We start from the raw sequence: 54,682 nt of genomic DNA on the forward strand, positions 1-54,682 counted from the left end.
CCATATTTTGCGCAGCGGTATGCCGGGATAACCGGCTTCGGACCTGCAGTGGGTTCTGTCTCAATATTGTTATTTTAGAATCCGCTGTTGATGATCTTCCAGTCGTCGGACTTGGATTTTCTTGCGATGCTGATGTAGCGGAAGGGGTTGCCGTCGCGGCGGTCGAGGTTGGTCAGGACCCGGTAGATGATGATATTTCCGGGGCCGTAATCGTCTTCGATTCCGCTGTTGTGATACTGTGGGTCGGAGGAATCGGCAGGGTAGATCTGGTCAACGCCTTCAAAAGAAGTTACTTCTTCTGTAAAATAATACTGGGCAAGTGCTTCGGTAGCATCCAGTTCCTCCTGGGTAAGAGCCTCCAGATAAGAGGTTCCGGAGACAGCGGTTTCATTGACAGATGCACTGCCGCTTGGAATCTGTCCGGCAAATTCGGAAGGAATCATGGAAAGAGCGTTGCGATCTGACTCGGAAAGGCTGTAATAGAAGTTCAGCCATTTTAACGTGTCATCGGAAAGCTCTTTTTTCTTTTTGAACACGCCCTGGAACTCTACGGTGTCATCAGACAGGAACAGTTCATAGGCACCAGATGCTTCATTGGTCAGGACAGCAGCCGCGCCATCAGCCAGAATGCAGTAAGGAGCGCCCAGGCAGTCAAAACTGGCTTCTTCATTCCGGGCAGGTTTTTGTCCGGCTGCCGCTATGGACTGAATGGTGCCGTCGGTGTGATCCGGCTGAATGAACACAGTGCGTCCTGCGTCATAATACATGGTATTGTTTAAAAAAATCATATCAGAGGGTTCCTGGTCTGCCTGCACGCTGGCAGCGGAGGTATCTGCGGTTTTTTCGGCAGTGTTTTTGGCTGCGCCGCAGCCGGTAACAGCCAGAGCTGTGGCCGACAGAGCCAGAAGAACTAGAAATTTGTGGTATTTTTGCATAATAATTCTCCCAAATTAATCGTTCTGTCATTATAGCAAGTATGGATCAAAAAAGCTTTAAGATATTTTTAATTTTGGATTACTTCTTAAAAAATGGTTCCTGCACATGCCAGGAATTGACGGGAAGTCCCAAATACGTTATTATGAAAAGATAATCATTCGGAGATATTGTGTTTTTGGGAGGTTTTTGGGTATGACAAAAGAAAAGACAAAGGGAAATCAGATCACGGAAGGAATCATCTGGCAGCAGCTGCTGTTCTTTTTCTTCCCGATTTTGTTTGGTACCTTTTTTCAGCAGCTCTATAATGCGGCCGATGCCATGATCGTGGGGCGGTTTGTGGGAAAAGAGGCACTTTCAGCGGTGGGAGGTTCCACCAGCATGCTGACGCAGCTGATTGTGGGCTTTTTCGTGGGTCTCTCATCCGGCGCGTCCGTGATCGTGTCCCAGTATTACGGGGCAAAACGGCCGGAGATGGTGGGCTATGCGGTCCACACGGCACTGATGTTCAGTATCATTTCCGGCGTCGTGATCATGTTTGCCGGTATCGGGCTGGCACCGTTTATGCTGGAGGCCATGGGAACGCCAGAGGATGTACTGGGGCTTTCCGTGATCTATCTGCGCATCTATTTTGCCGGTATCATTGCCAACCTGGTCTATAACGTAGGGGCGGCGATTTTGCGGGCAGTGGGAGATTCTAAGCGGCCGCTGTATTTTCTGGCGGCGAGCTGTCTGGTCAATATCGCGCTGGATATCCTGCTGGTCGTGTTCTGCCGTCTTGGGGTGGTGGGAGCAGCCCTTGCCACAATCCTTTCCCAGCTGTTTAGTGCGTTTCTGGTGGTGGCCTGCCTGATGCAGACAAAAGACATGCACCGCCTGGTTATCAAAGAACTCTGTCTGGACGGGCGGATGTTAAAGCGCATCATCCGCATTGGACTTCCGGCGGGGATGCAGTCGGTGATGTACGGCCTGTCCAATGTCATCATCCAGTCGGGAATCAATTCCCTTGGAACCAACACGGTAGCGGCCTGGGCTGCCTACAGCAAACTGGATTCCGTATTCTGGATGATGATCAATGCCTTTGGTATTTCCGTGACTACCTTTGTGGGACAGAATTACGGAGCGGGGAAGATGGTCCGCGTGCATCGCGGCGTGCGGACCTGCATGGTTATGACGATTCTGGCATCTCTTGGCATGTCGTTTCTCATTTACCGCTATGGAGTTTATGGGTATGAGCTGTTTACCACAGATCAGGATGTCATCACGATCGGCATTGCCATGATGCGTTATCTGGCACCTCTGTATGTGGAATATGTTGCCATCGAGATTCTGTCCGGTGCCCTGCGGGGCGTGGGAGACTGCTGGCGCCCTATGATCATCAGTCTGCTTGGTGTCTGCGTGCTGCGTGTGGGCTGGATTCTGATCGCGGTGCCGCTTAAACGGGATATTTACACGATCATGTTCAGCTATCCCCTGACCTGGGTTACTACAACAATGCTGTTTGTTATTTATTATCTGTTTTTTGGAAAACTGAAAATAGAAAAGGCGGGTAAAAAAGAAGCTGCAGGTGAGTAAAATCATCTGCAGCTTTTAAATTGGTCAGAACTTCTGCCTGTTCCTGCTTACATTTCCGGAACCGGGGTCGGTCTGGATTTGTCAAAGATATCCTCGGCACGGAACAGATCGTCTAATTTGCGGGGCCGGCCTTCTGCCTCCGCGGTGATATCTTTCCACATCCGGTAACCGTCGAGATTTCTGCGGCCCTGACGGAGATAGTCGTCGCCAAGCTGTACCCAGTACTGGCTGGAATCTACATTGCAGAAGTAGCGGAAACCGGCATTATAAAGATAACGGAACCGCTCGTTTTCCATGGTGTATGGATGCCAGTCACCTACGTCCGCGCCGAAGGGGAAGAGAATGATGTCGGTGGGACCGATCAGGGATTCTACTTCAGATTCCCATTTGTCCGTGTCGGACTGGAAACGGTCCCATTCCACGGTACCGAGATCCAGATGGCCCCAGCTGTGGGAGGCAAGTTCCCAGCCATTGTCACGCAGACACTGGGCTACCTCTGCGGCGGCCTGGCGGTCCTGCTCGTAGGTTTCGGAGCCGGTGTAGGCAGAAGAAGTGCGGTAGCCGAGAATGCCCTCGTAGCCGGTAAAGGCCAGAACCGCCCGTGCTCCCTTATAGGAAAAATCCGGATGATGTTCACAGAATTTTTCCAGGATCGGAACCAGGTCATAGTCTCCGGTAGTGACCGTGCCGTCGTCCAGAGTGATCTGGCAGGTGGGCTTGCCGTCCTCACCGATCACGAGGCGGTTTGCGAAGCCGTCTCCATCCATATAAGGATAATAGCAGAGATCATCCTGGGACATGACAAAAGGAATCTTGTCCGGCGGGAGCATGATATCTCCGGCTTTCATGACGGTGTTTCCGTTCTCGTCTGTGGTTTCGTAAGCCATATCGTGAAGCTTTACCAGGACATATCCCTTTTCATACATGGCTTCCAGGATCTTGTTGAATTCATCGATAGTGGTCATAACCTGATTGTAGCCGTTCTGGTCTGCGTCGCCGTCGAAAGCTTTGGATGGATCTGCAATCAGCGTGTGAAAGAATACGTGTGTGATCTTACTGATGGGGGTGCGGACCAGTGTGGCTTCTGCGGATTCATATTCGGCAATAGCGGAGATGACTTCCGGATCGGAGGCAAACTCTTCGGAACCCTTCAGCAGTTCTATGGCCGCGTCGTAATCATAGCCAGCAGCCAGCAGGTAGGCCTGGTGGAGCAGGTCCGCAGCCGGGGTGTCCGGCATGACGAAGCCGTCTCCCTCAGTGGGGGCTTCTGCTTCAGAACCATCTGCATCTGTGGAGATGACAATGCCGCCGGAGGTATCCGGAGTTTTGCCGTGATGCTGCTTCCTCAGAAAAAAAAGGCCGGTGCCAAGCGCGCCGATCAGTGCGATGCAGGCTGCGGCAGCCAGAAAACGGGGGAGCCTGGATGGGCGCCGCCTGCGGCTGTAGGACCTGCCGGAATAGTATTCATGCATATGTAAAACTCCCTTGATTTTTCGTTCCTGTTCTGGAATCCGCTATGGATTCCTCTAATCTCATCATAGCATAGAACCAGAAAAATAGCCATAGATTATAAGGAAAAGGTTGCGGTTTGCAGGCGGGGATCCTATGAAAAAAACGGTAATAGCTCTATGTGCCAGCTTACTGGTAAATCTGATAAACCCGGCGGGATTGAAAGCATGGGGCTGGACAGAGCTTGTGGTCAGTAATGGGAAAAAACAGGCGGAAATGATCCAGGCGGAGCAGACCGGGGAGAGGGACAGTCTGTCCGTGCAGGTGCAGGCTCCCTGCGCGGTTTTGATGGAGGCTTCTACCGGGCAGACCATTTATGAAAAGAATGCGGATGAGCGGCGAAGTCCGGCCAGCATCACCAAAATCATGACGCTGATTCTTATCTTTGATGCCATTGACGCGGGAAAAATCCGTTTGAGTGACGAGGTTGTGACCAGCGCCCATGCCAAATCCATGGGTGGATCCCAGGTGTTTCTGGAGGAAGGGGAGGTTCAGACGGTGGAGACTCTGATTAAGTGCATTGTCATTGCGTCTGGCAATGACGCGTCGGTAGCCATGGCAGAGTATATAGCCGGTTCGGAAGATGCCTTTGTCCAGATCATGAATGAGCGGGCGAAGGGACTGGGCATGACGGGAACACACTTTGTGGACTGCTGCGGCCTGACGGAATCACCGGAGCATCTTACCACAGCGCGGGATATTGCCATCATGTCCCGGGAACTGATTACAAAATATCCGCAGATCCATGCGTATTCCACAATCTGGATGGAGAACATTACCCATGTGACAAAACAGGGAACGAAGGAATTCGGGCTTTCCAATACCAATAAGCTTTTAAAAATGGCCACAAACTTTAAAGTGACCGGATTAAAAACCGGTTCCACCTCTCTGGCGAAGTACTGTCTGTCCGCAACAGCAGAGAAGGACGGTGTACGGCTGATTGCCGTGATTATGGCGGCGCCGGATTACAAGGCACGCTTTGCGGACGCCCAGACACTGTTAAATTATGGATACGCCAGCTGCCGTCTGTACGAAGACCAGGAAATGCCGGTGCTGCCGGAACTGGATGTGGCAGATGGTGTGGAGCCTTCTGTCACGCTTCAGTATGCGGGCGGATTTTCCTATCTGGGGCTTGGAGGGGAAGATTTTTCTTCCATAGAAAAGAAACTGCTGCTCCCGGAAACGATGCAGGCACCGGTGACAGAAGGAGAGAAGGCCGGGGTACTGCGTTATGAACTGAATGGCAAGGCGCTGGGCGAGGTAGATATTCTGACGGCAGACAGTGTGGAAAAGGCAGGCTTTTCTGATTATCTTTGTATGCTGTTTCGTGTCTGGAGCCTGGGAGTGCTGGAATAAAGATTATGGAAGGGGAAACGTCACGGAAGTATTTTCATACAATATAGGGATTAAGACAATTGCGGGAGGCTTTTAAAATGATGAAAAAACGATGGCGGATTCTGATTGCGGGCTGCCTTGCGTGCGCAGCGCTGTGTGGCTGTGCAAAGGAAAACTCCGGAGGGACACCTGTGACGATGTATGAGGTGGCCCATTCTATTTTTTACGCGCCACAGTATGCGGCAATTGAACTTGGCTATTTTAAAGAAGAGGGCATTGATCTGACTCTGGTAAACGGGGCCGGAGCGGATAAGGTCATGACGGCTATGCTGGCCGGAGACGCGGATATCGGCTTTATGGGATCGGAGGCCAGCATCTATACTTACGCCCAGGGCGCGGAGGATTATGCGGTCAACTTTGCGCAGCTGACTCAGCGCGCTGGAAACTTTCTGGTGGCACGGCAGCCGGATCTGGACTTTTCCTGGCAGAAATTAAGGGGGAGCCGGGTGCTTGGCGGTCGTGCCGGAGGTATGCCGCAGATGGTTTTTGAGTATATTTTAAAGAAGAATGGCATGGATCCAAAAACAGATCTGACCATTGACCAGAGCATTCAGTTTGGTCTGACCGCAGCAGCCTTTACCAGTGACCAGTCGGATTATACGGTGGAGTTTGAACCATTTGCCACCGGGCTGGAACTGGAGGGAAACGGATATGTGGTGGCATCTTTGGGGACGGACTCCGGATATGTACCTTATACTGCGTACTGCGCGAAACGGAGTTATCTGGCCATGCATCCGGATCTCATTCAGAAATTTACAAATGCGCTCCAAAAGGGCATGGATTATGTGAATTCCCATACGGCAGAGGAAATCGCAAAGACCATCCAGCCGCAATTTGCGGAAACTCCGCTGGAAAATATTACAAAGATTGTGAAACGGTATCAGGAACAGGATACCTGGAAAGAGAATCTTGTGTTTGAAAAATCCAGCTTTGAGCTTCTGGAAAACATTCTGGAGGAAGCCGGAGAGCTGCCGGAGCGGGTTCCTTATGAGGATCTGGTAACAACGGAATTCGCAGAGCAGGCAGGAAAGTAAAAAATACGCTGCAGTTTCATACGCTGAATCACGAAAATGTCCGTGACAAACGGACATTTTCGTGGTATGATGAGCAGAGATGATTCGGCTGCTGACGGCACAACGGGCAAATAGCAGCGCAATTTGTACGGGAGTAAAAAGCATGAACTATAATATGATCGTTCTGGATCTGGACGGAACTCTCACAAACAGGGATAAAGTAATCACGCCAAGAACAAAGCAGAGTCTGATGGAGGCTCAGAAGCGTGGAATCAAAGTAGTTCTGGCATCCGGCAGGCCAACCTATGGTGTTATGCCGCTGGCAGAAGAACTGGAACTGGAAAAATACGAGGGGTATATTTTATCTTTTAATGGCGGCATCATCATGGACTGCCGAACCCGGGAGGTTATTTTCAAAAAAGAGCTTCCGGTTGAGGCAAACAGAAAAATCCTGGATCTGGCAGAGAAAGAGCAGGTGGATATCCTCACCTACCAGGGTGCGCGCATTCTTACCAACAATCAGGACAATCCCTATGCGAAAATCGAGTCTGGAATCAATCACCTGAAATTAAAGCAGATAGAAGATTTAAAAGCATATCTGGATTTCCCGGTACCCAAGTTCCTCATGCTGGACGATGGAGACTATCTGGCCCTGGTGGAGGCACGGGTCAAAGCGGCGTTGGGAAAGAATTTCAGCGTCTACCGCTCAGAACCCTTCTTTCTGGAAATTTTACCGCGGGGCATTGACAAGGCCCAGTGTCTGGCACAGCTGTTAAAGCTTCTTGGCATGGAGCGTGAAGAGATGATTGCCTGCGGGGATGGATTCAATGACCTGTCCATGATTGAGTTCGCGGGACTCGGAGTAGCCATGGAAAACGCAGTACGCCCGGTGAGGAATGCGGCTGATTACGTAACTCTTTCCAATAACGATGACGGTGTGGCACATGTGGTGGAGAAATTTTGTCTTAACTATGGACTTTAAAAATTTAGTGTGGTAAACTGTTAAAAGTAAAAACCGCAGAACTTTGTATTTCAGGAAGGAATCATATAGAATGAATAAGAAGATTAAGACAGAGGCTGTAGACCATCTGTTCGAGGCCATTTTAACATTAAGAACTCCGGAAGAATGCTACATTTTTTTTGAGGATGTGTGCACGGTCAACGAGCTGTTATCCCTGTCCCAGCGCTATGAGGTAGCTAAAATGCTGCGTGAAAAGAGAACTTATCTGGAAATCGCGGACAAGACCGGCGCGTCCACCGCAACTATCAGCCGCGTGAACCGTTCCTTAAACTACGGCAATGATGGCTACGATATGGTTTTTGCAAGAATTGCGGAAAAGCAGGCGGCAGAATCTGATGCACAGAGTGATGAGGCGGAAGAAACACCGACAGAAGAATAGCACAAAAAAAGTGATGCCGTCCTGGCATCACTTTTTTGCTTTTCTGGTTTTCGGGTCAGGCGTGTTTTCCTCCCGGAGTTCATCAATGAGCATCTCGATCATGTGCTTTTTTAAATAGACATCAAAGGAAAGCTCACTGATAAAGGCAAACAGCTGTAAATATTCTTTGTCCTCACTGTCCGTGTCAGCGAAGGTCAGACGGCTGTCTTCAAACTTGGCACGGATGTCTTCTTTTAAGTTTTCCATCTGCAGAGCTTCCCGGGAGAACACTTCCTCGTAGATGCCGCTGAGATTCAGACCGTCTTCCGCATTAAAATGCGCCTCAGTGACCGGGCGGAACAGCTGCTCAATGTCGCCGATGGACAGCAGGTTTTTGTAGTAGTAAATAAACAGCAGCAGCAGGATGTGCTCCTTGCTGTATTTTTTGCGGACAGGAGCTGGGAGCAGACGGTTCTTGGCGTAGTTGTTGATCATGGTCTTGGTAAGAGCCTTGTCCTCCGGGCTGCGCTTGGTCTTTTTTAAATGCTCATCCACAAAGGAAGTCACCTGGTCCATATATAAATCCACTTCCGGGATCTTTTCGGTTTTGATATAAGAGATGGAGTCTAACCAGCTCAGGATATCGGATAGTCTTTCAGAATTGTTTTTCATGATGTCACCTCTTACACCTTATTATATAGTATTGAAAACCAGATGGCAAGAGGGAAAGGCTTAACCATGCGAAATAGTCCATATGGCTAAGCCTTTCTGATACTAAAATGATACTAAAAATTTAATTTTTCCAATTGGTCGGCCACTTCCCGGTGCTTGCTGGGATATAGGTGGCCGTAAATTTTGTTGACCATTTCCACGGTGTCCCCGATGCGCTCCGCAATCAGCAGGGGCGGAAATCCCATGTTGATCAGCAGGGAAACGTGACTGTGACGAAGATCATGCACCCTGATGCGCTTGATTCCGGCGGCAGCAGAACCCTTCTCAATGGCAGTGTAGAGCCGGGAGGGTGTGACCGTCTGAAAAATCCGTTCATCTGGATCCGGTTCGTAGATCTTTGCAAGCACGCCCTGGATTTCCTCCACCAGAAAGCCTGGAATTGGAATAGAGCGCTTGCTGTTTTCTGATTTCGGCGTTGTGATCGTGTCCACCTTATTGAATCGGTGGAAGGTGCCGCAAATGGTAATGGCTTTGCCTGCTGCATCAAAGTCTTTTACCGTCAAGGCCAGCAGCTCCCCGCACCGGATACCGGAATAGAAGAGCGTAAGGAATGCAGCACGCAGAATTGCGTCTTCCACGGTAGGAAGAAACGCTTTGAACTCGTCCAGGGTCCAGAAGTTTAAACCTCTGTGAACCTTTCCAACTGCTTTAACCAACCGGCAGGGGTTGGAATTCAAATTGTAGTAGCGCATGGCAAAGTTGAACATAGCGGACAAGTGGCAGTTCACCATATACTGGCTGTATTCGCCTAAGGCGGATGCCTTTAGTTCGCCCTGCCAGCTCCGGACGTCTGCCGGGGTGATCTCGCACAGCTTCCGGTCCTTCCAGAACGGAAGAATATGGTTGCGGATCATGGACAGGCGGCTCCTGCAGGTGGATTCCTTCGCGTGGGCTTTCAGATCGGCGGCATAGAGGTCGTATAAGGTCTGAAAGGTCATGTCTGGCTGGCCCTGCTGCCGCTCCAGAAACTGCCGTTCCCACTCCTTCGCCTCACGCTGCAGCTTGAAGCCGCGTTTCAGCTTCTGCTTTCTGGTTCCGGTGTAGTCGGTATAATACAGCTTCACGAACCAGGTCTTCGTTGTCTTGTCTTGATATACAGGCATGTGTTGCCCCTCCTTTGTTCCTGGCCGGGCTGGGGCGTCTGGGACAAACAGAGGATAATTGACAAATAAAAATGAATGACTTATAATACACTTAACAAGAGAGTCGAAAGCTAGAATACACCTAGCCGCCGGCAAAGCATAACTTCAAAAAATGGCGCCTTACTTTACCAGAGCGAGGGCGCTATTTTTTGTGTGTAAAATAAGCGACAAGAGTGATTACAGCACAAAGCATAATTACAAATTGAAATAAATCAGAGTATGTAACCATTGGCACCGGTCTCCTTCCGTATAACGTCCGGCGGCTGACATAATCGCCCCTTCGGCTCCCTGGGTAAGTGTATTATAATTTTCAATGTGCAGCAGGGGCGCTTTGGGCGCTCTGCACCTGGTGTAGGTATTTGACAAATAAAACGGAATGACTTATAATACACTTAACAGGAAAGCCGGAAGGGAGCCCTACCTCCCCGCCCCGGCGAAAAATCTAGTTATTAAAAAATAGCCGTCAGACTCGCCAAAGTTCAGGACGGCTATTTTTTATGCGTATATGTAAGAATTGCCACAATCAGCGATACAACAGATATTACAAGTTGTAATTTCTCATATGTGCTCATTGGCACCACCTCCGACAGGCTCGGAACGGGTGCAGCGCGTCCCCCGGCTCCCCGGTTAAGTGTATTATGTTGTCATGGTGCTATTTATTCTTTAGTGCTTTCATCTGGATCTATGTATTTCTTTATTTCTGTGAGTTCAGCAATTCGCTTGATGGCTTCTGAACGACCTTTGGCGTTCAGCTTTAGAAAATGGCTTATTAAGGTTTGAATTACTATAGGCCAGTTAAATCCCTCATTTTTCCATATTATCTTTCTCCAATCATCAAGCAGTTTGATTGATTCCTCGATTTTAGGGGCATTGTCTGCATTATATTTAACAAGATAAGCATCGTCGATATTGTTATTGATATTATATATAACTGTGTCAAGGTTTTTAGCAGTTTCTGAATCTAGTTCACCATACAACAATTTTGAGGGGGAAACATGAAATGCTTTAGCAATCTTTTCAACCGTTTTTAAATTCGGTTCACGTTTCCCATTTTCCCAGTTATAAATGGCATTTTGCGAAACGCCTATTGCATCAGCGAGTTCTTGTTGCGTCATAGCTGATTCAATTCGCAAATGTTTTATTCGGTCAGATAAGCCTGTCATAATAAGCCCTCCTTTAAATAGATAATAGCAGAATGGTGTTTTTGAGTCAACAAAAACATTGACAATATAGCAAGATGGTGTTAACATGTTAATAGTAAACACCAAAATGGTGTATAAACGGAGGTGATGGAAGTGAAAGTATCGAAAAATAAAATTGACCTTGCAAGAGCAAATCGTTGCATGACGGTTTCTGGTCTTGCGGAAGCCTACGGAGTAAGTCGCACACGTATGAACATGATCCTGAATCAGCGCGAAGTGACTGTCGTATGTGCTGGACGCCTTGCCCATGCACTTGGAGTAGATGTAACTGAAATTATCGAAGATTAAAAGACGGGCCGGGCTGGGGCGTCTGGGATGCACAGAGGGCATTAGAAAGGAGAATACCATGAAGCAGTATTTAACCGCTGCGGAAGTGGCGGAGACGGTTGGCGTATCTACTGCGAAGGCTTACGGCCTTATTCGTGAAATGAATGCGGAACTGAAAGCAGCAGGGTACATAACCATAGCCGGTAAAATCCCGGAGGGCTTTTTCGGAAAGAAATATTACGGCTATCAGCCGGGAGGCAGTGAGTGAGAAAAATAGAAGGAGGCTATGGTATTGTATCAAGAAGCGTTTTAACAAGCCCGGAAATTCCAGTGGAGTGTAAAGCCATATATGCGTTGTTGAGTGCATATGCAGGGGATGAGGTGGAGTGTTACCCAACTATTGAAACTATGCGGAAAGCATTAGGTATTACTGTAGAACGCCTGTATAAGTATTTGAATATCTTGATTTCAACGGGGATTGTCAAGCGCGTTGGAAGAAAAGGTGGAGTAAGGGGACCCGTAATTTACAAGATATGCGATGCAGAAAATCAACATTGTGGAAATTCTGTATTACAGGATTCCGGTATTACAGAAAATCCGTATTACAGAAAATCAACATTACGGGATTCCAGTATTACAGAAAATGGCGATTCCCGTATTACGGAAAACCAGCAAACAAATAATAACAATATTAATAATAACAACAATATAAATACTTCTGAGCAGACACCGAAGAACGGAACCGGAATTTTCATAATTTTGGAAGATGGAACCTTTTATGATGTGTTACCGGACAAGTTGACAATGTGGCAGCAGGCATATCCGGAACTTGATGTAGAACGTGAACTTTACCGTATGGCTTCCTGGTGTGATGCGAACCCCACGAAGCGAAAGACCCGTAGGGGGATAGAAAAGTTTATTAATGGCTGGCTGAACCGCAGCCAGAAGGACGGACAGCAGAACAGCAAGAAAGAGGAGGTGAGAAACGATGCAGGCGAAGCAGAAGAGAAGCAGCAATATCGTGTATCAAGTGGGAATGAGATTTATGAACGGCTCAAACGTGAAGGCGTTGTGTAATATATGCCACGGTACTGGATATGCAGTAGACAATATTATTGTATCTGATTATGATCCAGATACACCGGTTCAAATAGGAACTCCATGTCCAAAATGCAGAGGACGCGCAGATTTGGGAAATCCAGTTTTTCCGAGTATTTACAGCGAAGCGGATATGAGCAAGTTTGATTTTAATGAGTATGGTTGTAATGTGGATTCTGTAAGAGATATCGTAACAGGATTCTGGGAAAAATATCCGGAAATGGAAGAAAATAGAATTGGGTTGTACATATGGAGCAAGATAAAAGGGAGCGGTAAAACCTTCCTGGCCTGCTGCCTGGCGGGATCCATTCAAGCGAAATTCAGAAAGACAGTTAAGTTTGTATCGGCAGTAGAGTATCTGCAGGCGGTAAAGGAAAGTTTCAAACAAGGGCCGGAGGTGCCGAATCGGGTTTTCGGTTATATGAACTGTGACTTACTTGTGCTGGATGATCTTGGGAGCGAAAAACAGAGTGAATGGGCCGATCAGGAACTTTTCCGTTTGATTGATCACCGTGCAAATGAAGGAAAGCCTGTTATCATTACATCAAATGTTCCGATGGAGGCGTTGAAATGTGATGGTCGTATTTCAAGTCGGCTTGGAGATATGTGTGTTTCCGTAGCTATGCCGGAAATAAGCATACGGCAGAAAAAGGCTGAGGAAAAACACGAAAAAATTCTGCGAAAAATTTTAAGAGCCTAACAGCGGAAAGGAGAGACAGGTGGATAAAAAGTATAAGGGCAGCAGTTGCGAACTGGTAGACGCATATGTCATTCTGACCCGTCAGGGCGTTGTACTGGCCTCAGATGATGCGAAACTCACACCAGGCGAAGATAGAGAGTTGCGGGAGATGAATCTGAGATTGATTGACCGGTCAAAGAAAACGGATGTGGACGGAAACTTCCGTTCCTGGCTGCGTGCGCAGTCCGAAATGATCGTAACGGCCATTCAGGAAGGTTACACACAGGAGGAAGCATTAGAGATGCTGAAAATTTACCAGTTGGCCGAGATTAACAAGGGAAAATCTGGAAATGTATAAAGAAAAGCCCTATAGGATGTTGACGCATCTTATAGGGCGGGCATAGCCGGAGCTACTCAAAACCATTTACATAGTAGCACAGAACCGGCAGAAAGGGCAAGAATAATGGGAAAAATTTTAAATGAAAAACATCGTATCGCTACCACTGAGATGCCTGGAGAAGCAAATAACTTTCAGATTTGCTACAGCTCTGCCGATATTATTATCGTTAACAGCACTATGCCTTGTCAGGAGGAAATTGTAAGGCTGATGGTTACGTATCTGGAGCAGGAGGACGATGAAGTCCGGAAAGAACTGTATGAGGTTGTGACGAGTGAAATCTTGCTGGGGATTTTTCACGCACTTGCGCGTGTGGCGAGAGTTCGCCGCAAGCTGAACCGGTCTAAGTGTGCGTAAAATGATAAGATGCTGCCGATTGGGAAACGATCGGCAGCATGTGAAATAGATAATTTGCAAAAGTGAGGCGATTGGATTATAATATGTCTGTAAAGATTAGAATATCCTATGAGAAGCCACAGGAGCTTGATACAGTGCTCAAATTGCTCCGACCGATAGTTAAGGCGTATAAGGCAGAAAAGGGCAAGGACGGGCAATACAGACGGGCCTACGTGGATATAAAAACGGAGTGAATCACAGCATCTGCGGCGGTACATATGAATTTGCAGAAAACTGCGGATTTATGATTAATTTAGGCAAATTTCGCCTAATAGAAAAATAAAGATGGGATTTTATTTAGAAATTGGCATAGTGAAAGCAAGCAAAAAGAATATGTAGTACCCTGGGCATATGAACATGTTCGGAAGTCCTTTAAGGGCGTGGGAATGACAGAGAGCGAAGATATTCGTTGTCATTTCTTCGCCCTTTTTTGTTTTTCAATAAATTTTTTGGAGTAATAGCATTTGGTGGAAAATAGTAGGTAGAATTGTGGACAGTTGGAAAACGGACATAGGGAGGAAAATCATGCGCACACGCGATGCAAAACTATCTGATTATGATGTACCGAAAGAGGATGAAGCGAGGCTTGATGAATATTGCAAAAAGCTGGATTCAGATATTCGGTTCATTCTTTTTAGTTGTGCAATATCAAAAGCGCCAGGCATGGAATTAGTTATTTATGAAAGTCTGACGGCCAAGGATCCGAAAGAAGCCGGGTACTATAGCTTGCTTCGCCGCGGGCGTGATATTCCGGCTAAGACCGATGATTTTTACGGCTACCGCCGGAAGGTCAAAGCAGAGTTTTACCACAGGTTGAAATTGTATGATTTATGGTGAAAATCATAGAGGAGGAGCAACTTGCAATGAGAAAAATCACGCTTAAGCCCAAAGCATATTATACGCGGACAACCTTGAAAGTAAGTTTTATTTCTGTAAGATGGGACGAAAAAAATAAAGTTTTGGAGACTTTATTATCATTGGCTCATTATGAGCATGATAACACAAAGACCGCGGGTATGAAGCTTTTTTCTCGTAATGTAGAAACAATGGAGAGAATGCTACTGGATCATATAAGGCTGTATCCGGTTAAATGGGAAATGGAAGTTTTGATTCCAGATCCCGGCGAGCCGGGTATATTTCCGTGTTTGATAAAGGAGTGAGAATAGTATGGGCGGTTTTGGGAGCGGCGGCCACAATAAAAAGCATGAGCAGGTTGAAGAAAAAACAAGTGTTCGTGTAGATAGTTTCGCGGTATATAATTTTCTGCAGTATGACAAGTATATTCATTACAAAGAGAAAGTGGATATTCGCAGCGGCGGTACGGTTATTCGATATTATCCACAAAGCAGAGAAATGGAGATTCTGGAGAACCGTGCATTTTATCCGCTGGAGGTTTCAAGGGTAAAGAATATTGATGGAGTATCACAGCGCCTGTATTTTTATTGTCCATGCTGTGAGCGGCGTGTCCGGTATCTGTATCGTGACAGCCGGAAAGGTACATATCAGTGTAGGTTATGCTCGGGATTAAATTACAGGTCCCAACAGGTCAGCGGTCAAGAACAACTTCGCATGAAGATGGAGAATATTGTGGAGAAAAAAATGGGCTATTATGGATGGCATTATATCTGCGATTACATTGCGGACCTTTCTATTCCACCCAAGCCCGCGTATATGCGATATGAAAAGTATGAAAAGCTGGTGTCGGAATTAAAAAAGATGCAGAGAGATTATCGTACCGCTTGCATAAAAACTTTTACTGGATTTTGCAGTAAATATGGGTTTTGATTTATGAACTGTGTATTGTTGCTTATGTGAGAGAAAACCATAGAAATTTATATTACGCCCATTTTTTTAATAAACGAGGATAGCCGCATTGAATGCGGATGATATAGTATGATTATGATGATGGTGGTGGTGATGTGGATGCATGAATAATGTAACAATACGGAAAACCTTGAAAGAATGTAAGATACCACAATGGCGCCTGGCAGATGCATTAGGTATATCGGAAAATACTCTGGTACGGCGTATGCGGTATGAACTGGATAAACCTGCTGCCGCGCAGATTTTAAAAGTTATACATGATATCAAAAGAAGTGAAGAAAGCGTAGTGAAAATTGAATAATGGTATAAAGAAGGTGAACTGAATGTTTGGTGTGATAATAATCAGCGGATTCTTATTTTTGATAGTCTGTGAACTTGCGGCTATTTATGATGATATGACAACAAAAAAAGGAGATCATGCAGATGAAAAATAAAAACGAGACGGAAAATGCTTTACAGGCACTTCGCAGAGCGGGCGCGTTGATTAAGAATTTGGGAGAAGGGTGTGAACAGGGAGTCAAGCAGGAAATTTTTCTGAGGCAGCAGGTTTTGGCGGAGGAAACAGAGAATGAAAAGCATTAGATTTGAGACCGGTTATAAGACTTTTTCCATTAATGATGATCCGGACAGGACAATCAGCTTTAACCCAACGGACGCAGACATTGTTCAGCGTTTCGCAAAGGCAATAAAAGAACTGCAGTCCGAAAAAGAAACTATGGCGGACATACAACTGAATCCAGATGGAACTGCGGCCATTAATGATATGAGCTCATTGGAAGAAGCAAGCGCAACACTAGAGAAATTTAATGATCTCATTAAGCAGAAACTGAATTATATTTTCAATTCAGATGTATACGATGTAGTATTTGCCGGACAATCTCCATTTTCCATTGTGGGAAAAGATCATAAGCTGTTGTTTGAGGCATTTCTTGAGGCAGCTTTTGAGATGGTGAATGAAGAGGTTGGCGCAGCGACTCAAAGCCGTATTGGAAAATACACAGATAAATATAAAAAGTAGACTGGAGACGAACTATCGATACAGAAATATTACGTGTTATTGAAGAAATTCAGGGGCGAGGCAATACAGCAGAGGTTAAAAAGAGAAAGGAGGATGTAGTAGTACTTGAAGTAATAAGAAAAATTGCATACAGCTCAGGCAGATAGAATGGTATCTGTTAATGGCAAAATGGTGCCGGTGACTTTCAGAAATGAGAATCATCGGCTTTTTGTATTATATAAGGCGGTGATTTATGATGCAGCAGAGTGATGGATCAATTATTATTGATACCCAGATCAATACGGATGGCGCTGGTGTAGGTGGGAGAAAACTACAAAAGGAACTGGGCCGGGTAATAGATAATGCGGAGAAAGCAGCGGATAAGGTAAAAAAGGCTTTTGCTAAAGCTGGGGCTTTCACTTATGATCCTCAAGCTATGGAGAAGGTGTTTGGAAAGACTGCTGCCCAAAATATTAAAAATTATGTAGATGCGATAGAACTGTATGGGAAACAAGCCGGACAGGTATTAAATAAACTAGATTCGTCATTACAGGATCAGACAAATGATTATAAGCGGGAAATTGAAAGCCTGTCAAAGGCCTTAAAGGACATGGAGCAAGATGGTATGTATTTTGGTGATGAAGATTATGACAATACATACATTAAGCTTCAGAAGGTTACTCAGGCATTAAAAGATTATAAAAAAGAACTTGTCAGTCCTGCGGCAACTCCAAAGGTTGTTGATGTATCCACAATGTCTGGAAAGATAGGTCAGCTCTCAAAAGAGCTTTTGCATCTGGAGGATAAAGGAAAAGGCTTTGGAGATTCTGAATATGATGCAACCGCGGTAGCTCTTAAGCGTGCCCAGGAAGCCCTTGCAGCATACAAATCAGAGCTTTTCAAGACTGATGAACAGCGTCAAAAAGAAGCGAAATCAGTCAGGAAGCAGCAGGAAGCCCAGGAAAAGCTTAACCAAAAGCTGCAAGAAGCAAAAGAAAAAGAAGCCGCTGCTGCCGCTGAATCCGAAAGGCTTAGGGAGATTGGCGAAAATGCCAAGGTGTCAAATGCTCATATCGTCAAGCTCCGGCAGGAACTGGAAGCTCTTGAAAACCGACAAAAGGATCTGCAAAAGGCTGGAGTTGGTGTAGGATACAAAGAATATAACCGCAATGCGGCGAAAATCCGCAATTTGCGTGCTCAGATTAATGCCTATGCGTCAGATACGAAAAAGGCAAGCAAATCCACAAAGCAGATGAAGACAAGCGTGGATCAGGGCGGAAAATCCGCTAAGAAATTTGGATCCAATATGGCCGGACTCTTGAAAAGGCTTATTCTTTTTCGGATTCTTCGCACTGCTATATTCACAGCTTTTCGTTCGGCACGCGAGGGAATGGAGAATATTGCTCAGTATTCGCCTGAGACGAATAAGGCCATATCAAATGTGCTTTCGTCTCTTACGCAGCTGAAAAATTCATTTGCTACTTCATTTTCTCCTATTGCAGAATATGCTTCTCCTGCATTGGTAGAGTTCATCTCATTGCTTTCAGAAGCAGTTACGTGGACTTCTCAGTTTTTTGCGGCTCTTACCGGAAAAGATACATATACCAAAGCAACGAAGGTAGAGGAAGACTACGGCGCTGCCTTAAAAGAGAGTAACAAGCAGATAAAGGCACAGGAAAAGGCGAATAAAAAGCTGACGTATTCGTTTGATGAGCTTATCCAGGCCGGGAACAAATCAGATCAGGACAAGACCGGATATGTCGGACCTACACCAGATCAGATGTTTACCACGGAAGAGGTATCAAACGACATAAAGGCCCGTGCCGATGCAGTGAAAGAGATATTCTCCGGCCTGTTTGCTCCGCTGAAAGAATCCTGGCTTGATAATGGCCCGGAAGTGATGCAGTCTCTCACAAACCTGTTTACATCCGCAAAACAGCTTGCACAGGACGTAGGTGCATCATTCATGCAGGTTTGGAATGTTGAAGGGTACGGAAAGACCATAACGGACAATCTGCTTATAACATTTGCCAATCTGGCGCAAACTGTTGCGAATCTTATAACGCAGTTTGATAAAGCTTGGGTCTCAGGCGATACCGGGACAAAGATATTACGCCATCTGGGGGATATTTTGGTTACGTTATCAGGATTTTTCCGCTCAGCATCAGAAAGTATCAAGAATTGGGCTGCAAACTTGGACTTTTCTCCGCTACTGAAATCCTTTGATAAGGTGCTTACATCCGTAAATCCAGTTGTAAGGGCTATTGGAAATTTGCTGCTATGGCTTTTAAATAATGTTTTGCTGCCTATCACAAAATGGGGTTTAGAACAGGCTCTGCCCGGTGTGTTTGAACTTATAGCAGCGGCACTTGATACCCTTTGCGCAGTAATAGAAGCTTTGGAACCGGTTGGAGAATGGTTATGGAATAGCTTTTTGCAGCCTATTGGGGAATGGACAGGGGAAATTATAATTAACGCCCTGAAATTGCTTACAGATGTTTTGAAAAAGTTCTCTGACTGGATTAGTGAAAATAAAGAACTTGTAAGAACTATAACATATGCAATACTTGGCTTTTTTGCGGCTTGGACAATAATAAAGTTGGTATCTGATATTGGAAAGTTGTTTGTCGCATTAAAAGGCTTTATTAGTGTAATGGGCAAAGTCCTGGATTCTATAACACCGGTTAAACTGGCTTTATGGGCAATAATAACACTTGCAGCCATTTTATACGATAGCTGGGACAAAATGACTCCGACAGAAAGAATGATAAGCTTTCTGTTGGCAGCAGCTTCTGCGGCTGGAATTCTTGCAGTTGCCCTTGGTGCGATTTCTGGTGCTGCAGGTGCGTTGGCTATGGGAGCATCTATTGCGGCAGGAATAGGAGCGGCAATGATTGCGATTAATGCAGGCAAACGGCAGACGCAGTCTACTTACAGCAATGCAGGCGGCGGAAGATATGCAAAGTACGCTTCCGCAGCGGCAACGTACAATATGCCACGTCTTGCGACCGGAACCGTGGTACCGCCACGCGCTGGTGAGTTTGCGGCTATCCTTGGTGATAACAAGCGCGAGACAGAAGTTGTTTCCCCGTTAAGCACGATAAAACAGGCATTGAAGGAAGCTCTGGCAGAAAGCGGAGGTAGTCGGGACATAACGGTTATCATGGAAGTGGACGGTCGGCGTTTTGGACAGGCAGTGTACAAGGCAAACAATGAAGAAAAACAGCGTGTAGGTGTAAGGATGGTGACAGTGTGATGTTATTTGAAATTTTGGTTGCAGTTCCAGGCGTGGTCAGAATGGAAAACCACCGTTACCTTTATACGGATATTTCCTACAATAGCATCAATGGTGTAGGATAAGGTATCATAGATCCAAGATGACGGCATTATCCAAAGTTTTTTATTTTTTGAAAGCATCTGTCATGTGGGACGGATGCTTTTCTTTTGCGTAAACTTGTGATAATATGTGATTAAAAGTATGCATATTTGAAAAATGAGGTTTTCAATGAATACCACGGTAAAGGGAATCCGGCAGGAACTTTTATACTCTGATAAGAGTTTTTTATTATCTGAGTTTTTTATGCCATCACAAGCACATTCTTTTAGAAAAATAAAAGAAATAACGTATTGCTATGGGGATCATGGAAGTTTTGGATATTTAAGGTTCCACGGAAAAAACGGTTCGGTTGAGACATTTTTGTTTCGGAAAAAGAAAAATGAACAGGTATCAGAATTTTTGGATACCATACAAATAGGATATCCAGATGTGAAACTGAATGAACAGTATGAAAGAATTGATTGCCGATCTGCATATAATTACATGCCAGGAAGAAAAAAGGCATTATGCTGGATATCTGCATTCATTATTCTGCTGGGTTCATTCTTTTTCTACATGAATAATATGTCTTCCATTATGCACGACAAAAAAATTACGTTGGAAGCGTTTAATCAGTGTGAAATTGGAATGACATATGAGCAATGTGAGAAAATAATTGGATCTGCGGGAACTCCGCTTGCTGAGTCTGAAATTATAGATACAAGCATGACAGCATATATGTGGTACGCCGATGAATACAGCGGAGCAAATGCAGAGTTATACTTTGTGGACGGAAAATTATATCAAAAAGCCCAAATCGGCTTAGAATAGTTACTAAAAATGAAAAATATACCAATGTATGTAGCGGATTCTTCATTTATACAAGATCCGAGGAAAAGTGTAGTAGAAAATGGCAAGTATTGCACACAAAAATATTCCACGCATGAGGTGGAAGCCATCTATCATGCTTTGAAGGTAACACGAAATAAATATCCTATGGATTTAAGAGGGATCGGCCTTGCAAACGAAAGCTGGATTGTGAAGTATAAGGCTAGATATGTTTTGTTTGAAATGATAATCCAACTCTTAGAGTTGTCGGATAATCCGCTTGACGAATTTTCAAAATCTATTGCTTATGTAACGAAAGGAGCCTTTTTTAGAAAATATGCGATAAATTTTTTTGAAAAATCAAAACCTTTTGTATCAGATGAAACGCTAATGAAATTTTCATCTTTTCAGCCACTCAATATACATTTAACTTATGCTAAAGTTTACGAATCAGAACACGAATATGAAAAAGCAATTTCATGCATGGAAGCAGCTCAAAAGTATGGAGGATCAGAAAATTTGTATTTTAAGCAAAAAATTAACGAGTTAGAATGCAAGTTGGTGAAAAATAGTCCCAAAAGAAGTAGGACAATGTCAGAGGATGATGTCCAATTTGAAAAAGACATACGTTTTGCGGCACGATATTTAATTGATTATTTTAATGTGAATTATATTTAAAAATCGTCTAGTGCTATAAATACTGGAAGTTTTACGGATTGAGATATTAGCATAAACAGACACCTGTATGATGTTACATTTTACAGCAGTCATGTGATGAAAAAATGTTTTGTCTTTTAAGTGCTTATGTAGTTATTTAGACAATCCGCGGAACGAGGGCATTTGTAAGTATATCCAAGTGCAGTTTCCAGAATAGATCTGGAAGGTGAAGGAATTCTAGTCGGATTATCTAAAGAAGTATGGTCGTGAGCCCTCAGCGGTCGAAATAGCCTGGTTTATGGGATAGTCAGGGCGATACAGGAAAATGCCTGTATGGTGATCCTGAGAAGCCTGGACGCACCTGTTACGGGAATTGATGGCACAGAAGATACCACGGTGGGGGAGTTGGTGGCAGTAGCAGGCAACCAGGAAGAGGATATTCTGGACCGGATGGAGAAAGAAAGCCTCTGCCGTACCCTGTGGGGCTGTGTGGATAGTCTGCCGGAGATCCAGGCGGAAGTGATTCGCAGCAGGTACCAGGGAAAGTTCACGCTGAGAGAGTGTGCTGCTTCCTGTGGCCTCACTGTGGCCGCGGCAAGGCAGCAGCACGATAAGGCATTGTGGAGCTTAAGAAACGGCGAGAACGGCAAGCTGCTGCGTGTGTTTCTTCCAGCGGATTCCTGGATCTATAACAACGCTCTGATCGGCGGCGGTGTGGGACATTTTGCTCGCACCTGGACAAGTTCAACGGAGCGGGTGGCTCTGGAACTGTAGCTGTTGCGATGTCGTAATAAATGCAGTATAATATGAACTGTACAATATTGCAGGAAAGCGTATATTTAAAAAGCACCCGAATCCACGACCATAGGATTTTCGGGTGCTTTTGTTTCGTGATACTAAAATGATACTAAAATCTGAATCAAACACAAAAAACAGGGTCTAAAATCGGTAAAATGTACCCTGTAACAACAGGAAAACAAGCAAAAAAGATATAAAATGTTCCAGTTGGTTATAGTATTGAAAACCAGATGGCAAGAGGAAAAGCACTGATTGAGATAAAACGAAAAGTCATAAAGCTAACAAAAAGTTATAATCATTGTGAAAAGGGATTGAATTTTTTATCCGAAGTGTTTATAATAAGAAATTACAAAGATTAAACAAAGGAGAACGATTTCTTATGAAAAAAGTATTAGCAACGAACAATGCTCCGGCCGCAATCGGACCATATTCCCAGGCAATCCACGCAGACAAATTTGTATTTGTTTCCGGTCAGCTCCCAATCGACCCGGCTACCGGCGAGTTTGCTGGCGCAGACATCGCAGCACAGACCAAGCAGTCCTTAACCAACATCAAGAACATTCTTGAGAGCGACGGACTGAGCATGGCTAATGTAGTAAAGACCACCGTTCTGTTAAACAACATCGCTGATTTCGGTGCTATGAACGAGGTTTACGCTACTTTCTTCGAGGGCGCTTGCCCGGCAAGAGCAGCTTTTGAGGTTGCAGCACTTCCGAAGGGCGCACTGGTAGAGATCGAGGCTATTGCATACGCTGAGTAATTTTTTACTACAGTCAGAAAATTAAGACAGGCATCGCAAACAAAGGTTTGCGGTGCCTGTTTTTTTGTGATAAGATGTAACGAGCGTTTATGAATGTTTTTGAAAGGATAATAGCGTAATGGCAGTTTATGATACTTTAAATGACAGACAGAAGGAGGCTGTATTTTGCACGGATGGCCCTCTTTTAGTCCTGGCCGGAGCCGGTTCCGGAAAAACCCGGGTACTGACTCACCGTATTGCATACCTGATTGAGGAGAAAGATGTGAATCCATGGAACATCATGGCCATCACCTTTACCAATAAGGCCGCCGGGGAGATGCGGGAGCGTGTGCATAAGCTGGTGGGCTTTGGCTCTGAGAGCATATGGGTTTCCACCTTCCATTCCTCCTGTGTGAGGATTCTGCGCCGTTTTATTGACCATCTGGGCTACAATACAAACTTTTCTATTTACGATACCGATGACCAGAAAACGCTGATGCGGCAGATTTTAAAGAAGATGGAACTGGATCCGAAAACCTTCCGTGACCGGGCCATGCTTTCCGCTATTTCCAGTGCCAAGAATGAGCTGATGAGTCCGGAGGAGTTCCGTATCAACGCGGAAGGGGACTGGCGCGCAAAAAAAATCGCTGAGGTCTACCAGAAGTATCAGGAAGAGTTAAAGAAGAACAACGCACTGGATTTCGATGATTTGATCTTTAAGACCGTGGATTTGTTCCGTACCAATGCTGATGTGCTGGAGTATTATCAGGAGCGTTTCAAATACATCATGGTGGATGAGTACCAGGATACCAACACGGCCCAGTTCCGTCTCATTGAGCTGTTAGCCGGAAAATATAAGAATCTCTGCGTGGTGGGCGATGATGATCAGTCCATCTACAAGTTCCGGGGTGCCAATATCAGCAATATCCTGGACTTTGAGAGTGCCTTCCCGGGCGCAAAGGTCATCAAGCTGGAGCAGAACTACCGCTCCACCAGTCACATTCTGGATGCGGCCAACGCGGTGATCCGCAATAACCAGGGCCGGAAGAATAAGACTCTTTGGACGGCCAATGGCGAAGGTGTGCCGGTGGTGTTCCACCAGTATGAGCAGGCCTACGAGGAGGCTGATGGCATTGTGCGGGATATCTTAAAGGATGGCCGGGATTATCAGGACTATGCCGTACTTTACCGCACCAATGCCCAGTCCCGTCTGCTGGAGGAAAAATGCATTGAGCACAATGTGCCGTACCGTCTGGTGGGGGGTGTGAATTTCTATCAGCGAAAAGAAATCAAGGATGTACTGTCCTATTTAAAAACCATTGCCAACGGACAGGATGACCTGGCTGTACAGCGTATCATCAATGTGCCGAAGCGCGGCATTGGCGCAGCCTCCATTGGAAAAATCACGGCCTGGGCATCGGAACAGGGAATGAGCTTTTACGATGCCTGTGCCAGAGCGGCGGCCGTACCGGGACTGGGAAAGGCCGTCGGCAAGGTGGCTGTGTTTACCAGTCAGATTGAGGATTTTCGGGATGCTTTAAATGGCGGCGCTACCATTCGTGAGGTGATGGAGCAGATTCTTGTGGAAACCGGTTATAAGGAAGAACTGGAGGCTGAGGGCGAGGTTGAGTTCCAGACCCGCATGGAGAACATTGAGGAGCTCATGAACAAGGCAGTCAGCTACAGCGAAGAAGTGGAGCATCCGTCCCTGGATGAATTTTTAGAGCAGGTGGCGCTGGTGGCCGATGTGGACCGGATGGATGACTCCGAAAACCGGGTTACTCTGATGACCCTGCACAGCGCCAAGGGACTGGAGTTCCCGGTGGTGTATTTAAGCGGCCTGGAGGATGGCCTGTTCCCAAGCCGCATGTCTATCATGTCGGATGACCGGACGGAGATTGAGGAGGAACGCCGTCTGTGTTACGTGGGCATCACCCGGGCAAAGGAGCGGCTGGTCATCACGGCTTCCCGCATGCGCATGATCAACGGAGAGACCCATTATTCCAAGGTGAGCCGCTTTGTGGATGAGATTCCGGAAGAGTTGATCCAGATGGAGAAGCTGGAGCCGAGAGTGGGCCGCAGAGTAAGCAGTGATGAATTCGATGACGATACACTGCCTTGGAACAAGAATCAGAGCCGCCTGGGCGTCAGCAAGTTTGGAATGAAATCCAATTCCTACGCGTCCCAGACCGCATCCTATGTATCTGGAACCGGAAACGGCGCGTATTCCAGCTTTGGCGGGGCAGCAGGACGGGATTTAAGTGGCATTTTCGACCGGAAACCGGCGAACAGCTCATCAGCAGGACCGAGTGCAAAGCCATCCAATCCGGGATTTGGCAAGGCCTTTACCGTGCAGAAACCGGCATCCCTGGATTACGGCGTGGGAGATCGGGTACGTCACATAAAATTTGGCGAGGGAACTGTGCTCGGTGTGAAGGACGGTGCAAAGGATTTTGAGGTATCCGTGAACTTTGATACGGCCGGAGTCAAGAAGATGTTCGCGTCCTTCGCAAAGCTGCAGAAGGTATAAACTGCTTCCGTGGCTGATTGCAGATAAATGGAATCACGCGAAGCCGCGCATAGAAAATGCAAATTTGAATAAAATGGGATAGTAAAAACAGAAAATTAATGTTATAATCCTAGTAATGGTATGGCTTTGCACACAAAGCCAGGAATATGGTAGAAAGGACGTGGCAGTATGAATCGTTTTGATAACATGAGCAAAGACGCAATGGCACGTGTGGAGGAGATCATGAATTCCACCAAGTTAAATGAGTTCTTACACAGAAAAGAGGAAGAGGAGAAAAAGAAAACCTGTATTCTCTGGATCCTTGCCATCATCGGCGTGGTAGCAGCAGTTGCAGCCATCGCATACGGCGTATACCGTTTCTTCACCCCGGATTATCTGGAAGATTTCGAGGATGATTTCGATGACGATTTCGACGATGACTTCTTCGAGGATGAGGATGACGAGAAATAATCAGCAGGATGCTTGAGCCGGCAAGGCCGGAAACCAAATCAGAAAATAATCAGAATCAGGCGTGTCTCGCAGACCGGGATACGCCTTTCTTGTGTCACCGGGAAAGTATCCCGTGAATCTTTTTAACATTTTTGTACAGGAGTGAAAACGTGAAAAAGGGAGATATGTTTGAAGCGGTCGTAGAGACCATTGATTTCCCCAATAAGGGAATGTTATATGTAGATGGCGAGCGGGTCATCGTCAAGAATGCCATTCCGGGGCAGAAGATCCGGTTTGTGGTAAATAAAAAGAGAAAAGGCAAATGTGAGGCACGTCTCTTAGAGGTACTGGAAAAGTCACCGCTGGAGAGAACAGAAGATGCCTGCCCGCATTTTGGTGTTTGCGGAGGCTGCCTGTATCAGAGCCTTCCGTATGAGGAGCAGTTAAAAATCAAGGAAAGCCAGATCAAAGCCCTGTTGGATGAAGTCTGTGATTCCTACGAGTTTGAGGGCATCAAGGCCAGCCCGATATCCGAAGGCTACCGCAATAAGATGGAGTTCTCCTTCGGGGATGAGTATAAGGACGGTCCGCTGGCTCTTGGCATGCACCGCCGCGGTAGCTTTTATGATATCGTGAATACGCCGCAGTGCCAGATCGTGCATGAGGATTTCTGCAAGATTTTAACAGCCACCCTGAACTACTTTACAGAAAAGCATATCAGCTATCATAAGAAGATGCAGCATATCGGTTATCTGCGCCATCTGCTGGTGCGCCGGGCGGTGAAGACCGGGGAAATCCTGGTGGCACTGGTTACTTCCGGACAGACGGAAAATCTGGGCGTGACAGAGGAGTGCAGCACGCCGGTATCCGAGCAGGAACTGTTAGCCGGATGGCTGTCCTGCATGCAGGCGCTGGAACTGGAAGGAACCTTTGCAGGCATCCTGCATATCCGCAATGACAGCCTGGCCGATGTAGTACAGAGTGACGAGACTACCATTCTCTATGGACAGGATTTCTTTTACGAGGAGCTGCTAGGATTAAAATTCCGCATCACTCCGTTCTCCTTCTTCCAGACCAATTCCCTGGGAGCAGAGGTGCTTTACGAGACCGCCCGCAGCTACGTGGGTGAGACGAAGGATAAAGTCGTGTTCGACTTATACAGCGGAACCGGAACCATCGCCCAGATCATTGCGCCGGTGGCCGACAAGGTTGTGGGCGTGGAAATCGTGGAGGAGGCTGTGGAGGCAGCGAAAGAGAATGCGGCCGGAAACGGGCTGAAAAACTGCGAGTTCATTGCCGGAGATGTGCTGAAGGTCATCGGAGAGCTGAAAGACAAGCCGGACCTGATCATCCTGGACCCGCCGCGTGACGGTATCCACCCGAAGGCTCTGGATAAGATCATCGACTTTGGTGTAGACCGCATGGTCTATATTTCCTGTAAGCCGACCAGCCTGACCAGAGACCTGGTGGTATTACAGGAACGGGGATATAAACTGGAGAAGGCCTGCGCTGTGGACATGTTTCCGTCAACGGCAAACTGTGAAACGATTGCGTTACTTACCCGCATAAAATAAGGATTTGCGGGCTTTCTGGACGACCACGAAAGCCCGTTTGACTACGATTTGACAACGCTTTTTTGAGATGTTGTCAAAGACTGGCAGCTTTTTCAAAGATTTCTACGCTGCGTTCCGCCATTTTTTCGGTGGCATGAGTGTAGATCTGTAAAGTGGTGTTGATATCAGCATGTCCCAGACGCATCTGGACATCCTTGATGTCAGCACCATTTTCTATTAAGAGAGTAGCGTGAGTATGGCGAAGGGAATGATAGTCGAATGCCATATTCAGCTCGTGGTGGATTACCCTGGCGCAGTATTTGAAGGAGTCAGGACTGACAAATTCTCCGTTTTCCCGGACGCACAGGAAGTCCACGCGCTGCATGGCACAGTCAATGCCGCGCTCAACCGGGATGATCCGGTAAATGGTATTTCCTTTTTCATCTTTCTCGGGTTTCAGATAATGATCTGTGTAATATTCACCATAGAGCAGTCGGTTTTTCTTTTGGGTCAGCTGTGCGTGTTTCAATGCTTTATAGAGAGCATCCCCGAATTTGATGGTACGGATGGAATTGACTGTTTTCGGTGTTCCGAAATACCATGCAGATTTTTCTTCTTTCTTTCCCTTCTGTTCCAACACCTTACGTACATCTACCCCATAATTTCGTTTTACAACCGTCTTTCTGACGGACAGAGTGCGGTTTTCCATGTCGATATCATCCCAGCATAACGCAAAGGTCTCACTGAGACGCAAACCGGTATAATAGCCAATCATGAGCGGCAGATAAAAATTGCTGTCTTCCGGAAAACGTTTCAGGATTTTTTTAAATTCATCCGGCCGGATCACGTAGCGCTGTTTTGGAGCTTTCTCGAATTTTGGCAGTTTTATCCTGGCACAAGGGTTTTCTCTGACATATTGCAGCGGTTCTATAGCATATTCGTAGGCAGCCGATAATACCCGTAAGATTCCGAGGACGGAAGATTTTGCAAGACCGTCGATCTTTAACTGATTCACATATTCCTGTATGACAGCAGTGTTCAGTGATTTCAGCCGGTACTGTCCGAAACGCGGTTTTAACCGGTTCTCTACGATATAGAGATAACCAAGCTGCGTGTTGTATTTCAGATTCATTTTGCAGTAATTCTCAAACCAGTAATCCAGATAATCAGATACACTGACCTCTGTGGGGGTAAAGGTCTGGCCGGATGAGTTATACTCATTCATTGCGGTAGTACCGGCTGCCAGGGCTTCGGCTTTTGTCCGGAATCCGCCCTTTGAGATTGATTTCCGTTTTCCATTCACTGGTGCGGTTTCAAAGCTGTACTGCCAGGTTGATCCGCGCTTTCTTGTTCTTAACTGTCCCATATATCATTCTCCTTCCTGTTGCGATGTCGCAACGGTAAAATGGGTATAAAAAATACGCCCCTTGCCAGAGCGCTTCGGAGATGATATAATTCATTTGTTTAGGATGATTATATCTTTCCGGGCATCCGGCAAGAGAAAATCTATGTAAAGCCGTTCGGTACGCCAATACCGGGCGGTTTTGCATTTTATTTAACAGGCATTCCGTTTAGAATACCATCGATAATATCTTTAATACGAAACGAATCTGCCGTTATTAAATCGAAAGACTGATTCCCAAATAAGAATGCCATATGTCCTTGATTTGGAACATAGGCAGAAAGTGAATTGATGGGTTTTTCAAAGGCATTTTTTGGTGCAATGAAAACAATTCTCTTGTTTGTTATATAAAGAATGCCGTTTGATTTCTCGGTTAATGTTTCACGGACAGCTTGTCGTTCGGTTCCACCGGTATGTACACTTAATCCCTTAGCAATTCTTACGCTGCCGCCCGCATGTTGAGAAGTGTAACCAGCAATGCGAGAAGAGTTCTTTTCGGTATATGCAGCGCCTTGATAATGACAAAGTTCGTCTTCTTTTAAAACAATTCCGTTAGGCGTGAGGACTGGAAGGCTTTTTAGTCGAAGGTGAAAAGAAGTTCCTCCGTCTGAATTTGCGAAAGCTTTTACTGTATCAATAATCCAGCCAATGCAGAAAATTCCGGATGTACATGTGTAAAGAATTCCCATTCCTATTTCACCGGCCATGTATCTGTGTAAGCCAAACCAGCCACCGAATAAGGCAGCCCATTTATTATAGTTCTTTTTCATACAAGTTCCCTCTCAATGTAGCCTAAGCTGAATTAGTTCTTTTTGATATCCTAGTAGATGGGATATCTGGTCAATCGTATATTCCTCACATTCAGCAAGGATGTCATCTCCAATCAGCAGTTCCATCGCAAAAGTGTTCGCTTCCACTTCGTAGCGGTGAGTATTGAATTGAGTCCGAGTGTCCATGAAAATGGCATTCGCATTTTTATGTAAGAACATATGTCCCAACTCATGCGCACAGACAAAGCTTTGTTCATGCTTGGGAAGATTCTCATCTATATAGATAATATTGTTCCGTTGGAAATACTGATAAAAGCCGCGAACGCCGACCAGTGGAGCATAAATAACGATGACATTCAGTCCGCGGATGATTGTAAAGGGATCTCTGCTTTGGTGCTTTCGCACTAGCGCGTTAACCCTTTTCTTTATATCCATAGGCTAGTCCTTTTTATATTTTTTAGGAGTATATTTTTCCTTATTCTTTTTCTTTGCCATTTCCATGCCGATTTGCATAGCGGCTAAAATGGACTCTACCGCTTCTGGACTGGCAGGATCACCGTCAAACATTAACCCTTCCTGGGAAAGCAACTGTTCTTTTGTTTGATTAATAATTTTTTCAATATCCCGCTCATCTTTAGTTGTAAGTGGGAGTGAGTCTTTATTTTCCCCATTCAATAGATAATCCATAGTAACACCGAAATATTTTGCAACGGCATTTAACTTGTCGGCGTTTGGCGTTGATTTATCCCATTTTACGATGGTGCTGTTACCGAAACCGAGTTCTGATTCAAGTGCTGGCAAGCTGATACCGCGTTCTTGCGCAAGTGTTTTTACGCGGTCTTTTAGAGTCATAATAATCTCCCTTCTAATACGAGAAAAAAATCTCGAAAAAGTATTGACAAAAAGAAAATATTCTCGTATAGTAGGGTGTGTAAAGAGAAAACATTCTCGTAACACAAAGGACAGTCAATAAACGCCAATTTAAAAGACTGGATTTAAGAGAATATATTCATATCGCCTATTTGTATAATAGAATATTTTCTCATAAAAGTCAATATAAGAATGAGAATATTTTCTCTAATTGTGACAGGAGGTGAGATGGTGTTATTCGACAATATCAAAGAGCTTTGCGAGAAAAAAGGAGTATCTGTTTGGAAACTTGAAAAGGATTTAGGTTTTTCAAACAGAAGTATCAGCAAGTGGAACGAGACAGATCCAGGCATTCGCAAGGTTCAGAAAGTGGCCGATTATTTTGGTGTTGCAATCGAAGATCTGTTGGAATAGGAGGTGGTCAGCGTGCCCAAAAAGGATAAGTATCCATTGATGTATCGGTATCCTAAACTGCCACTCTATTTATCTGGAGTTTCTGTTTCGGTTAGTGCAATAGCGCTGACCATATCGATACTGTTATTGCTATTGCGCTGAGAATCAAAGCAATGGATGAAAGAACATTAGGAAGCCAAAATCGAAAGCGTTCAGTTTCGTAACTGGCTAATTCTGCTTTGCCGGTTTCGGTGATGATAAACTTGAGAACTTTATGATCAGGAGAACGGGTTTTGCGAATGAAATTTTTCCCAGCAAGATACCAAAAGAGCTGTTCGTTTTTATGAAAATCGCGTTCTGTTGCATAGCCCTTTCGATTTATGGATTTTAATTTATGATATTGCTGTTTGGTTAGCATGGGGTGTTCTCTTTCTATCGTACTCGGCTCTGGCAAGAGCCTGTAAGTACAGTATAGGACGGGAATGAAAGAAAAGCAACGGGAGGTGCAAGAAGATGATAAGAGCATATGAACCATTGTACACAGTAAAAGAAGCCGCGAAACTTCTGCGGGTCAATCCTCAGGCGGTATACCGGCTGATTAATGGCAAGCAGCTTGTGGCTCTGCGCCTTGGACTGATTAAGATCCGGGGCAGTGACCTGGAGCGTTTTATTGAGCAGTACCCGGCATACGAGCCGGAGGAGGGAGGTGATCAGAGTGGCGAAGCTTAACTTTGTAGAGTCCCAGCACCCGCGGATGCTGAGCTACATGGAGTGCCGGAGCGATCCGGTGTTTTACCTGGTCGAGGATGTATTAAAGCCGGAACCGGCGATTGACCTGGATGATCTGGCGGGCAAGGTGATGTTTGGCATCTGCGCGGTGTTTGCGGGATGCGTGGCCAGCGCACTATTGGCGGGAATGTGAAAGGAAGTGAGAAGTATGGTAAAGGTTACATTTGAACAGAATGGCCATGTTGAGGATGTGACGTCCGGCGAGTTTGTGTTGGCTGTTATTAATACGCCACAGAAACAGTCAGACGGCAGGGTTTGCATTCTGGGCCAGGCAACTGATAAAGATATCACGTTGGCACTTAAAAAGCTGGTTGAGAAAACTGTGAGCAACGCAGTCAGCCCAGAGGCAAGAGCAACGTCCTATAGCTTTCTGTTGGCAATGATCAACGTAGAATTAGGTCACTTGTATCGAAAAGAAGAAACCCCAGAAGCGGCAACTTCCGGGGAATCAAGTAAATAAAAAATCAATTTACAGTCTCATTATAGGTGAGGCGCGGAGGAAAATCAAGATGAAACTTTATGAGTTAACAGAGCAGTTTTTAGCGCTGCAGGAACTTGTTTACGATCCGGAAGTGGACGATCAGACCCTTCAGGATACCATGGACGGTCTCTGGGGCGAGATTGAGGAGAAGGCCGACGGCTATGCCAAGATTATTACCGGCATGAAAGCCGATATCGAGGCGCTGAAAGCAGAAGAAAATCGTCTGGCTGCCAGAAGAAAGGCTTTGGAGAACCGCCAGCAGGCATTAAAGAACAATCTGGAGGCCAATATGCGTGAGATGGGCAAGACCAAGTTTAAGACGGCCCTGTTCAGCTTTAACATTCAGAAGAACGGAGGACTGCAGCCGCTGGTTATTGATGGCCTTCTGGAAGATATTCCGGGAAGATTCCTGATCCCGCAGCCACCGGTTCCGAACAACGAAGCCATCCGGAAACTTCTGGATGAGAAACAGGTTGACTGGGCACATCTGGAGCCGCGGGGCGAAAGCCTGCGGATTCGCTGATGGACCGGGAGGGAATTGGACCGTTTCGCATGCAGCTGCTCATGGAAGTAGCTGCGAAAGCGGTCAAGATCATGACAACAGGTGTATGGCATCTGTCATTCGATGAAATGGATGTAGTGCTGGATTACATCCGGTGCGGCATTGATGCCTACAAGCGAAAGTATGAGGAGGGAAAAGACGATGTTTCTGAAAATCAGTGAATTCAAGAAGGCCATGAAGTCAGCACTGAAGACAACTGGCGGCTTATACGTCGGGAATTTGGATGACCACTATCTGGTTTACACCAGCTTCTGGGGCATCTATGTGGAAAGCACGTATGCAACTAATAAGTTCAAGGCAGCCATCATGGAGCTGATCGGCGATATGCCGGATGAAGAAACCTGTTATAAGTACTACATCGAAGACAAGAAACTTAATATGGAGCGCGAACTTGAACCGCATGATCCATATGCGGCATGGAAAGCAGCAAAGGATTTTGCCTGCAGCGTCCCGGTGGTACTGACGAACAACTATCATGAGCTGTCCGTATATCAGCGCCATAGTGACAAGGGTTATCTGACAGCAATCAGAGAGTGGACCGATGGAATGATTTCGCCTGCAGAATTGGAGCCGATGGGGGAGCATATGCCGGGAAGACCCAGTGTATCACCTTCCGGACATACGCTCTATTTTAAAAGTGAGACGATGCTGTACTGGGTTTTCGGCATGAATGTATCGGAAAAGACACGGGACACGATATTTGCCCGCATGAAAGACCTGGATTTCTTCGAAGATGATTGGCTGAGCAAAGCAGTGAAAGAGACCGATGAGGCAGAGCCGCTGCCGTATTAAGGAGGATGTTATGGGATTACCCGTTTTGATTTATGGAAAGTCCGGCAGCGGAAAGAGCCGGAGCTTAAAGTTTTTTGACGAGCATGAGGTGGTGCTGCTTAACACAGAGCGGAAGGAATTGCCTTTCCGCAAACGTTTCCGGAAGACCGGTTCCAGCGATGATATCAACCAGATCATTGCCACGATCAACAAAAATCCGGAAAAGGTTTATGTGATTGATGATGCCGGGTATATTATGACCCATCTCTTTATGTCACAGCACCGGAACAAGAAGGGAAATGCGTCATTTGAGATGTATGACGATATCGCGGATGCTATGTATGGCCTGGTGAAGCGGATTAAGACCGATGTAACGGATCCGGACAAGATCGTGTACATCATGTTTCACGAGGATACCGATGATTTTGGCATTTCGCGGCTCAGAACCATCGGTAAGCAGTTGGATCGCAAGGTGTGCCTGGAAGGCATGGTCACAATCTGCATCCGGTGCATGAGCGAGAATGGAAATCATTTCTTCCGGACCGTTACGGATGGGTCAGACATTACAAAGACCCCGGAAGATATGTTTGAATCACCCGAAATTGAAAACAACCTGAAACTGGTTGATGATACCATCCGGGATTTCTACGGATGGGAGAAATATAAGCCCAAGGAGGACAAGCAGTCATGATTAAGAAACCGGCAGGATATGATGAGGCAGCAGCTTACACAGGAGAGTTCCAGCAGCTGCCGAAAGGAAAATATGTGTGCGTCATTAAGCAGGTAACCACTCAGGAATCAAAGAACGGAAATCAGCAGTTTGTGATTCTGTATGATATCGCAAAGGGCGAGTACAAGGACTTTTACAAGAAGATGTTCGACGGCGACAAGGCCCAGAATCCGATGGGCGCAAAATGGCGCGGCGTATTCAAACAGAACATGGAGGGCAAGGGGCTTTCCTGGTTCAAGGGCATCATCACTTCGATTGAGCGTTCCAATAACTTCACCTTCCAGTGGGATGTGAGTGACAATGAGAAGCAGATGATTGGTAAGGAATTTGGTGGTATTTTCCGCCGCCGTCAGTATGAGGCATCCAATGGAAACCGCCCGTTCGTAACGGAGCTGTTCCAGATTCGCAGCGTGGCCGGCCTGGCGGAAGCGGAGGTGCCGGAAGATGAACTGTTGCAGGATCCGCCGGTGGGCCAGACTACTCCGGTGAACCATGGAACGCCGTCTGCAGTGGGTGATGGATTCGTAAATATTCCGGAGGGAGCTGGCGATGAAGGCATCCCGTTCATGTGATCCGGAGCTTTACAGCAAAGTTAAAGATGCAGTGAGTATGCAGCAGGCCGTGGAATACTGCGGCCTGCATATTTTAAACGGAAAATGCCTTTGCCCGTTCCATCACGATACCCGGCCATCCATGAAGATCTACCCAAATGGAAAAGGGTATTACTGCTTTTCCTGCGGAGCTGGCGGTGACCAGATTAAGTTTGTGGCCGGTTATTATGGCATCGGAAATTATGAGGCAGCGAAGCAGCTCGCAGCAGCGTTCCAGGTTCCAATCCAGGAGCCGACGACCTACAGGGACAAGCGGGAAGCGGATAAGAGAAACCGTTTAAAACGCGAATTGCGGGATTTTGTGTCTTATGCGAGGAAATGGCTGGTTGTGTATCGCGGACTGCTCTGTGAGGCAATCAGAGAACGTAGCGGGCATTTCTATGAGGCACTTGGCAATATCACATACGTGGAATATCTGATTGACTGTCTGGATCAGTGCCCGAAAGAATTATACGCAGACAAGAAGGCGGTGAGTGAAATTGGAAAAGTCGAACGAAGAGTTATTGACTGGTATAGCTAAGCTGGAGCGCCAGAATCCCTTTCCGGATGAAATCTTTTACCGGATCTTTGAGATCGAGGACAATGTGGAGCGGCAGAAGTATATTGAGGCATTGCGGAACGAGGCCAAGATCTTAAAGCGCAGCACGGAGTTTAATAACCTGCTGAAGCAGTTCCAGCTTGACTACATCCAGCGGATGCGCCAGACCGGCAACAAAACGGCTTTTACCGATCAGCCGTTGGAACTGATCTGCGCGGAGTGGAGTGCTACCGATATGGGCGTGAAGACGATCCGTTATGATAAGAACATGCAGGCGATTCCGGTGATTGCCTGCAGTCATCCGATCATGCCGATAGAAATTTTGAAAAACGTGGATACATCGGAGGAGCGGATCACGCTGGCTTATTTTAAGTCAGCATCCTGGCAGCATATCACGGTAGACCGGTCAGTATGTGCCAATACCAACAAGATTGTAGATGTTCTGTCTCAGTATGGCATTGAGGTTACTTCTGATAATGCAAAGAGCCTGGTGCGCTATATCAGTGACTGCGTAGGATATAATCCCGTGGCGTTGGAGCCAAAGAAGTCCATTAATCGTCTGGGATGGGTCGGCGCAGCCTTTACCCCATATGAGAAAGATATCCGGTACGAGGGCGGTCTGGATTACGAGGCAATCTTTAAAAATGTGTCTGAGAAGGGCGATTTTGACGCCTGGAAGGCTCTTTGTGGTGATCTGCGGAAGAATATACCCCTGCGCATGATGATGGCTGCAAGCTTCGCTTCTGTGCTTCTGGAGCCGCTTAAGGTGCTACCGTTTGTGCTGCATTTATGGGGCACGACCGGAACCGGCAAGACCGTGGCGCTTATGGTGGCTATGTCTATCTGGGGGAATCCACGGATGGGCGGCCTGGTAAAGACCATGAACATGACCAAGAATGCCATCATGCGTAACGCGGCCTTTCTCTGCAGCATCCCTTTTGCGGGGGATGAGTTGCAGACCATCAAAGATAAATGGCAGGGAAATTTTGACCAGCTGATCTATCAGATCACGGAGGGTGTGGACCGCGGCAGAGCAAAAGCATACGGCGGCGTAGAGGATACCAAGACCTGGAAAAACAGCTTTATCTTTACCGGTGAGGAGCCAATCACGAAGGTAAACTCCGGTGGTGGATCCAAAAACCGCGTTATCGAGATTGCAATTGATGGGCCGCTGGTAGCGGACGGTCATTATGTGAGCAGCATGGTGCAGGAGAATTACGGCTTTGCTGGGAGGCAGTTTGTCGAGTACATACAGGAGACAGAATCCTGCAAAATCATGGACCGGTATCGGGAAATCTTTGAGGAGCTTTGCCGGCTGGATACAACAGATAAACAGGCTATGGCAATGGCCTGCATGTTGTTGGCAGATGAGATTGCCGTGAAGCTCTTTTTTACAGCGGAGCAGCCGCTGCAGATTGTTCAGGTGAAACAATATCTGCAGAGTACGCGTGATGTAGATATTGCAGAACGCGCGTATCAGCAGGTGTTAAACTGGGTGGCAAAGTACCAGGTCCGTTTCGAGGATCCGAAAGAAGAAAATTCGCTGAATAAGGGTGAGGTCTGGGGGAAAATTGATAACGGGAAGCTGATCGTGAACCGTGATGTACTTTTAAGCTTTCTGGATCAGAACGGCTTTGATTATACAGCTGTAAGCCGGAAATGGGCAGAAAAGGGCTATCTGGTGCGTAATTCGCAAGGGAAAATGGTACATCAGACGAAGGTATATGGAATCAAATCAAGCTATATCAAATTCAATCTGCCCGAGGATGACGATACAACGGATAAGGATGGATTTGTGCAGGTCGAAAAATATGAGCAGGAGACATTACCTTTTGATTAAAAGGTCTTACCTACTTCCTAAAAGGTAAGACCTTGGTAAGACCCTGGAAGCCGCATAAATACTGGCTTTTTTAATAAGGTCTTACCTGTCTTACCAGTCTTACCTGTTATATAGTCTCGTGACGCGAGGAAAAAACGTCATTATTCTTTCTCTTATAAAAATATAGACTTATTATCCGGGTTTTTAGGTAAGACAGTAAGACCCTAAGTAAAATAAGGGCTTGCGGGCGTTTTTTAGGTAAGATTCGGGAAAGACATTTCTGGAAAATGGTAAGACCGCAGCAATGAGGAGATAAAAACAATGAGAATGAGCAATAAATCAGCCGGTACGAAATTCGAGAGAGAATTTGCCAACCGGCTGGCAGCAGAAGGCTTTTGGGTGCATCGCTTTCAGGACAATAAAAACGGTCAGCCGTGTGATGTGATCGCAGCCAGAAACGGAGAGGCGTATCTGTTTGACTGCAAAGACTGCCAGAAAGAAGTGTTTGACTTAAGGCGCATGGAAGAAAATCAGTACAATGCAATGCAGTTCTTCTATGTGACCGGAAACAGCCGCGGGATGTTTGCGGTGCGGTATCCGGATGAAATGATTTTTCTGGTGGACTTCCAGCTTCTTGACAGCCTGAAGCATGACGGAAAGAAAAGCATTTCCAGAGCTGACATGACTACATATGGACGGACACTGGAAAGTTGGCTGGAAGAACTTAAAGTAACAAGGACGGGTGATAGAGATGGTTGTGGAGATTGGATCTGAGATCCGGATTAAGAATGCCTCAAAAGAATTGAATGTTTGGGCTCAGGAAAATCTGATTATTCCGAATCCGCAGTACCGGGAGCGAGAGCGCCGGGGGCTTTGGGTCGGAAATACACCGAAGTACCTGTGGCTCTACCGGGTGGACAGTTCCGATCTGATTGTTCCGACAGGCGTAGGAAAGCAGGTGCGGCAGTTCCTTTCTGAAAGAGATCAGATAAGCGTCCAGCTGGCCGATAATGACATTTTAGAGTATAAAGGCAACATTCCCCTGTATGACTATCAAAAAACCGCTGTAGAGGCAATGCGGCGCACCAGCTGCGGAATCCTGCAGAGCCCTTGCGGATCTGGAAAGACGCAGATGGGTATTGCGCTAGCGGCGGTGCTGAAGCGTAAGGTTTTGTGGGTTACCCACACGCAGGATTTGCTGACACAGTCCTTTGCCAGGGCAGAGCAATATTTTCCGGCGGAGACTCTGGGAACAATCACAGACGGAAAGGTCCGGCTTGGCAGCCACATGACTTTTGCGACTGTGCAGACACTAAGCAAGCTGGATCTGACGCAGTACCGGGATGCCTGGGATGTAGTGATCGTAGATGAGTGCCACCGTCTGGCAGGATCTCCGACACAGGTGACCATGTTTTACAAGGTCATGAACAGCCTGGCAGCCAGATACAAATACGGTCTGTCTGCGACGGTGCACCGGTCTGATGGCATGATCAAGAGTACCTTCGCAGTACTTGGGCCTGTAGTCTACCAGGTGCCGGATGAGGCTGTAGCGGATAAGATCATGAAGGTCCGGATTTGCCGGCGGGATACCGGGTTAGCAATTAATCGAAGTTGCCTGGATACAGATGGCACACTGGTTTATAATGAGCTGCTTTCCTACCTGGGAGAAAGCCGGGAGCGGAATGAGCTGATTGTGAAAGATCTGATCAGTCAGGCCGGTCATTCCTGCTTGGTGCTGGCAAGTCGCTTAGAACAGTTGCGAAACATCAGAAACATGCTTCCGGAAGAGCTGCGGGAGGTATCGGCCATGATTGATGGCAGCATGACCAGCAAGCGCGGAAAGGCAGAGAGAGAAGCTGCCATCGAGGATATGCGGACCGGTCGGAAGCGTATCCTGTTTGCATCCTTCGGCCTGGCAAAAGAAGGCCTGGACATTCCGAGACTGGACAGGCTGTATCTGGTATCACCGCAAAAGGATTATGCAGTGGTTACCCAGTCCATTGGACGGATTGCCCGTAAGGCAGATGGAAAGACGGATGCAGTGTGCTACGACTATGTGGATGATATCCAGTTCTGCGAAAATCAGTTTAAGCGGCGGAAGACCCATTACAGGAAGGCGGGATGTATTTTATGACAAGAAGTGAAGAACAGGCCGCACTTGCAAAGGGTGTCTGGTGCGACTCTTACAACTTTTATCTGAAATACCATGGGCGCCCCGCTGATCAGCAGTTCTGGAGTGAGGCTACAGAAGATTTTCGGGAGATTATGAAAAAATACGAAGGTGCTGCAGCTTGTGGACGGATTATGCTGGCGGCGTTCAGTTTGTTGGAGGAGGAAAATAGATGAATAGATTAACTCAGAAACGGGTAAATGGAATCAAAACCGGTTACTGGTCTGCCAGCAAGAAGGATGAGCTGGTGGCACGGTTGGCGGAGTATGAGGATACCGGTCTGGAGCCGGAAGAGGTGCTGCGGCTTAAGAAAGATATGCCTGGCTTGATTCCGGTAACGGAAAAGTTGCCCAAAGAAGATGCGTGGGTGCTGGTAGCAGTAAAAAGACATCACTGGATCAGTGATTTTGGTGAGGAAAATATGCCGGATGATGAAAAAACTGACCATCCAGAGCGGATTTATTACGCATTGGGAAGATGTCTGATGCGTGATTCATGGGAGTATTTAGATCTTGAATCGGATGATGAGAGTCCCTGTGTGAGTGCCACGGATGATTGCAGCGTAGAAGACTTAAGCTACCCGTTTGCGGAGGTGATTGCCTGGATGCCGCTGCCGGAACCGTACAGAGAGGTGATGTGGTAGACATGGCAAGAAATCGTTATGCAGGGTATTGCTACTGCTGCGGGCAGTATGTCCCAGTGGGGTACGGCCATTTCGAGCGGATACATAATAATACATCCGGCCCGAAATGGCGGATCAAATGCGTAAAGTGCGCATCTGGTCGAACGGTCCGGGACACGGATCGGGAAGTACAGAGAGTGAGGAGGATGAATGATGTCAGATGAGATTATTAAGGTTCTGGATGATTTAAGTCAGCGGTTCGGCATTGCGGTAGATTGGACAAGTGCCAATATGCTGCCGTACCTGCAGATGCTTACCCGGAAATATGTGAATTACAGACTGGCGATGAGTGTTATGGAACTGATAGTTGGAATTCTGCTCTTTGCAGCAGCCGCAAAACTGATAAAGGCAGCCAAGGTCCAGTATCGCAAAGTGGCGAAAGGTGAGGTGGACTATTCCAGTGAAGATTTTTGCGTGTTTACTGGAATAGCTTGTTGTGTTGGTGCTGCTTTTGCAATTTTTATTGGTTTCATTTTAGTGGTAAGCGCCTCAGGGGATATCATTACCTGCATAACATTCCCGGAGAAATTAATACTGGACGAGTTGCTGCAGGTACTAAAAAATCATTAATGCAGCTTAAACTGAAATTAAGATTTAGGAAAGGAGTAAGAGATTTGCTGGCCAGCGATAAAGGATCCTTTGCTCCAAGGAAAAATGAAAGAAGAATATAGAAGCAGGGTTTATACAGATAGACCGGATTATGCTGATTTTGATTCACCAGCGAAATTTACAGCCATTCAGAGCATTATTGCCAAAAGATTAAAAGAGCATCCGAATGCAATTTGTTCATATTCCGGAGGTTCTGACAGTGATATTATGATCGACATTATCGAGAGAACGAGAAAAGCGTTCAATCTTCCGGCTGTCAAGTATGTGTTTTTTAATACGGGTCTGGAAATGAAAGCAACAAGAGATCATGTTAAAAGAATTTCTGAAAAATACGGGGTAGAGATACAGGAGTGCCGCCCCAAAATTAATATCGTACAGGCTTCCAGAAAATATGGAATCCCATTCGTGTCAAAAATTATGTCAGGAGGATTGTCTGACTGGCAGAAAAAAGGAATTCCATTATCTATTGCGGATGAATACGATCAGGCAGAGAATAAGGCGGTGAAGCGTCAGGAGCTGAGGGAACGCTATCCGAAATGTGAAAGTGTAATCAATTTCCTTTGCTGCTGCAATGCAGCAGGTGAGCCAAGACCAAATATCCAACTTGTGATTAATTCTTCAAAGTATATGCGTGATTTTATTGGAGAGTATCCACCGGATTTCGAAATAAGTGCGAAATGCTGTGATTACTGCAAAAAGCAAGTTGCGCATAATATTCAGAAAAATTATGAAATGATAATTACCGGTGAGCGTAGAGACGAAGGTGGTATGAGATCAGTCCCAAGAAAGGATAACACGGCATTGTGCTTTACCGAGACAGCTTCAGGCCAATTTCGGCTAAGACCATTGTATTATGTCTCTGATAAGGATAAGGCGTGGTACAAAGAACGCTATGGCATCAGATACTCGGATGCTTATGAAGTCTATGGGCTGACCAGAACAGGGTGTTGCGGATGTCCAATATCTTATAAGGCGGTAGATGATTTGGAAAAAATCAAGCCATTTGAGCCGAATGTCGTAAAAGCTGCATGGAATATTTTTGGAAAGAGCTATACATATAGAAAAAAATATAACGAATATAAAAAAGGCAGGATGGAAAAAGAAAAACAGAGAACGAATGATGCAATACCAGGGCAAATGAGTATAAAGGATTTTATGCTGTAAAACAGAAATCAGGAGGTGCCGATGTACAAAAACAATGAGGGCTATCCGGATCCGACCGCAGGCCGGGCCATCCGGAAGGCTGATAAGCCGCCGGAGGAGGTAATTAACTTCCGGCGGGCCATGAAACTGATGAGCGTGATCTGCCATGTGCGGATCCTGGGTAAGGTGACTGTGGTTGATGATAAGGGGAGGCGGTGGTAGTGGCCGTAACCAAAAGATATGCGGTTTACTGTCGCGGTGAGCTGATCGGGGAGTATACGGCAGTGGAAGCGGCTGCCATACTTAAGTGTACACCCGGGACTGTCCGGGTATATGCCAGCGGCGGTAATAAACTCTATGGCGAGTATACGTTTGAGCCAGTTGTAACGGAGCCGATCAGCAAGGCGGACAAGCCATGGACGATGACCAAGGCGCAGGCTAAGGACTGGGAAGAGACGCGGCAGCGGCTTTTGAGTAGTGGAGCGGATCTGAGCCGGTATGTGCTTAAGCCGGAGCCAGGATGGAGGTGATAGCAAAGTGATGAAAAACTTATTAAAACAGCTTGGCACGATTCTGAGTTATGCTGCAGCGTTGATCTTCATAGGCATGTGCCTGGGGATTGGTTTTATGGATGGTACACTGCTTGCCGTGAAGATGCTGAGTAACATGTAAGAGATGCTGATGAGTTGGAGGAGGTGAATCCATTGGACAAAGATATACTGGTCCAGTATTGCGAGATGGAGGAGGAGATAAAAGATTTACGACAGAGAATCATGAAGCTGGATAAGTTCCTTCAGGACCCGCCAATCGTAGCAGACACGGTGACCGGATCTCGTAAGGACTTGACGATCGGGCCAATCAAGGTGACCGGGATTCCGGATCCGATCTACCGCCGGAAGCAGGCAGCCAGGGAACGCTATAAAAAACTCCTGGAACTCAAAGAAGCGGAGCTGCTGGAACTTACCACGCAGGCAGAGGAGTACATAGACAGCATTCCGAAGTCGGAATTGCGGATCATGTTTCGGTTGTATTTTATTGATGGTCTGAGTGATGCGAAGGTAGCTGATCGGATGAATTGGATATTTCCGAATCGGAACAAGAAGTATACGGATGAGAACGTAAAGAAGCGGCGGCAAAGATTTTTCGAAAAAATTGAAAATGTCCCCCCTTGTCCCGATGAAAGATGATAATATGTAGCATGAAGCCAAAGGTGTACAGCTTGCGGCTTCGTCATTTTGATTACCGTTTTGCTTTCATGCGCCGGACAGTGGCAGTCTACTTCATGGTTAAGTTACTGCCTTAACAAAATTCCTCCCACACACGGATCAGGGAGATGAAACCATCATGTGATTGGTGCGAACGGCGCCGCATGGATTACGCATACCTTCTCCCAAAGGTATTCCCCGCCGAGTGTTACAGCCTGGCGGGGGATTTCCCGCGTAACAGATTGGATGGCCTGCATAGTGCACCATGGCACTGGCCATGTAGGAGGTGGTTCGAGCCCACCTGCGCGGATTTGGTTGGCAGCTACCGTAAAAGGCTGCAGCGCAGTTCCCCGACTGCGCACAATATCGCGAGGTAGAGCAGTCTGGCAAGCTCGTCGGGTTCATACCCCGAAGGTCGCAGGTTCAAATCCTGCCTTCGCTATTTACCTGGTTTAGGGATCTCCACCCAGACATTCCAGGTGCATGAGAGGCATCCTTGAGAGAGGGTGTCTTTTTTGAAATTCTTAAGATTCTATAAATTAGCACTCGCTGATTGACAGTGCTAATAATAAATGGTATTGTAATGGAACTAAGACAGCAGGGCGAACAGAAAAATAAAAAATGTCAAAAGGAGAAAAGTGATATGATTGAATGCGAGATGTGCAAGAAATGGTTTCCGGCTGATGAAATCGAGACCTGTCCAGAGTGTGGATTAGAGTTATGTCCATCATGTTATGATGAGCATGTAACGGGATGTACGCTTCAAATGGAAAAAGATGTTGATGATGTAATCGAAACAAGTATCCCTACGATTTGTCCAGAATGTGGAAGCCCGTTGACTTTAGATCCTGATCCAGACGGCTCTGCTAGAGTTTACTGTGAGAATTGCGATTTTTGCCAAGAACTTGATGAAGAACAGATCGCTGAGTTAGATAATGGTGAGACTGAAGAAGACAGCGATTATGACGAATTTGGAAACTATCTTGGTGATGACGCGTTTACATGTCCTGATTGCGGAAGAACTTTTGCGCCGGACGATTATAGAAATGGTGACGCAGGAAACGGTTTTTGTCGTGTATGCGCTCCAAAACACTAATATTTAAAATTTATAGCATAAAGGGCCACTCCGTGTGGCTCTTTTATTATGCCAATTTTCATACGGCGCACACGGCACCAGCTAGCAACACCTCCGAGAGGTAGCACCAGGCTGTCTCCTATGGTGCCGGTGGGACCATATTTCAGAAAACGAGGTGAGTCCGGATGACCGAAAAACAGAAAATTTTTGCAGATGAATATCTGATCGACCTGAATGCCACCCGGGCTTACAAGGTCGCATATCCGCGGGCCAAAAACGATGAAGTGGCTGCGGCTGCAGCTGCCAGATTGTTAAGAAATGTTAAGGTTGCAGCCTACATCTCTGAGCGCATGCAGGAGCGGCAGAAACGAACCGAGGTTACCCAGGACAGGGTGATTGAGGAACTGGCTGCCATTGCATTTGCCAAGGCCACGGATTTCGCCCAGATTGTAAATGGTAATGTGGTCCTGACGGATACAGCAGATCTGGCCGAGAGCCAGGTCAAGGCTATTGCTGGAATTAAGATGGGCAAGAATGGCATCGAGCTGAAGCTGAATGACAAGGAGAAGGCTCTGGAACTTCTGGGGCGCCATCTTGGCATGTTTAAGGACAAGCTGGAGGTCTCCGGCCTGGATGAGGAGAAGAATAAGCTGGATGACATCCTGCAGCAGATGCGAGGTGGTGGATAGTGAGCACGGAGCGTTTACTTCTGTCGGAGAAATACAAAGCCTTCCTTCGATGCGACGCTCCGGTGGAGTTTTTAGAGGGTACAACTGCTGCCGGAAAGACTACGGTGGGGCTTTTTAAATTCATGCTTAAAGTGGCAGAGTCACCGAAGAAGTTGCATATCATTGCAGCTAAGGATACCGGAACTGCCGAGAAGAATATCATCAACAAGGACCTTGGTATCGTGGATGATTTCGGTGTACTGGTTGAGTATAACGGTAACGGCACCAAAGATGATAAAATCCCTCACATCCTGTTCCATACGTCCGGTGGGGACAAGGTCATTTATGTGATGGGTTACGGAGACAAGAAGAAGTGGCAGAAAGCCCTTGGTGGTCAGTATGGCTGCCTATATATCGATGAGATTAACACCGCGGACATTGACTTTGTCCGTGAGGCTGCCATGAGATGCGACTACCTGATGGCTACGTTGAATCCAGATGATCCGTTGCTGGATGTGTACAAAGAGTACATCAACTGCAGCAGACCGCTTCCAGAGTGGGAAGCAGAGACACCACAGGAAATTAAAGATGAACTGAGAGAGGAACCAAAGCCCGGCTGGGTGCATTGGTTCTTTTCTTTTGTGCATAACCTGGGACTTCCGAAAGAGAAACTGGATAAGATCCTGGCAAACACTCCGAAAGGAACAAAGATCTGGAAGAACAAGATCCTGGGGCTGCGTGGTAAGGCAACCAGCCTGGTGTTTCCAAACTTTGACCGGAAAAAGCATGTTGTTACTGCGGCATGGGTGAGATCAGAAGTGAAAGCGGGACGGATCCAGTGGAAGAAGTTTACCTGCGGAATGGATACGGCATATTCCAGTAAGTCTCCGGATACGATCGCGATGCTTTTCCAGGGAATCACAACGGACCGGCGCCTGATTACGCTGGCTGAAAGGGTTTATAACAATGCAGACCTGGAAAATCCGATCGCGCCCAGTGACACGGTGGTAAAACTAATCGAGTTCCTGGAGCAGTGCCGGAAGAAGTGGGGCTTTGCCAAGGATGTCTATGTAGACAATGCCGACCAGGCAACTATGACGGAGCTGAAAAAGTATAAGCGGCTGCATAGCTGTCTTTACAATTTCTGGGATGCGTATAAGAAATTGACTATTCTGGACCGAATCAAGCTGCAGCTTGGCTGGATCCAGCAGGGCTGCTATCTGGTGGTTGATGAGTGCCCGGAGCATCTGGCTGAGCTTGACAAGTACAGTTGGAAGGAAGATAAGGACGAGCCGGAAGACCGGAACGACCATACGATAAACGCAAATCAGTATGCATGGATCCCGTACCGGTCCACGATAGGTTTTGAGGAGGATAAGCAGAAATGAGGTGGCTGGAAAAGATGGGTGACAATATTCGCCGAGGCGTAAAAAGCTGGCTGCAGATAGATTCAGCGGCGCCGTACAGCATCCAGATCAGGGAGATGATGGACTTTGAGACCAATGCCATCCGCAACCGGATCTGGTATCGTGGTGACGGCAATGAACTGGAACAGCTTTACGGAACTCTGAAGGATTATGCTGATAAATACAAATTCTGGGCCAGCAAGAGCACGCCTGGCATTGAGATGCGCAAGATTCACACAGGCTTGCCCCAGTTAATCGTTAAGGTGCTGGTTGCTATTGTGCTGTCAGACATGAATGACTTCGATTTCGACAGTGGTAAGCAGGGTAAGATATGGGAAGCCATCGAGGAGCAGAACGGATTCAGAAAAAAGATGGAAAAGGCGCTGAAAGAAATCCTGTACATTGGGGATGGAGCTTTCAAAGTGACGATCGACACGATGGTGAGCGAGTATCCAATCCTGGAATGGTATCCGGGAGACCGGGTTGAAATGGTCTATCGGCGCGACCGGCTGCGCGAAGTGATTTTCAAGACGCCGTACAGTGCCAAGGGTCGGCGGTATGTGCTCAATGAGCGCTACGGGTACGGCTATATTATCAACGAACTGTATCTGGATGAGAAGCTGGTAGATCTGAAGGTTCTGGATCAGACTAAAGACCTGCAGGACTGGCGGTTTGATGAGAAGACCATCCTAGCTGTACCGATTCATGTGTATGAGTCCGCGAAGTATGAGGGCCGCGGCGGATCCATCTATGACGGTAAGCTAGATAACTTTGATGCCTTTGATGAAGTGTGGTCCCAGTGGATGGATGCGGTTCGGGCAGGCAGGGCAAAAACGTATGTGCCGGACTGCCTGGTACCCAAAGACCCGATGACTGGTGAGCCAATGAGACCGAATCCATTTGATAACCGTTTCTTCGCCGGAGATAACAACATGGATGAAAAGGGAGAAAATAAAGTACAGACCGATCAACCGGTTATCCCACATGACAGTTACCTGGCATCTTATGTGACGGCGCTGGATCTGTGCCTGCAGGGCATCATCAGTCCAAGCACTCTTGGCATCGACACCAAGAAACTGGATAATGCAGAGGCGCAGAGAGAAAAGGAAAAGACCACGCTGTATACCAGAAACGCGATTGTGGAAGCTTTGCAGGAAACACTTCCGAAGGTGGTTAGTGCTGCTGTGAATGCTTACAATATCCTGATCAGACAGCCGGTAGAAGCTGTGAAGGTGGATATCCCATTCGGCGAGTACGCAAACCCGTCGTTTGAGAGCCAGGTGGAGACCCTGGCAAAGGCACGTCCAGGAGTGCCGCTGATGAGTGTGGAAGCTCAGGTGGAAGAACTGTATGGTGATTCCAGGGATGATGAGTGGAAGCAGGAAGAAATTGCCCGCCTGAAGGCAGAGCAGGGTATTACAGAGGTAGAAGAACCGGGAGTCAATATGGCTGCCGGTATTTTTGACGTTAATCTGGGAGGTAATGCAAATGCAGGTCAAGGTAATGAACCGGATGTACAGAATGAGCCGGGCGGAGTATCAGGGACTGCTGAAGATGGCGAGTGAGCAGGTCCCGTTCGGCGTGTATGCCATTGAAAAAAAGGGCTATGCAGAACTGAGAAATGATCACTGCAGAAGCACGACCCAGTTAAAGGCTCTGGTTCGTGGTTTTAAGGCTCAGGGGGTCAAAGTACTGTCAAACGATGGTCATCAGATGATGGAATCTGTGAGGCCGGATGCTGTGGAAGAGGTGTTTCTGAGTGAGCCATAATGAGTACGACCTTGCAGAAGCTTTCCAGCGCATCGAAAATGAACTGATTGCCTCCATGATCCGGAATATGGATCGACACCGGGCAGAAGAGACCGCGGAAGGCTATAACTGGTCCATGTGGCAGGCGGAGCAGCTGAAGGCTCTGGAAAAGTACAAGTGCAAGAACTGGAAGAAGTACCAGAAGCAGTTTAAGAGCATCAACAGTCAGATCGAGCAGCTGATCCGGCAGGCGCGTCTGAAAGGCGGCGTGAAACAGGAGCTTAAGATCCTGCAGGCTATCCGGAAAGGCTGGAGGACCCACGGCAGGAACGGAACACCGGCGCATGATGCCATGACAGCGGAGTTTTTTAAACTGAATGATCGCAAGCTAGATGCCCTGGTAGAAGCCACCATGCACGACATGGAAGCTGCAGAAACGGCAGTGCTCCGGAAGGCCAATGACGATTATCGAAAAGCTATCTTTAACGCCCAGGTCTATGCCAATACGGGCGCGGGGACCTATGAAAAGGCTGTAGACATGGCCACGAAGGATATGCTGTCCCGGGGGCTTAACTGTGTGATGTATGCCAATGGAGCACGGCACACTCTGGCTGATTATGCGGATATGGCAATCCGAACAGCCAGTAAGCGTGCCTACCTGCAGGGTGAGGGCGAGAAGCGGCAGGAATGGGGCATTGCAACGGTCATCATGGCCAAACGAGGGAACCCATGTCCGAAGTGCCTTTCCTTTGTTGGCAAGGTTCTGATTGATGATGTGTGGAGCGGTGGCAGCAAGGATGGTGTGGATCCGGAGACCGGGAAGCGGTATCCGCTTATGAGCTACGCTATCAGTAAGGGGCTGTATCATCCCCGCTGTAAGGACTCTCATACTACATATTTCCCCGGCATCTCCACAGCAGACGATACCTGGACAAAAGAGGAACTGGAGAATGTAGGTCTACAGAGCCAGCAGGAAGTCCGGCAGCAGTACACAAAGCGCCAGGAAGAGAAGTATAGTCGGTTGGCTGAGTATTCACTGGATCCGGATAACAAACAGATCTATGGGAGAAAGGCTTCAGAGTGGAGAAATGTTCGGTTTAAGACTGGCAATTTAGATGCGAGCGATTACATAGAGCAGAAGCGGGAAGAGCAGTTTTTTGGCATGCCAGATGAAATTACAGATGAATGGACTAAAAAGAACATGGACGGCTCTCTTATTGACATGAAAGAATATGATGTCAACGGAGTGACTTATAAAGTGGATGGAAAAAGGGTTACACTCCATCCTACGGAACAGGAACGGTCTGTTGCTGCGGTATTGAGCAAAAAGTATGGAAAGATTGTTGAATTTGTCCCTCAGATAATGTACCCACAAGGCATACAAACACCGGACTATTTGATTAATGGGGAGCGATTTGATTTAAAAACTTTTAAAAGTTCTGGGAAAAATGTATTTTACAATATGATTGCGAAGAAAAAGAAACAATCACCCAATTTCATTTTCGATATTACGGAATGTCCGTTATCCGCGGAAGAGATAGAGCGGCAGATAAATGGTCTTTATAGTTCGCATCATACTAGGTTTATAGAAAAAATTGTTGTGATGAAAGATGGCAAAATAGAAAAGGTGTATATGAGAAAATAAAAAGACCATTTATCCATCCGGTCAACCACTCATCGAGTGGGACAATGGGGACGGGAAATGGTCTTTTCTTAATTGTTTTATACCATTTTTTTAGAAAATATGCAAGCATAAGTCACAGGGATTGATGTTTTGCATATGTTTTGTTGCGACGTCGCAACGGTTATAAGCACGCAGAAATGCGTGTTATTTTTACGCCCAAACGCGAGTACGGCTATAAACTCTGCGCGGCCGGTGACACCGATGACAATGGATCAGCAACAGGAGTGACACTCCCAAAATGGAAAGGAGACCAATATTATGGCAGAAGCAAATCAGAATCAGGGGCAGGCACAGCAGACTGCTCAGGGAGCTGGAACCACTGGACAGGCCCAGCAGACAACCAATCCACAGAATCAGGCTGCACAGCAGACAGCGCCGCCAGCTATTGATTATGGAAAAATCCAGCAGATGCTTGACGGAACTCTGGCAGCTAAAGAGGATACTGCGCTGAAAGCTTATTTCAGACAGCAGGGACTCAGCCAGGAAGAGGTCGAACAGGCCATTGCAGCCTTTAAGCAGCAGAAAGCTGAACGTACTCCGGATGTCGGAGTCATGCAGGCACAGGTTACCCAGGCACAGGCAGCTGCACAGCAGGCTCAGATCAACAGTGCGGCAACTATGGCGGCGGTATCCCTTGGTATCAGCGCCAATACTATCCCGTATGTGATCAAGTTGGCTGATTTCAGTCAGGTAGTAGGTCAGGACGGAAAAATCAATGAAGAGACATTAAAAGCGGCGCTGAATAAGGTGCTGGAGGATGTGCCAGGGCTGAAACCGCAGGCAGCAGGTACTACCGGATTTGTCCAGGTAGGGGCTGCAAGCAGCAACGCTGGGGCCGGACAGGCCCAGCAGGCAACACAGACACAGGCAAGCGTACCAACGAAGCGTTGGAACCGTTGGAACTAAAAGAAAGGATAAGGTGATAATATGGCTTTAAACTATGCACAGGTATGGGAACCGGAATTATTAGAGATTCTCATGCAGGGGACTTTAACCTCCCCGTTTGTAACCAGTAACGTGAAATGGCTGGATGCGAAGACTTTCCACTTCACTCAGATGTCCACTTCCGGATATAAGAACCACAGCAGAAGTGGTGGCTGGAACAAGGGCAATTACACCCAGAAGGATGTGCCGTTTACCCTGACCCATGACCGCGATGTATCTTTCCTGGTGGATAAGGCAGATGTGGATGAAACCAATGCAACCGCATCGATCCAGAACATCTCGAAGACCTTTGAGATGACTCAGGTAGTGCCGGAGACGGATGCTCTGTTCTTCTCCAAGGTTGCACAGGCAGCCCAGAAAGAGGATGGGTACCATTCTTCGACTGCGGCTTCCGGCTACACTAAAGCAAAGGTATTCAGTATGCTGAAAGACATCCTGGCAAAGGGCAAGCTGAGAAGATACAAGGCAAACGGCAGCCTGATCATGTATGTATCCAGCGCTATCATGGACGCTCTGGAGCAGTCTACCGAGTTCACCCGCAAGATTGAGATGACTCAGATCGCGGAGGGTGGAATGGGAATCGAAACCCGAGTGACCGACATCGATGGTGTGCCGATCATGGAGGTTGTGGATGATGAGCGCTTCTATGATGCATTTGACTGGGAACCGGAGAATGGTGGTTTTGCACCGCAGAAGAAAGTTGCCGAAGGAACCCCGGTAACTGGAGCCCACAAGATCAATGTGCTGGTCGCCTGCGGCCAGACCTGCAAGATCGTACCGAAGATCTCCAGCATTTACTACTTTGATCCGGGTGCGCATACTGAGGGTGATGGTTACCTGTACCAGAACCGTTCCCTGTCCGATGTATTCGTTTTCCCGAATGGAAAAGACGGTAAGATTGACAGCGTGTATGTTGATGTGGATACCACGGAGTATACTGGTGCCTGATCGGAGGTGATCCTATGGCTTACGAGCCGTATGTAACTCCGGAATATTACCAGAAAGAATATGGCGGCGGCATCGTGCCGGAACGTGAACTTGAAAAAGCTCTCCGGCAGGCCTGCCACCACATCGATTCCCTGACCTACAATCGGATTGTGGGCCGGGGATTTTCTAAGCTGACTGACTTCCAGCAGGAGGTAATCCGGGAAGTTGTCTGCCAGCAGGCGGACTTTGAGACGGAAAACGAGGACGAGATCAACACGGTCCTGCAAAGCTACAGCATTAACGGCGTATCGGCTCAGTTTGGCAGCTCTTGGAATGTTTTTACCGATAAGGGCGTGGCCATGAAACGCGATGTGTATGCTCTGCTGTGTCAGACTGGCTTGTGCTGCCGTTTAGCGAGGTGAGGCTATGAGATACCCATGTTTGATACCAAAACGGCTCTGCAGGACGCCTGTGCATGTGCATTTGGAATCTGAGGAGCTGAGCAACCTGGGAAAGCCATTGTATACGTTCGATTCCGACCTTGTGTGCAATTTTCAGGACCGCACCAAGACTGTTTTGACGACCGAAAAGAAGCTGGTGCAGATCACTGGGACGGCGCTGTTTCCGGGTGATATTGCACCGGACATGCCGTCTCTGAGCGGTGGCACGATTACAGTATTCGGTCAGGAGCGCCGGATCGAGCAGGGGTGCAAGAACCGTAACCCAGACGGAACAGTCAACTATTGCAGTCTTGAGGTGGTCTGATGCAGGTCAAATCAACGGTAAAGTTAAATACGCCACGCATTAAGCAGCTGACACAGGCGGCAGTGACGGCGCTGGAATTGACTGGCGAACTATTGCATGAAGAAACGCAGCAGGCCCAGGTATTTCCGTTTGATACGGGTAATCTGCAAAATGAAAGCACCTTTGTGGATTACAGTAAATCCAAGAACGGCAAGGTAACGCTGGTTTCCAGCACACCCTATGCCCGTCGGTTATATTATCATCCGGAATACAATTTCCAGACGAAAGAAAATCCGAATGCGAAGGGCATGTGGTACGAGGATTGGATGCCTGGAGGTCAGAAGGCTGACTTTGCACCAAAAGCATTCAAGCAATTTTATAAGAAAGCAGGTGGTGTGTGATGCTAAAAATTGCAGACATCCGTGGATGGATCGCATCTCTTGGCATTGCTGCAGACAATCGCGTCTATATCGGAAAACTGGATAATAAGCAGCAGAAATCTATCGGCGTGTATGGCCGGGGCGGATCAGGGCCGCCTTACATCGCATTGGGTGGCCTGGAATATACCACCTATGATACCAAGCCGGTTTCTCTTCTGGTGCATTGGAATAGTGACAAAGAAGAAAGTGAAGCTGCAGCGTATGATCTTTTTGAGAAAATTAGAAACCTGTCCAGCCTGGACATAGGAGATACCCACATTCATTGCATCCGCCTGATGGTACCTGAACCGCAGGACGTTGGAACAGATGATGGCGGAGTATTTGAATATGTAATCTGGTTGGATTTTATTTATCAGAGAAAGTGAGGAACGGAATATGTCCGAAGCAACAGGAAAAGTGTACCCGGTACACAACAATAAATTCAAGTTCGGCACTAAGGGCCTTTCCAGTGTTGACGGCGACATGGTAATGCCGGCAGATCTGGAAAATTTTTCACCGACCATTGATGGAACCACAGAAGAGTGGTATGCGATGGATGCAGAGGGCTGGGCCAAATCGGCAATGACCGGAAAGAAATTGAGCTTTTCTTTCAAGGGCAAACGTTCGGTTGGCGATAAGGGCAACGATTATATCGCAGGCCTGGCATGGAAGTTTGGTCAGGATGTTATGACCAAGTTTGAGTGGGAAATGGTTTCTGGTGCAAAGCTGGCCTGCGATGTTGTGGTGAATGTCACGACTCCCGGCGGTGGAGATACCACCAACATCGATACCCTGGAGTTTGAGGTGACTTGTTACGGCAAGCCGACTTTCACTACAGCAGAAGCAGCGTAAATTAAGAGGAGGACATGATTATGGGAAAAGTAGTAGATATTACCGATAAACTGAGTTTTGACGGGAATCCGACTCTGGTTGTCAAAGGGAAGAAGCTGGAGGTAAACGCCGATGCCCCGACTGTACTGAAGGTTATGAACTTCATGCAGAAGGAAAATGTCAATGACATGGAAGTGGTGTCCGCGATGTATCAGCTGATCTTCCCTGAGAAGTCACGAACGGAAATTGATAAGCTTAAACCGAGTATTTCCGATTGGATGATCATTATCCAGGAAGCTATGGCGCTGGTAACCGGCGAGGCAAACAGCCAGGGAGAGCACTGACCCGTACTATGATCTATTCGAAGACTGGGACCTGATCGTGTCCAGCTTTTTATCACAGTACGGGCTGCGAATCCGCACAAAAGAGTTTGAGACGGTATCCTGGGATGAGTTCAAGGCGTTGCTATCTGGACTCGCCCCGGACACCGCCCTCGGGCGAATTGTGGCAATACGATCGGAAACGGATAAGGATATCATCAAGCATTTCAACCAGGACCAGAAAAAGATTTATGATGAATGGAGAAGCCGCAGTGCAAGCAGTATGTCAGAAGAGGACTACGACAAGCAGATGGCAGCTCTGGAGCGCATGATAGCTGCTATGGCGGGAGGTGGTTGAAATTGAGAAGATAAAGCAGAAAAAGGTCCGGTGCCCATACTGCGGGCATCCGGTCAATGCGAACCAATCGGAAGACGCCAAATGCAACGGCGTCTTTTTTAAATGTAAAAATAAAGATTGCAGACGAATCTTTGAATTAAGAATCTAAGACGCTGTGCCGATGTGCCTGTCTTATAAAAGGGCAGGTGACATATATGGCAGCGGATAGCGTAGGCCAGATTGGTCTTGATCTGGTCGTAAATAAAAGTGATTTTGAAAAGCAGATGTCCGGCATCCAGAACCTTGCCGCGAAAGCCGGAAAAGCCCTGGCGGCTGCTTTTGCCGTAAAGAAATTAGTTGATTTCGGTAAATCCTGCATTGAGCTTGGTTCTGATCTCTCTGAGGTCCAGAACGTGGTGGATGTAACATTCCCACACATGAGCAAGCAGATTGATCAGTTTGCGAAGAATGCTGCTACGCAGTTCGGCTTGTCGGAAACGATGAGCAAGCGCTTTACTGGTACGTTCGGCGCAATGGCAAAGGCATTCGGGTTTAATGAAAAAGCCGCTTATGATATGTCCACGACACTGACCGGATTGTCAGGTGATGTAGCATCGTTTTACAACATCAACCAGGATGAGGCA

The 54,682-nt window shown here is 46.9% G+C and carries 72 protein-coding genes and 1 tRNA gene (1 of these 73 running past the window's edge); 63 read left to right on the forward strand and 10 right to left on the reverse strand.

All coding sequences use genetic code 11. The features are described from left to right. Positions 1-74: 74 nt before the first annotated feature. Entirely contained in the window at positions 75-935 is an 861-nt protein-coding gene (locus tag DWY84_RS03630; protein WP_118530920.1) for a hypothetical protein, read from the reverse strand. 193 nt (positions 936-1,128) lie between these two features. On the opposite strand from DWY84_RS03630, the gene DWY84_RS03635 reads away from it, so the two are divergent. Next, entirely contained in the window at positions 1,129-2,508 is a 1,380-nt protein-coding gene (locus tag DWY84_RS03635; protein WP_118530921.1) for an MATE family efflux transporter, read from the forward strand. Positions 2,509-2,555: 47 nt separating this feature from the next. Here the strand turns inward: DWY84_RS03635 and DWY84_RS03640 are convergent, their stop codons facing one another. Then, positions 2,556-3,980, reverse strand: a complete 1,425-nt coding sequence (locus DWY84_RS03640) for a polysaccharide deacetylase (RefSeq protein WP_118530922.1) — start codon at positions 3,978-3,980, stop codon at positions 2,556-2,558. 253 nt (positions 3,981-4,233) lie between these two features. Between DWY84_RS03640 and DWY84_RS03645 the strand changes: the two genes are divergently transcribed. From DWY84_RS03645 to DWY84_RS03660, 4 genes are all read left to right on the forward strand, one after another. Beyond that, a complete protein-coding gene (locus DWY84_RS03645; RefSeq protein ID WP_347560762.1) occupies positions 4,234-5,373 on the forward strand; it encodes a D-alanyl-D-alanine carboxypeptidase family protein in 1,140 nt (379 codons plus the stop codon). Positions 5,374-5,453: 80 nt separating this feature from the next. Beyond that, a complete protein-coding gene (locus tag DWY84_RS03650; RefSeq protein WP_118531093.1) occupies positions 5,454-6,446 on the forward strand; it encodes an ABC transporter substrate-binding protein in 993 nt (330 codons plus the stop codon). A gap of 142 nt (positions 6,447-6,588) precedes the next feature. After that, entirely contained in the window at positions 6,589-7,407 is an 819-nt protein-coding gene (locus tag DWY84_RS03655; RefSeq protein WP_118530924.1) for a Cof-type HAD-IIB family hydrolase, read from the forward strand. Between the two features lie 70 nt (positions 7,408-7,477). Beyond that, a complete protein-coding gene (locus tag DWY84_RS03660; protein WP_118530926.1) occupies positions 7,478-7,825 on the forward strand; it encodes a YerC/YecD family TrpR-related protein in 348 nt (115 codons plus the stop codon). Positions 7,826-7,852: 27 nt separating this feature from the next. Here DWY84_RS03660 and DWY84_RS03665 read toward each other — a convergent pair whose 3' ends face one another. From DWY84_RS03665 to DWY84_RS03675, 3 genes are all read right to left on the reverse strand, one after another. Beyond that, positions 7,853-8,476 (reverse strand): DUF1836 domain-containing protein, encoded by a 624-nt coding sequence (locus DWY84_RS03665; RefSeq protein ID WP_118530927.1) that lies wholly within the window; start codon positions 8,474-8,476, stop codon positions 7,853-7,855. 113 nt (positions 8,477-8,589) lie between these two features. Next, a complete protein-coding gene (locus tag DWY84_RS03670) occupies positions 8,590-9,639 on the reverse strand; it encodes a site-specific integrase (RefSeq protein WP_118530929.1) in 1,050 nt (349 codons plus the stop codon). A 695-nt stretch (positions 9,640-10,334) separates the two neighbouring features. After that, on the reverse strand, positions 10,335-10,841 hold the full coding sequence (locus DWY84_RS03675) for a helix-turn-helix transcriptional regulator (RefSeq protein ID WP_118530930.1): 507 nt from the start codon (positions 10,839-10,841) through the stop codon (positions 10,335-10,337). 126 nt (positions 10,842-10,967) lie between these two features. Here DWY84_RS03675 and DWY84_RS03680 point away from each other — a divergent pair, with 126 nt between their 5' ends. From DWY84_RS03680 to rlmD, 20 genes are all read left to right on the forward strand, one after another. Further along, positions 10,968-11,168 carry a helix-turn-helix domain-containing protein gene (locus DWY84_RS03680; RefSeq protein WP_243024738.1) on the forward strand — a complete coding sequence of 67 codons (201 nt, stop codon included), beginning with the start codon at positions 10,968-10,970 and terminating at the stop codon, positions 11,166-11,168. Positions 11,169-11,226: 58 nt separating this feature from the next. Next, positions 11,227-11,415: an ICEBs1 excisionase gene (locus DWY84_RS03685; RefSeq protein WP_118530932.1), complete on the forward strand. Its 189-nt coding sequence runs from the start codon at positions 11,227-11,229 to the stop codon at positions 11,413-11,415. Further along, entirely contained in the window at positions 11,412-12,224 is an 813-nt protein-coding gene (locus tag DWY84_RS03690) for a helix-turn-helix domain-containing protein (protein ID WP_118530933.1), read from the forward strand. Before DWY84_RS03685 ends, DWY84_RS03690 begins: the two co-directional genes overlap by 4 nt. Next, positions 12,193-12,945: an ATP-binding protein gene (locus DWY84_RS03695; RefSeq protein ID WP_178716329.1), complete on the forward strand. Its 753-nt coding sequence runs from the start codon at positions 12,193-12,195 to the stop codon at positions 12,943-12,945. Before DWY84_RS03690 ends, DWY84_RS03695 begins: the two co-directional genes overlap by 32 nt. Positions 12,946-12,964: 19 nt before the next feature. Beyond that, positions 12,965-13,282, forward strand: coding sequence for a hypothetical protein (locus DWY84_RS03700; protein WP_118530937.1), 318 nt, complete (start codon positions 12,965-12,967; stop codon positions 13,280-13,282). 249 nt (positions 13,283-13,531) lie between these two features. Beyond that, entirely contained in the window at positions 13,532-13,678 is a 147-nt protein-coding gene (locus DWY84_RS17345; protein ID WP_178716330.1) for a hypothetical protein, read from the forward strand. A gap of 564 nt (positions 13,679-14,242) precedes the next feature. Next, positions 14,243-14,554 (forward strand): hypothetical protein, encoded by a 312-nt coding sequence (locus DWY84_RS03710; protein WP_118530941.1) that lies wholly within the window; start codon positions 14,243-14,245, stop codon positions 14,552-14,554. Between the two features lie 26 nt (positions 14,555-14,580). Continuing rightward, positions 14,581-14,877, forward strand: coding sequence for a hypothetical protein (locus tag DWY84_RS03715; RefSeq protein WP_147354265.1), 297 nt, complete (start codon positions 14,581-14,583; stop codon positions 14,875-14,877). A gap of 7 nt (positions 14,878-14,884) precedes the next feature. Further along, positions 14,885-15,502, forward strand: a complete 618-nt coding sequence (locus DWY84_RS03720; RefSeq protein ID WP_118530945.1) for a hypothetical protein — start codon at positions 14,885-14,887, stop codon at positions 15,500-15,502. 142 nt (positions 15,503-15,644) lie between these two features. Next, positions 15,645-15,842, forward strand: coding sequence for a hypothetical protein (locus tag DWY84_RS03725; RefSeq protein WP_118530947.1), 198 nt, complete (start codon positions 15,645-15,647; stop codon positions 15,840-15,842). Between the two features lie 122 nt (positions 15,843-15,964). Continuing rightward, complete coding sequence (locus DWY84_RS17350; protein ID WP_178716331.1) at positions 15,965-16,123, forward strand: hypothetical protein; 159 nt, start codon at positions 15,965-15,967, stop codon at positions 16,121-16,123. Beyond that, on the forward strand, positions 16,110-16,559 hold the full coding sequence (locus tag DWY84_RS03730; protein ID WP_118530949.1) for a hypothetical protein: 450 nt from the start codon (positions 16,110-16,112) through the stop codon (positions 16,557-16,559). Before DWY84_RS17350 ends, DWY84_RS03730 begins: the two co-directional genes overlap by 14 nt. 232 nt (positions 16,560-16,791) lie before the next feature. Further along, entirely contained in the window at positions 16,792-19,794 is a 3,003-nt protein-coding gene (locus DWY84_RS03735; RefSeq protein ID WP_147354266.1) for a hypothetical protein, read from the forward strand. A gap of 249 nt (positions 19,795-20,043) precedes the next feature. Continuing rightward, positions 20,044-20,685 (forward strand): hypothetical protein, encoded by a 642-nt coding sequence (locus DWY84_RS03740; protein WP_118530953.1) that lies wholly within the window; start codon positions 20,044-20,046, stop codon positions 20,683-20,685. A gap of 9 nt (positions 20,686-20,694) precedes the next feature. Continuing rightward, the gene (locus DWY84_RS03745; RefSeq protein WP_147354267.1) at positions 20,695-21,360 is read left to right on the forward strand and encodes a hypothetical protein; all 666 of its coding nucleotides are present in this window, start codon (positions 20,695-20,697) and stop codon (positions 21,358-21,360) included. A gap of 312 nt (positions 21,361-21,672) precedes the next feature. After that, positions 21,673-22,113 carry a sigma factor-like helix-turn-helix DNA-binding protein gene (locus DWY84_RS03750; RefSeq protein WP_118530957.1) on the forward strand — a complete coding sequence of 147 codons (441 nt, stop codon included), beginning with the start codon at positions 21,673-21,675 and terminating at the stop codon, positions 22,111-22,113. A gap of 403 nt (positions 22,114-22,516) precedes the next feature. Continuing rightward, positions 22,517-22,897 carry a RidA family protein gene (locus DWY84_RS03755; protein WP_118530959.1) on the forward strand — a complete coding sequence of 127 codons (381 nt, stop codon included), beginning with the start codon at positions 22,517-22,519 and terminating at the stop codon, positions 22,895-22,897. A 118-nt stretch (positions 22,898-23,015) separates the two neighbouring features. Beyond that, the gene (gene pcrA / locus DWY84_RS03760; protein WP_118530961.1) at positions 23,016-25,406 is read left to right on the forward strand and encodes a DNA helicase PcrA; all 2,391 of its coding nucleotides are present in this window, start codon (positions 23,016-23,018) and stop codon (positions 25,404-25,406) included. 168 nt (positions 25,407-25,574) lie between these two features. Further along, positions 25,575-25,856 carry a DUF4366 domain-containing protein gene (locus DWY84_RS03765; RefSeq protein WP_118530963.1) on the forward strand — a complete coding sequence of 94 codons (282 nt, stop codon included), beginning with the start codon at positions 25,575-25,577 and terminating at the stop codon, positions 25,854-25,856. A 149-nt stretch (positions 25,857-26,005) separates the two neighbouring features. Further along, on the forward strand, positions 26,006-27,409 hold the full coding sequence (rlmD, locus tag DWY84_RS03770; RefSeq protein ID WP_118530965.1) for a 23S rRNA (uracil(1939)-C(5))-methyltransferase RlmD: 1,404 nt from the start codon (positions 26,006-26,008) through the stop codon (positions 27,407-27,409). Positions 27,410-27,482: 73 nt separating this feature from the next. Here the strand turns inward: rlmD and DWY84_RS03775 are convergent, their stop codons facing one another. The 4 genes from DWY84_RS03775 to DWY84_RS03790 form a co-directional block, all read right to left on the reverse strand. Then, complete coding sequence (locus DWY84_RS03775) at positions 27,483-28,754, reverse strand: site-specific integrase (protein ID WP_118530967.1); 1,272 nt, start codon at positions 28,752-28,754, stop codon at positions 27,483-27,485. Between the two features lie 185 nt (positions 28,755-28,939). Further along, positions 28,940-29,560, reverse strand: a complete 621-nt coding sequence (locus DWY84_RS03780) for an NINE protein (protein WP_118530968.1) — start codon at positions 29,558-29,560, stop codon at positions 28,940-28,942. A 12-nt stretch (positions 29,561-29,572) separates the two neighbouring features. Continuing rightward, on the reverse strand, positions 29,573-29,995 hold the full coding sequence (locus DWY84_RS03785) for an ImmA/IrrE family metallo-endopeptidase (RefSeq protein ID WP_118530970.1): 423 nt from the start codon (positions 29,993-29,995) through the stop codon (positions 29,573-29,575). Positions 29,996-29,998: 3 nt separating this feature from the next. Continuing rightward, positions 29,999-30,412 carry a helix-turn-helix transcriptional regulator gene (locus DWY84_RS03790; protein ID WP_118530972.1) on the reverse strand — a complete coding sequence of 138 codons (414 nt, stop codon included), beginning with the start codon at positions 30,410-30,412 and terminating at the stop codon, positions 29,999-30,001. A gap of 246 nt (positions 30,413-30,658) precedes the next feature. Here DWY84_RS03790 and DWY84_RS03795 point away from each other — a divergent pair, with 246 nt between their 5' ends. Then, positions 30,659-30,844, forward strand: coding sequence for a helix-turn-helix transcriptional regulator (locus DWY84_RS03795; protein WP_243024739.1), 186 nt, complete (start codon positions 30,659-30,661; stop codon positions 30,842-30,844). Positions 30,845-30,935: 91 nt separating this feature from the next. On the opposite strand, the gene DWY84_RS03800 is transcribed toward DWY84_RS03795, so the two are convergent. Beyond that, positions 30,936-31,241: a hypothetical protein gene (locus DWY84_RS03800; RefSeq protein ID WP_118530974.1), complete on the reverse strand. Its 306-nt coding sequence runs from the start codon at positions 31,239-31,241 to the stop codon at positions 30,936-30,938. Positions 31,242-31,336: 95 nt separating this feature from the next. Between DWY84_RS03800 and DWY84_RS03805 the strand changes: the two genes are divergently transcribed. From DWY84_RS03805 to DWY84_RS18035, 37 genes are all read left to right on the forward strand, one after another. After that, positions 31,337-31,552, forward strand: coding sequence for a helix-turn-helix domain-containing protein (locus tag DWY84_RS03805; protein ID WP_118530976.1), 216 nt, complete (start codon positions 31,337-31,339; stop codon positions 31,550-31,552). Next, positions 31,539-31,745: a hypothetical protein gene (locus tag DWY84_RS03810; RefSeq protein ID WP_118530978.1), complete on the forward strand. Its 207-nt coding sequence runs from the start codon at positions 31,539-31,541 to the stop codon at positions 31,743-31,745. The genes DWY84_RS03805 and DWY84_RS03810 overlap by 14 nt, the downstream gene beginning before the upstream one ends. A 15-nt stretch (positions 31,746-31,760) precedes the next feature. Beyond that, entirely contained in the window at positions 31,761-32,072 is a 312-nt protein-coding gene (locus DWY84_RS03815; RefSeq protein ID WP_118530980.1) for a hypothetical protein, read from the forward strand. A 49-nt stretch (positions 32,073-32,121) separates the two neighbouring features. Continuing rightward, complete coding sequence (locus tag DWY84_RS03820; protein ID WP_118530982.1) at positions 32,122-32,616, forward strand: siphovirus Gp157 family protein; 495 nt, start codon at positions 32,122-32,124, stop codon at positions 32,614-32,616. Beyond that, on the forward strand, positions 32,616-32,816 hold the full coding sequence (locus DWY84_RS03825; protein WP_118530984.1) for a hypothetical protein: 201 nt from the start codon (positions 32,616-32,618) through the stop codon (positions 32,814-32,816). The genes DWY84_RS03820 and DWY84_RS03825 overlap by 1 nt, the downstream gene beginning before the upstream one ends. Beyond that, positions 32,797-33,447: a hypothetical protein gene (locus tag DWY84_RS03830; protein WP_118530986.1), complete on the forward strand. Its 651-nt coding sequence runs from the start codon at positions 32,797-32,799 to the stop codon at positions 33,445-33,447. Before DWY84_RS03825 ends, DWY84_RS03830 begins: the two co-directional genes overlap by 20 nt. A 10-nt stretch (positions 33,448-33,457) precedes the next feature. Continuing rightward, positions 33,458-34,117, forward strand: coding sequence for an AAA family ATPase (locus tag DWY84_RS03835; protein ID WP_178716765.1), 660 nt, complete (start codon positions 33,458-33,460; stop codon positions 34,115-34,117). Beyond that, the gene (locus DWY84_RS03840; protein WP_118530990.1) at positions 34,114-34,728 is read left to right on the forward strand and encodes a hypothetical protein; all 615 of its coding nucleotides are present in this window, start codon (positions 34,114-34,116) and stop codon (positions 34,726-34,728) included. Before DWY84_RS03835 ends, DWY84_RS03840 begins: the two co-directional genes overlap by 4 nt. Beyond that, positions 34,706-35,287: a CHC2 zinc finger domain-containing protein gene (locus tag DWY84_RS03845; protein ID WP_243024740.1), complete on the forward strand. Its 582-nt coding sequence runs from the start codon at positions 34,706-34,708 to the stop codon at positions 35,285-35,287. Before DWY84_RS03840 ends, DWY84_RS03845 begins: the two co-directional genes overlap by 23 nt. Then, on the forward strand, positions 35,247-37,145 hold the full coding sequence (locus tag DWY84_RS03850) for a DUF927 domain-containing protein (protein WP_347560759.1): 1,899 nt from the start codon (positions 35,247-35,249) through the stop codon (positions 37,143-37,145). The genes DWY84_RS03845 and DWY84_RS03850 overlap by 41 nt, the downstream gene beginning before the upstream one ends. A gap of 300 nt (positions 37,146-37,445) precedes the next feature. Then, positions 37,446-37,898, forward strand: a complete 453-nt coding sequence (locus DWY84_RS03855) for a Holliday junction resolvase RecU (RefSeq protein ID WP_243024742.1) — start codon at positions 37,446-37,448, stop codon at positions 37,896-37,898. Continuing rightward, positions 37,876-39,258 (forward strand): DEAD/DEAH box helicase, encoded by a 1,383-nt coding sequence (locus DWY84_RS03860; protein WP_118530992.1) that lies wholly within the window; start codon positions 37,876-37,878, stop codon positions 39,256-39,258. Before DWY84_RS03855 ends, DWY84_RS03860 begins: the two co-directional genes overlap by 23 nt. Further along, a complete protein-coding gene (locus tag DWY84_RS03865) occupies positions 39,255-39,470 on the forward strand; it encodes a hypothetical protein (RefSeq protein ID WP_243024743.1) in 216 nt (71 codons plus the stop codon). Before DWY84_RS03860 ends, DWY84_RS03865 begins: the two co-directional genes overlap by 4 nt. Further along, the gene (locus DWY84_RS03870) at positions 39,467-39,937 is read left to right on the forward strand and encodes a hypothetical protein (protein ID WP_118530996.1); all 471 of its coding nucleotides are present in this window, start codon (positions 39,467-39,469) and stop codon (positions 39,935-39,937) included. Before DWY84_RS03865 ends, DWY84_RS03870 begins: the two co-directional genes overlap by 4 nt. 189 nt (positions 39,938-40,126) lie before the next feature. After that, positions 40,127-40,546, forward strand: coding sequence for a hypothetical protein (locus DWY84_RS03875; RefSeq protein ID WP_147354268.1), 420 nt, complete (start codon positions 40,127-40,129; stop codon positions 40,544-40,546). Positions 40,547-40,630: 84 nt separating this feature from the next. Further along, positions 40,631-41,749, forward strand: coding sequence for a phosphoadenosine phosphosulfate reductase family protein (locus DWY84_RS03880; RefSeq protein WP_118531000.1), 1,119 nt, complete (start codon positions 40,631-40,633; stop codon positions 41,747-41,749). Between the two features lie 21 nt (positions 41,750-41,770). Next, a complete protein-coding gene (locus tag DWY84_RS03885) occupies positions 41,771-41,950 on the forward strand; it encodes a hypothetical protein (RefSeq protein ID WP_118531002.1) in 180 nt (59 codons plus the stop codon). Further along, positions 41,950-42,258 (forward strand): hypothetical protein, encoded by a 309-nt coding sequence (locus DWY84_RS03890; protein ID WP_118531004.1) that lies wholly within the window; start codon positions 41,950-41,952, stop codon positions 42,256-42,258. Before DWY84_RS03885 ends, DWY84_RS03890 begins: the two co-directional genes overlap by 1 nt. Before the next feature lie 7 nt (positions 42,259-42,265). Next, the gene (locus DWY84_RS17945) at positions 42,266-42,400 is read left to right on the forward strand and encodes a hypothetical protein (protein WP_279220303.1); all 135 of its coding nucleotides are present in this window, start codon (positions 42,266-42,268) and stop codon (positions 42,398-42,400) included. A gap of 32 nt (positions 42,401-42,432) precedes the next feature. Further along, a complete protein-coding gene (locus DWY84_RS03895; protein ID WP_178716767.1) occupies positions 42,433-42,915 on the forward strand; it encodes a hypothetical protein in 483 nt (160 codons plus the stop codon). A 385-nt stretch (positions 42,916-43,300) separates the two neighbouring features. After that, a tRNA-Met gene (locus DWY84_RS03900) sits at positions 43,301-43,375 on the forward strand. Between the two features lie 201 nt (positions 43,376-43,576). Further along, positions 43,577-44,029, forward strand: a complete 453-nt coding sequence (locus DWY84_RS03905) for a hypothetical protein (protein WP_118531006.1) — start codon at positions 43,577-43,579, stop codon at positions 44,027-44,029. A gap of 164 nt (positions 44,030-44,193) precedes the next feature. Then, a complete protein-coding gene (locus DWY84_RS03910; protein WP_118531008.1) occupies positions 44,194-44,697 on the forward strand; it encodes a terminase small subunit in 504 nt (167 codons plus the stop codon). Then, positions 44,697-46,064, forward strand: coding sequence for a terminase (locus tag DWY84_RS03915; RefSeq protein ID WP_118531010.1), 1,368 nt, complete (start codon positions 44,697-44,699; stop codon positions 46,062-46,064). Before DWY84_RS03910 ends, DWY84_RS03915 begins: the two co-directional genes overlap by 1 nt. Next, the gene (locus DWY84_RS03920; RefSeq protein ID WP_118531012.1) at positions 46,061-47,647 is read left to right on the forward strand and encodes a capsid protein; all 1,587 of its coding nucleotides are present in this window, start codon (positions 46,061-46,063) and stop codon (positions 47,645-47,647) included. The genes DWY84_RS03915 and DWY84_RS03920 overlap by 4 nt, the downstream gene beginning before the upstream one ends. After that, positions 47,571-47,852, forward strand: a complete 282-nt coding sequence (locus tag DWY84_RS03925) for a hypothetical protein (protein WP_243024744.1) — start codon at positions 47,571-47,573, stop codon at positions 47,850-47,852. Before DWY84_RS03920 ends, DWY84_RS03925 begins: the two co-directional genes overlap by 77 nt. Beyond that, positions 47,842-49,476: a phage minor capsid protein gene (locus DWY84_RS03930; protein WP_118531014.1), complete on the forward strand. Its 1,635-nt coding sequence runs from the start codon at positions 47,842-47,844 to the stop codon at positions 49,474-49,476. The genes DWY84_RS03925 and DWY84_RS03930 overlap by 11 nt, the downstream gene beginning before the upstream one ends. Positions 49,477-49,773: 297 nt before the next feature. Further along, positions 49,774-50,421, forward strand: a complete 648-nt coding sequence (locus DWY84_RS03935) for a hypothetical protein (RefSeq protein WP_243024745.1) — start codon at positions 49,774-49,776, stop codon at positions 50,419-50,421. A 21-nt stretch (positions 50,422-50,442) separates the two neighbouring features. Next, entirely contained in the window at positions 50,443-51,408 is a 966-nt protein-coding gene (locus DWY84_RS03940) for a phage capsid protein (RefSeq protein ID WP_118531016.1), read from the forward strand. A 14-nt stretch (positions 51,409-51,422) separates the two neighbouring features. Next, positions 51,423-51,809, forward strand: a complete 387-nt coding sequence (locus DWY84_RS03945; RefSeq protein WP_118531018.1) for a hypothetical protein — start codon at positions 51,423-51,425, stop codon at positions 51,807-51,809. 4 nt (positions 51,810-51,813) lie between these two features. Further along, a complete protein-coding gene (locus tag DWY84_RS03950) occupies positions 51,814-52,152 on the forward strand; it encodes a hypothetical protein (RefSeq protein ID WP_118531020.1) in 339 nt (112 codons plus the stop codon). Continuing rightward, complete coding sequence (locus tag DWY84_RS03955; protein ID WP_118531022.1) at positions 52,152-52,532, forward strand: hypothetical protein; 381 nt, start codon at positions 52,152-52,154, stop codon at positions 52,530-52,532. Before DWY84_RS03950 ends, DWY84_RS03955 begins: the two co-directional genes overlap by 1 nt. Continuing rightward, entirely contained in the window at positions 52,532-52,936 is a 405-nt protein-coding gene (locus DWY84_RS03960) for a minor capsid protein (protein ID WP_118531023.1), read from the forward strand. Before DWY84_RS03955 ends, DWY84_RS03960 begins: the two co-directional genes overlap by 1 nt. Before the next feature lie 10 nt (positions 52,937-52,946). Next, complete coding sequence (locus DWY84_RS03965; protein ID WP_118531024.1) at positions 52,947-53,402, forward strand: hypothetical protein; 456 nt, start codon at positions 52,947-52,949, stop codon at positions 53,400-53,402. Positions 53,403-53,422: 20 nt separating this feature from the next. Beyond that, complete coding sequence (locus DWY84_RS03970) at positions 53,423-53,725, forward strand: hypothetical protein (RefSeq protein ID WP_118531025.1); 303 nt, start codon at positions 53,423-53,425, stop codon at positions 53,723-53,725. Positions 53,726-53,762: 37 nt separating this feature from the next. Continuing rightward, positions 53,763-54,059, forward strand: coding sequence for a Gp15 family bacteriophage protein (locus tag DWY84_RS03975; protein ID WP_243024746.1), 297 nt, complete (start codon positions 53,763-53,765; stop codon positions 54,057-54,059). A 416-nt stretch (positions 54,060-54,475) separates the two neighbouring features. Further along, positions 54,476-54,682 carry the 5' portion of a hypothetical protein gene (locus DWY84_RS18035; protein ID WP_147354269.1) on the forward strand. The gene runs 2,220 nt beyond the window's last position, so only the first 207 of its 2,427 coding nucleotides appear in the window; its start codon is at positions 54,476-54,478; its stop codon lies beyond the right edge, outside the window.

The sequence above is a fragment of the Clostridium sp. AF27-2AA genome, from assembly GCF_003478505.1.
In the GTDB taxonomy this organism is placed as follows: Bacteria; Bacillota; Clostridia; order Lachnospirales; family Lachnospiraceae; genus Brotaphodocola.

What these genes read in the sequence shown, in the direction of transcription:
- DWY84_RS03860 (WP_118530992.1), top strand. Translation starts at nt 37,876, where the DNA reads ATGGTTGTGGAGATTGGATCTGAGATCCGGATTAAGAATGCCTCAAAA.
- DWY84_RS03780 (WP_118530968.1), bottom strand. Translation starts at nt 29,560, where the DNA reads ATGAAAAAGAACTATAATAAATGGGCTGCCTTATTCGGTGGCTGGTTT.
- DWY84_RS03805 (WP_118530976.1), top strand. Translation starts at nt 31,337, where the DNA reads ATGATAAGAGCATATGAACCATTGTACACAGTAAAAGAAGCCGCGAAA.
- DWY84_RS03745 (WP_147354267.1), top strand. Translation starts at nt 20,695, where the DNA reads ATGAAAAATATACCAATGTATGTAGCGGATTCTTCATTTATACAAGAT.
- DWY84_RS03750 (WP_118530957.1), top strand. Translation starts at nt 21,673, where the DNA reads ATGGTGATCCTGAGAAGCCTGGACGCACCTGTTACGGGAATTGATGGC.
- DWY84_RS03710 (WP_118530941.1), top strand. Translation starts at nt 14,243, where the DNA reads ATGCGCACACGCGATGCAAAACTATCTGATTATGATGTACCGAAAGAG.
- DWY84_RS03785 (WP_118530970.1), bottom strand. Translation starts at nt 29,995, where the DNA reads ATGGATATAAAGAAAAGGGTTAACGCGCTAGTGCGAAAGCACCAAAGC.
- DWY84_RS03665 (WP_118530927.1), bottom strand. Translation starts at nt 8,476, where the DNA reads ATGAAAAACAATTCTGAAAGACTATCCGATATCCTGAGCTGGTTAGAC.
- DWY84_RS03725 (WP_118530947.1), top strand. Translation starts at nt 15,645, where the DNA reads ATGAATAATGTAACAATACGGAAAACCTTGAAAGAATGTAAGATACCA.
- DWY84_RS03655 (WP_118530924.1), top strand. Translation starts at nt 6,589, where the DNA reads ATGAACTATAATATGATCGTTCTGGATCTGGACGGAACTCTCACAAAC.
- DWY84_RS03695 (WP_178716329.1), top strand. Translation starts at nt 12,193, where the DNA reads ATGAACGGCTCAAACGTGAAGGCGTTGTGTAATATATGCCACGGTACT.
- DWY84_RS03960 (WP_118531023.1), top strand. Translation starts at nt 52,532, where the DNA reads ATGCTAAAAATTGCAGACATCCGTGGATGGATCGCATCTCTTGGCATT.
- DWY84_RS03765 (WP_118530963.1), top strand. Translation starts at nt 25,575, where the DNA reads ATGAATCGTTTTGATAACATGAGCAAAGACGCAATGGCACGTGTGGAG.
- DWY84_RS03955 (WP_118531022.1), top strand. Translation starts at nt 52,152, where the DNA reads ATGCAGGTCAAATCAACGGTAAAGTTAAATACGCCACGCATTAAGCAG.
- DWY84_RS03880 (WP_118531000.1), top strand. Translation starts at nt 40,631, where the DNA reads ATGAAAGAAGAATATAGAAGCAGGGTTTATACAGATAGACCGGATTAT.
- DWY84_RS03650 (WP_118531093.1), top strand. Translation starts at nt 5,454, where the DNA reads ATGAAAAAACGATGGCGGATTCTGATTGCGGGCTGCCTTGCGTGCGCA.
- DWY84_RS03925 (WP_243024744.1), top strand. Translation starts at nt 47,571, where the DNA reads ATGCAGGTCAAGGTAATGAACCGGATGTACAGAATGAGCCGGGCGGAG.
- DWY84_RS03835 (WP_178716765.1), top strand. Translation starts at nt 33,458, where the DNA reads ATGGGATTACCCGTTTTGATTTATGGAAAGTCCGGCAGCGGAAAGAGC.
- pcrA (WP_118530961.1), top strand. Translation starts at nt 23,016, where the DNA reads ATGGCAGTTTATGATACTTTAAATGACAGACAGAAGGAGGCTGTATTT.
- DWY84_RS03845 (WP_243024740.1), top strand. Translation starts at nt 34,706, where the DNA reads ATGAAGGCATCCCGTTCATGTGATCCGGAGCTTTACAGCAAAGTTAAA.
- DWY84_RS03870 (WP_118530996.1), top strand. Translation starts at nt 39,467, where the DNA reads ATGAATAGATTAACTCAGAAACGGGTAAATGGAATCAAAACCGGTTAC.
- DWY84_RS17345 (WP_178716330.1), top strand. Translation starts at nt 13,532, where the DNA reads ATGGTTACGTATCTGGAGCAGGAGGACGATGAAGTCCGGAAAGAACTG.
- DWY84_RS03855 (WP_243024742.1), top strand. Translation starts at nt 37,446, where the DNA reads ATGAGAATGAGCAATAAATCAGCCGGTACGAAATTCGAGAGAGAATTT.
- DWY84_RS03820 (WP_118530982.1), top strand. Translation starts at nt 32,122, where the DNA reads ATGAAACTTTATGAGTTAACAGAGCAGTTTTTAGCGCTGCAGGAACTT.
- DWY84_RS03775 (WP_118530967.1), bottom strand. Translation starts at nt 28,754, where the DNA reads ATGGGACAGTTAAGAACAAGAAAGCGCGGATCAACCTGGCAGTACAGC.
- DWY84_RS03790 (WP_118530972.1), bottom strand. Translation starts at nt 30,412, where the DNA reads ATGACTCTAAAAGACCGCGTAAAAACACTTGCGCAAGAACGCGGTATC.
- DWY84_RS03875 (WP_147354268.1), top strand. Translation starts at nt 40,127, where the DNA reads ATGATGTCAGATGAGATTATTAAGGTTCTGGATGATTTAAGTCAGCGG.
- DWY84_RS03910 (WP_118531008.1), top strand. Translation starts at nt 44,194, where the DNA reads ATGACCGAAAAACAGAAAATTTTTGCAGATGAATATCTGATCGACCTG.
- DWY84_RS03730 (WP_118530949.1), top strand. Translation starts at nt 16,110, where the DNA reads ATGAAAAGCATTAGATTTGAGACCGGTTATAAGACTTTTTCCATTAAT.
- DWY84_RS03680 (WP_243024738.1), top strand. Translation starts at nt 10,968, where the DNA reads ATGGAAGTGAAAGTATCGAAAAATAAAATTGACCTTGCAAGAGCAAAT.
- DWY84_RS03720 (WP_118530945.1), top strand. Translation starts at nt 14,885, where the DNA reads ATGGGCGGTTTTGGGAGCGGCGGCCACAATAAAAAGCATGAGCAGGTT.
- DWY84_RS03945 (WP_118531018.1), top strand. Translation starts at nt 51,423, where the DNA reads ATGGCTTACGAGCCGTATGTAACTCCGGAATATTACCAGAAAGAATAT.
- DWY84_RS03940 (WP_118531016.1), top strand. Translation starts at nt 50,443, where the DNA reads ATGGCTTTAAACTATGCACAGGTATGGGAACCGGAATTATTAGAGATT.
- DWY84_RS03685 (WP_118530932.1), top strand. Translation starts at nt 11,227, where the DNA reads ATGAAGCAGTATTTAACCGCTGCGGAAGTGGCGGAGACGGTTGGCGTA.
- DWY84_RS03905 (WP_118531006.1), top strand. Translation starts at nt 43,577, where the DNA reads ATGATTGAATGCGAGATGTGCAAGAAATGGTTTCCGGCTGATGAAATC.
- DWY84_RS03635 (WP_118530921.1), top strand. Translation starts at nt 1,129, where the DNA reads ATGACAAAAGAAAAGACAAAGGGAAATCAGATCACGGAAGGAATCATC.
- DWY84_RS03950 (WP_118531020.1), top strand. Translation starts at nt 51,814, where the DNA reads ATGAGATACCCATGTTTGATACCAAAACGGCTCTGCAGGACGCCTGTG.
- DWY84_RS03935 (WP_243024745.1), top strand. Translation starts at nt 49,774, where the DNA reads ATGGCAGAAGCAAATCAGAATCAGGGGCAGGCACAGCAGACTGCTCAG.
- DWY84_RS03840 (WP_118530990.1), top strand. Translation starts at nt 34,114, where the DNA reads ATGATTAAGAAACCGGCAGGATATGATGAGGCAGCAGCTTACACAGGA.
- DWY84_RS03715 (WP_147354265.1), top strand. Translation starts at nt 14,581, where the DNA reads ATGAGAAAAATCACGCTTAAGCCCAAAGCATATTATACGCGGACAACC.
- DWY84_RS03800 (WP_118530974.1), bottom strand. Translation starts at nt 31,241, where the DNA reads ATGCTAACCAAACAGCAATATCATAAATTAAAATCCATAAATCGAAAG.
- DWY84_RS03740 (WP_118530953.1), top strand. Translation starts at nt 20,044, where the DNA reads ATGAATACCACGGTAAAGGGAATCCGGCAGGAACTTTTATACTCTGAT.
- DWY84_RS03825 (WP_118530984.1), top strand. Translation starts at nt 32,616, where the DNA reads ATGGACCGGGAGGGAATTGGACCGTTTCGCATGCAGCTGCTCATGGAA.
- DWY84_RS03670 (WP_118530929.1), bottom strand. Translation starts at nt 9,639, where the DNA reads ATGCCTGTATATCAAGACAAGACAACGAAGACCTGGTTCGTGAAGCTG.
- DWY84_RS03645 (WP_347560762.1), top strand. Translation starts at nt 4,234, where the DNA reads ATGATCCAGGCGGAGCAGACCGGGGAGAGGGACAGTCTGTCCGTGCAG.
- DWY84_RS03660 (WP_118530926.1), top strand. Translation starts at nt 7,478, where the DNA reads ATGAATAAGAAGATTAAGACAGAGGCTGTAGACCATCTGTTCGAGGCC.
- DWY84_RS03640 (WP_118530922.1), bottom strand. Translation starts at nt 3,980, where the DNA reads ATGCATGAATACTATTCCGGCAGGTCCTACAGCCGCAGGCGGCGCCCA.
- DWY84_RS03815 (WP_118530980.1), top strand. Translation starts at nt 31,761, where the DNA reads ATGGTAAAGGTTACATTTGAACAGAATGGCCATGTTGAGGATGTGACG.
- DWY84_RS03865 (WP_243024743.1), top strand. Translation starts at nt 39,255, where the DNA reads ATGACAAGAAGTGAAGAACAGGCCGCACTTGCAAAGGGTGTCTGGTGC.
- DWY84_RS03885 (WP_118531002.1), top strand. Translation starts at nt 41,771, where the DNA reads ATGTACAAAAACAATGAGGGCTATCCGGATCCGACCGCAGGCCGGGCC.
- DWY84_RS03795 (WP_243024739.1), top strand. Translation starts at nt 30,659, where the DNA reads ATGGTGTTATTCGACAATATCAAAGAGCTTTGCGAGAAAAAAGGAGTA.
- DWY84_RS03965 (WP_118531024.1), top strand. Translation starts at nt 52,947, where the DNA reads ATGTCCGAAGCAACAGGAAAAGTGTACCCGGTACACAACAATAAATTC.
- DWY84_RS03970 (WP_118531025.1), top strand. Translation starts at nt 53,423, where the DNA reads ATGGGAAAAGTAGTAGATATTACCGATAAACTGAGTTTTGACGGGAAT.
- DWY84_RS03735 (WP_147354266.1), top strand. Translation starts at nt 16,792, where the DNA reads ATGATGCAGCAGAGTGATGGATCAATTATTATTGATACCCAGATCAAT.
- DWY84_RS03755 (WP_118530959.1), top strand. Translation starts at nt 22,517, where the DNA reads ATGAAAAAAGTATTAGCAACGAACAATGCTCCGGCCGCAATCGGACCA.
- DWY84_RS03630 (WP_118530920.1), bottom strand. Translation starts at nt 935, where the DNA reads ATGCAAAAATACCACAAATTTCTAGTTCTTCTGGCTCTGTCGGCCACA.
- DWY84_RS03920 (WP_118531012.1), top strand. Translation starts at nt 46,061, where the DNA reads ATGAGGTGGCTGGAAAAGATGGGTGACAATATTCGCCGAGGCGTAAAA.
- DWY84_RS17350 (WP_178716331.1), top strand. Translation starts at nt 15,965, where the DNA reads ATGAAAAATAAAAACGAGACGGAAAATGCTTTACAGGCACTTCGCAGA.
- DWY84_RS03675 (WP_118530930.1), bottom strand. Translation starts at nt 10,841, where the DNA reads ATGACAGGCTTATCTGACCGAATAAAACATTTGCGAATTGAATCAGCT.
- DWY84_RS03830 (WP_118530986.1), top strand. Translation starts at nt 32,797, where the DNA reads ATGTTTCTGAAAATCAGTGAATTCAAGAAGGCCATGAAGTCAGCACTG.